Below are 57124 nucleotides of genomic sequence, written 5' to 3'. Positions count from 1 at the left end.
CTAGTAGCTCAAAAGAATTGCTGGTTTATTTATATAGATAAGTTTTCTTATCTCACTCTGTTTAATTTTCAAGGATCGGTCGCTCTTTGACGACTTGTTCATCTTATCATAGTCATTTAACTTTGTCAACTAGTAATTCATTACCAATTAACAGTTGTACTATTGAATAATTTACTGCTTAGTTCACAGCTTTTATATGTTATCATACAAGCTAAATCTTTGTCAATACTTTTTTGGTTGCGGGAGCAGGACTCGAACCTACGACCTTCGGGTTATGAGCCCGACGAGCTACCAACTGCTCCATCCCGCGATATTATATTGATAAGTTTTCTTGTGTTTGCTGCCTCATCAAGCAACGAATGTTATCTTATCATCTTTTAATATATAGTGTAATTTATATATATGTTATTCCCCTTATTTATATTATTTATTCTTATAAATTCTCTTTAATTCTTAATATATAGCATATTGACACGCCAGATATAGTTTACATACTTGTTTGTAACTATATAGATTATAATGTACTATAATTCTTTAATTTATTATTCATAATATTATTTTAAAATTTATTTTTATAGTAGAACTTAATTCACATGGGGGTTTGCTTCACCATGGGCGAAAACCTTTTAGACCGTCTACATTTGTTCTATAATGGAATAAGTGTAGCAATTTAAATATTAAGTTTACGAAAGTTTCTTGGAGATACTCCTTTCACTTTTTTAAACAACTTTGAGAAAACTAATGGATCTTTATATCCAACAGATTTGGATATAAAGATATAGATAAATTTCCATTTTTCTCAAAAGCATTTACTCCTCCAAAATTATGCCATAACCCCAAAGAAATAGCAGGGAGTTTTAACCCACTGTTACCACATCTGTTATATTTCATGTCTTCATATCTTTTTTCAGAAGCAAAATATGACACCATCTAAAACCTCCATTAATAATATTTTGAATAAATTTACTAAGTATATATTACTATTTTTACAAGGAAACAGAAATGGTATCATATCTGCAAAACATGTTATAAAGTCTGTTGTTTAATTTTGAATATGCTTAGATTTATTTCTATACCGCTATATAGGTACGGAACTTTTACATTTAATTTATTTTACATAGGATATTACTCGATTAAGCCACTAGTAAATAGTTTAAGACTAAGACTTTCTAATAAACTATTTAAATGTTCCATAATATGGTAACATCCTATGCTGCATAAATTAATTTTAAAAATTCCTCATCAATATATACTGAAATATCTACTTATATAACGTCTCTTTTAATGGTCTGCTTGTTTGCATTTCCAGCTCTTGCTGGTGGTGACCCTACACTGTACTTTTATGATGCAAATTTATGCACAATAAGTGGCCAAACTGCAACACCTGGCGTATCCCTAGTTAACAATAACAGTGTGGCTTCTGGTTTACAACATATAGAACTTCAATTTAATCATAATGTCGCTTATTATACATCATACAATCAAAGTTACGTACATCTTAAAAACACAACTACCCAAACCACTATACCAATAACTTTATACAAACTGGGAGATGGAAGTCCTTTGGATCCAGAGAAACGAAACGTCTTTTTTGATGCAAATCTTGTAAGCGGTAATAGTTATCAAATAATAATTGACCCAGGTTTCAAAGCCTATAATGGCTCTACATTGAATTATACCCAATTAGTTAATTTTACTGTTAACTAATAAAAATACCCAATGTTATTTCTCTGAAAAAAGAGTATAAAAAATATTCTTTTTATCTTTTCTATAATTTTTACAACTAAAACTAACATGAAAACTAAAACAAATTACCCATGTCATGTAATGCACTGTTTTATGATATTAGACACATCATAAAAAGCCCCTGCAAAAAAATTTGCAGAGGCTTTCGCCTATCACATTTCAAACAATCCCAATATTTCCTCATCAGTTAAAGCTGTAAAGCTTTCTCCACTGGATAACTCATCTCCCATAAGCTCTGATATAAGCTTTTTCTTTTGTTCTTGGAGTGACAGTATTTTCTCTTCAATGGTACCCTTAGCTATAATTTTTATAACCTCAACTACATTCTTTTGCCCTATTCTATGTGCTCTGTCTGTCGCCTGCTGTTCTACTGCAGGATTCCACCAAGGATCAAAGTGAATTACTATATCTGCAGAGGTTAGATTAAGTCCTGTTCCTCCAGCTTTTAAGCTTATTAAAAACACTGAGTTTTCACCCTCATTAAAAGCTTTTACTATGTTCATTCTTCTCTCTGAAGATATGGAACCATCCAGGTAACTAAAGGATATTTCTTCTGCAGCAATTCTTTTTCCAATATTTTTAAGAACCGATGTAAATTGAGAGAAAATCAATATTCTATGTCCTTGTTCTATGCTTTTATTCAGCAGCTCTGTTAGAGCTTCCAACTTTCCATTCCCACCGCTATAATCGTCCATTAATACAGTGGGATCTAAGCACAATTGTCTTAGTTTTGTTATATAAGAAAGTATTTCTATTTTGCTATTTTTAAACTCATCATCCTTTACCTTCTTTTCAATAAGCTCCACTGCATAGTTTGCATAGGTTTTGTATACTTTCTTTTGTTCATCATCTAAGGTGACCATTAACGTTTTTTCTATCTTATCAGGCAATTCTTTTATAACATCTTTTTTTCTTCTTCTGAGAATAAAAGGTTTTATAAGCTTATTTAGCTCTTCAAGTACCTCTGGACCTTCTTTAAGTTTTTTGTGATATCTTACACTAAATCTCTTTTCATCATATAGATATCCTGGCATTATGAAATCAAATATGGACCACAGCTCCATGAGAGAGTTTTCTATTGGTGTACCCGATAAAGCAAATCTTGTTTTTGCCTTTATACCTTTAACAGCTATGGCATTTTGAGAGTTTGGATTTTTTATATTTTGGGCTTCATCTAATATGCAGTAATCAAACTCCATGGTATTATAAGTTTCTAAATCTCTCTTCAATAGATTATAAGTTGTTATAACTACATCATAGTTTTCTATATTGTTAACTATGTCTTCTCTTTGTTCTTTTGACCCGTTAACAGCAGCCACTTTTAAAGTAGGTGCAAATTTTTCAAATTCACTTATCCAGTTATATATCAATGATGTAGGAGCTATAATTAAGGACTTACTCCCTTTATTAGATAATATAAAAGTAATAGTTTGTAGAGTTTTACCAAGACCCATTTCATCTCCTAAGATTCCACCAAAGCCTAAATAGTCTAAGGTTTTAAACCAGTTATATCCCACCTTTTGATACTCTCTTAGATTTCCATTTAAATCTACTGGTTCTTTAAATTTTAGCTTCTCTATATTCTTAAACTTATCTCTTATTTCATTTAACTCTTTTTTTCCTTTTATATATCTAATACCATTTTCCTCTAAATAGTTATCAATGAAAGCTCCTTTGTTCTTATATATTTCAATATGATTATCATCTATATTCTTAGAAGAAACCACATCTAAAAGCTTTAAAAACTTCTTAAGCTCTAATTCCTCTAAATCAAGGTATTCTCCGCTTGGAAGCTTATAATATTTAAGATTATCCCTAAAGGCCCTTAAAATATCAGAGGTTTCTTTAGGATCAATATCTCCTATTTTAAAGTCCATTTCAAAGTAATTATATTTACCAGATTTAATATCCGCCTTAATGCCTTTAGTACCAATGGATTTTAAACCTTTAAAGTTTTCTGAGTAATATACTGCTCCTATTTCCTGCAGCTTCTCTACTTCACTTTTAAAGAATCTAAAAATATAGTCATCCCCCATTAAAAAATAGAACTTTCCTTCTATCTCCTGGAAACCTAAAGTTCTAAGCACACCAATAACCTGTACTTCCTTTTTAGAATCTCTGTATATAATCTTATCCTTACATTCCTCAAAGATATTAAACTCAAACTGTCCATACTCAACCTTTACTGTTAGTGTAATATCTTTGCCTTCCTTATCAAAATAAAAATTAAACTGACACTCATCCATTACAATCTTGTCTTTTATAGACTTTGATAGAGTAACCTTAGGCGACAAAAGATTAAGGTCAGGAATTAGCCTTCTTAATATATTTTCTTCCTCTGAGCCTTCCATAGTCACAACCTTGGCTTGGTTAAAAACCTTAAGATATGGACTTATCTTATAACAAAATTCATAGTCTGGAAGGTATATAGTTGAACCATACAAAAAAACATCATTTTTGGAGCCTAAAACCTGAGGCATTCCTCCTGGAGATTTAAGCACATAATTATTTTTTATAGTTTTCAAATCAAATTCTATGGCTGGAGCCTCAAGTAAAACTTCCGTTTCCACAGCTCTATAAAAGAATCCTTCATTTAAATAAACTCTATGTTTTCTTATAACTTCAAAAAATTCCCTAACTAAATATTTAGGAATATTTATATATTTGCCATTAACATAGCCTTCTCCATTTTTATTAGAGTATTTATAGTTTTTCTCCAATTCCTTTAACATCTCAATGTAAGTAATAAGCCGTTTATCCTTAGTGCCTAGACGATGATTCATTATATGAAAAGTGAAATTTTTACTATAGTTTATAGGAATATTATTGTAATAAGCCACCAAAAACTGATTAATGTCTTTTAAAACATAAAGGTTATTGGAACCAATGGAGTTAAGTCCTATTTTAAACTCAGCTGTAATATTGTCATTCCATTGATTTTTATTTATATAAACCTCTATTTTTATTTCATTCTTATGCTTTTCATCTCCTAGGAGCATGGATAAAACATTATTTTTATTTTTAAATATGCTGTGCTCCTGAGCATCCTTCTGATTTAAAAGAGGATGGTTAGCTAGATCCTCTAAGGCTTTATAAAAGGTTGCCACTAAATGCTTACAACAATAGTTTCTTTTTTTAAACTCATTCTGTTCATAATCCAAACAACCGCAGTATGTAGAAAAAATACTTTTCTTTTCTGCATCCATCTCAATTTTCGTATTATATTCATTAAAAAGATTTTCTGAAATCACATTACCATCTATACAAATTAGCTTATCTTCGCTGGTAATATCTATAGAAGAAACTAAGTCATTATTAAGAACTCTTTGCCCTTTGGCATGGTTTTTACCAGTGGTTTCTTCATTAAATATTTGTAATAGCATATCTTCTGTTAACATATTTTCTCTCCAGTAGTTTAAGTTTTATAATCCTTCTATTATAACATATTATTATAACATATAAAAATTATGGAGTTATGACTTTATTTTTGTTTAGAGCGCATTTAATTTAAGTGAAGAAAAATAATGCACCTTTTATTTATTATAAATAAAAAACCTCCGAAACTTTATCTAATAAATAATTATATTAGATATAAGTTTTGGAAGTGTTTATAAAACCTGGATTGGAAGCTTCTTTTTTAGTTATAGCTTAAATATATGTTATTTTACCTATATCTGAATAATCATAGCCTCCAAGTTTAACAAGTTCCTTTATAAATTCGTTACTTTTCATAACATCAATTAAAGCCTTAATTATATCCATTTCTAGATACTCTACAGGTACTGCAAAATCATATTCTTCACTACACACTGGAATAAAATCAAGTTCCATCAGTTCCGCTGCTGAATAGACACCAAGGCCACAATCTACATCTCCACTAGCTACTGCTGCTGCTACTGAGAGATGGGTAAATTCCTCTCTTTCATAGCCATTAATTTTATCAGGTGAAATATTTAGTTTTTTTAGATAATAATCTAAAAGTAATCTTGTACCCGCTCCCCTTTGTCTATTTACAAATCTTACATTTTTCTCTGAAATATCCGAAAGTTTTGTAAGTTCTAATGGATTCCATTTCTGAACCATAAGTCCCTGAGTTCTCTTTGCTACCTTTATTAAAGCCATATTTTTATTTTTTAAATATTTTTGAATGTAAGAAACATTATATTCTCCCGTTTCCATATCTAAAAGATGAATTGGAGCAATATGCGTTTCTCCATTTTTAAGTGCCATTATTCCTCCCATACTTCCTGTATGAGCTGAAGATAGATAACAATGTTTGCTTTTTACATGAAGTATATCTGCAAGCATATCTAATATTGGGTCATGGCTGCCTATACACACGATGGTATTTTTTATTTCATCCATATCCTTCATAAGACTTATGTGTACTTTGGTACCAGCTTCAATACCTTCTACATTTTGCGGGACTTCTAAAATTCCATCCGCTCTGACAAGTGACATAGTAGCACCTGCCCCTCTTGACAGTGGTGTAGCAATAACCTTATGTCCCACATATCCAAGCTTCATTCTTACAAATTCTAAATACTTTAAGGATGACATAACTCTTCTTGATAAAATTGCCTCTACCATTTGTGTTTCCTTTGGCTTTAACCCTTGATAACCCTCTATCACTGTTTTAAGAACCTTCTCCATTATAAAATAAGCTGATACAGGATATCCCGGTATGCCAAGAACAGGTTTATTCTTAACTTCTCCCAAGATAGTAGGTTTTCCTGGTTTTATAGCTATACCATGTACATAAATTTTTCCTAAGTCAGAAATCACTTCACTGGTATAATCTTCTCTTCCTGCTGAAGAACCAGCATTTATTATAATAATATCACACTCTAAAGCCGCTGTTTCTAAAGTTTCTTTCAGAGCATGGTAATCGTCTTTTACTATACTGTACCTCTTTGGTATTCCTCCATATTCAATAACTTGAGCACTAAATATTCTAGAATTAAAATCAATTATATCTCCAACTTTAAGATCACTTCCTGGTTCCACCAGTTCGGTACCTGTTGGAATAATACCTACCAAAGGTTTTTTATAAACTTCAATGATATTTACTCCACCGGCTATCATTGCACCTATATCTACAGGTCTTATTAGATGCTCAGAAGGAATGATTAGCTGATTTTCTACTATATCTTCACCTAATGGTCGTATATTTTGCCAGGGTGTTGCACTTTTATATATTTGAACTTTATTCTCATCTATTTTAATTATATCTTCTACCATTATTACACAGTCATATTCTTTAGGAATTGGATCTCCTGTATCTACCACAACATAATCTTTCATTTCTTCTAACGTAAGAGAATGCCTTTCAGATGCTCCTATGGTTTTTGAACTATGAACAGCAATACCATCCATAGCAGAACAATTGTAAAAAGGTGAAGATATTTTTGAATATACTGCCTCTGCGGTAACTCTACCTAGACTTTCTTCTGTATTTACTAATTCTTTATTTAGGAATAAATAACCTATTTCATCTAAATATTTATCTAGTGCTTCTTTAAATTCATAATTTGATAAATATATTTTCTGTGCCATAATATCACCTCTGAAATCTATAAACATATACTCTTTGATCTTTAAGAATTCCCTCTACGTTCTTATCAATCTTCACATAACCACAAGCTTTAGTAAATCCACTAATAGCTGCAGACTTAGTTAAGATAGGTATAGCTATATACTCTTCCTCTTTATTATCAATAGTAACTGGAAGATATTCTTCTCTTCCTTTAGCCTTGTGATAATTCATACTGAATTTGCAGGGAATAGCATATTCTACTTCTTCAAGCTTCATTATTCTCTGCAAAAGATATCTAACTAATATTCTGTAAATTACTGCACAAGACAATGGGTGTCCAGGTAATCCAAATATAGGTTTATTCTTTACTTTACCCAGTATAGTAGGCTTACCCGGTTTTATAGATATTCCATGAAGAAGTATGCCTGGTTCTCCAAGTGCATCAATAACTTTTGCAGTTTGATCCTTCTTTCCCACTGAGCTTCCCCCGGATATAAGAACTATATCACATTCATCAAGAGCTTTTTGGGCAGCTTCCAATAATTTTTCATAATCATCACCTATAACCCCGTAAAGAATTGGTTCTCCACCATCTTCAATAACAGAAGAATATAAAAGATATGAATTAATATCTCTAATTTGACCTGGGTTTGGGTTTTCTTCTGGTGATACAATTTCATCTCCTGTGGAAATTATTCCTACCCTTGGTTTGCAAAACACTGGTACTTTAATAATTCCCAAACTTGACAGCATACTTATGCTATAAGGTTTAAGTAGTGTCCCTCCTTTAAGCACAGTTTCTCCTAATTCTACATCTTCGTCTTCATCCAATACATTTTCTCCAAAAGCTACTGATTTATTTACAAGTATTGTATCATCCTCCATTTTATCAGTGTACTCTATCATAACTACACTATCTGAACCTTTAGGAAGCATTCCTCCAGTAGGTATATACATGCATTCGCCGGAAAACTCTAATGCTTGAGAAGACATTTTACCCATTGTAACTTCTCCTTTTAAATCAAGCATAGATGGTATACTTTCACTAGCTCCCTGCACATCTTTACACTTTACTGCATAACCATCCACCATAGATCTTTTAAAGCCAGGAATGTTTAAAGGTGAAGTAATATCCTGATATAGTATTCTACCATTACACTGCTTAAGATCTATTAGTTCTTTTTCTAAGTTTAGAGAAAAATTAGAGTTAATAATATCTTTTACCTCTTCCACTGATGCCACTTTATAAAAGTCCATACACTAGCACCCCCCTATCTTGCACATTTAGACTTTTGCCCCTTAAAAATACTAACATTTATAATTGCAGCCTTTATCCTTTTAATTTTCCCCTATGTTTAACAAGATTTTTACTTTTTCATTTGAAGGATTAGTAAAAAATTCTTTTCTATTTCCATGTTCAATAATTTTACCTTTATCCATATATAATACATAATCAGCTATTCTTTTTGCCTGATATAGATCATGAGTAACCATAATTACAGTTCTACCACTTACAGCCATAGACTTTATCAACTTTTCAGCAATCAATGTACTTTCTAAATCCATACTAGCAGTTGGTTCATCTAACAAGGTTACCTTTGTCTCTAACATAGCTACCCTTAAAAGAGCTGTTTTTGCTTTTTCTCCACCAGATAAATTTTTTGCATTTTTGTTTATTAAATTTTCTATACCTAAGTCCTTAATATAAGGACTATAATTTTCAAAGCTTTTTTTCCATTGTTTTTCTTTAAATAAGAGTCCTTTTATTATATTTTCTTTTACAGAACCATTGAAAATATAAGGTCTTTGAAGTAACATAGAAACTTGTACCTTTGCTTCATTAAAGCTTTTATCATCATATTTTATAATTCCATCATTGGATTTATTTAATCCTGCAATGCATTCGAGAAAAGTGCTCTTTCCACTTCCATTCAATCCCAGAATCAAATATAATCCTGGTTCTTTAAAATTAAAATAATCTATATTTACTACTGTTCTTTCTCCGTATTGTTTCACCAGATTTGAAACCTCAATATTCATTAGTGTCACTTCCTTGAAATTTGTGAAGAGTAATATTTATAGTCAGTGAAATAACAAGAAGTATTACCCCTATGGTAATAGCTCCTTCAAAATTTCCTTTTCCCGTTTCCAAAGCTATATACGTAGTCATTACTCTTGTGTGCTCCTTAATATTTCCTCCTACCATCATTACAGCTCCAACTTCTGAAATAGCTCTTCCAAAACCCGTAGCAATAATAGTAAGTAATTGACCTTTCATTTCACTTATTATTGTTAATACGATCTTAGTTTTAGAAGCTCCTAGTACCTCACAATTTTTTTTAATCTCCCTGCCCTGTTTTTGTACTGAACTCATAGTAAGACCTGCTATTATAGGAAATACTAATAAGGTCTGGGCTATAATCATAGCCGTTGAGGTAAATAAAAGCTCTAGACCTCCTAAAATACCTTTTCTTGAAAGTATAAGATATACTATAAGTCCCATAAGTACTGGTGGAGTACTCATAAAAGTTTCTAATAATCTTGATAACAATTTTTTCATTTTAAAGTCTGCTAGTCCTGCTAAAATACCTAATATTATTCCTACTAATGATGAAATAACTGTAGAAGATATAGATACTATTAAAGACATAACTATAACAGGACGTATTTCTTTTATCATCATTGACATTTTAGAATCCTCCTGTTCTTTAGCTATTTTTTAGCATTTGGAATAAAAAGCGATTGACCATATTTTTCTTTTCCGTATTCACCTATGGTCTTTTGAATTTTATCAGATAAAATCCAATTGATGAATTCATCAGCTTCCTTTTCTTTAATTTTATTCTTATTAGGATTTAATCTCATTACTCCATATTGATTATATAGCTGCGGACTTTTCTCAGTAACAATTTGAAGTTTTAGCTTGTCCTTCATCGACAAATAAGTACCTCTATCACTTAATGTATAAGCTTTCATTTCATCTGCCATTTGTAACACTGCACCCATTCCCTTACCAGCAGATATGTACCAATTTCCACTAGGTGTAATTCCACCAATCTTCCACAAACTTTTTTCCTTACTGTCAGTACCGGATTCATCTCCTCTGGAAACAAATTTAGCTCCACTATCTTTAATTATCTTTAAAGCTTCAACCGGATTGTTATAAGCCTTTTCTTTAATTTTAGCTGGATCATCAACAGAACCCACAATAACAAAATCATTATACATTACATCATATCTTTGGAGTCCATAACCATTTTTTATAAATGCTTCTTCCTTTGGCTTATCATGTACTAAAAGGCAATCAGCATCGCCATTTTGAGCAAGTTTTAAAGCCTCTCCTGTACCTTTTGCTACCACTTTCACATCTATACCAGTGTCTTTTTTAAATAAAGGAACTAACTCATCTAAAAGACCTGTATCTTGAGTACTGGTAGTAGTAGCTAGTACCATAGTTCTAACTTCTTGTGGTTTATTACTGCTGCTGCATCCGACTAAAAAAATAAAAATAAAAATAAAAAATACTGTAAGTTTCTTTCTCATAAAAAAACTCCTTTCATTTTTTATCCGATGACTATCCGCTCTAATACTCCTATCTTATAGGAAACTCCTCTTCAGAGGGAGTCAAAACTCCCTTGAAGCCAAGAATTCTGTTTATGACGTAAAGTATAAACAGAATTCTTAGGTTCTGAGGAAGCTTGTCTACGACTCTTTGGCAAATTACTAGTTAGCACCAGAAAATATGCCCATTAAATGCGATCTAGACATTTAATCCTCCTCTACAAAAATGTTTTATTCATAAGACCTACAACATTAAAAAACCTCATTATCTCCGAGAACAATATTCACCTTATCCCCTAATAGAACAGGTTCTTTTACTTGTGGTCTAATAGCAATTAAGTTATTATACTCCGTACTCAAACTAAAGCCAGCTTTTAAAAAGTAGTTATGGTAAATACTTGAACTCCAAGCATTTACTAAGTTAAAAGATTCTTTAAAACTATCAGTTAGCTTTAATAATGCATAAAAAACCTCTTCATTTGCAGCTTCAATATCAACAATATGAAGCCTGTTTGAAACTTCATAGAATTTGTATACTACATAACCTAATACAGTATCATTTTCTATAAAAGTGAATATTTTATAGTTAACTGAAGGGCGTTCTACATATCTCCATTTAAAATAATTTTTGTCTTTTAAGACAGAAAATGTTCGCTGGCTTGATATGTTCATGGAAAACATCTCTAACTGATCTTCATACATATGGTAATTGTCTCTGTTTAAGACTTTTATATTATCAGTTAATATTGTTTCTGAAGAACATGGCACAATGCTTTTTTCCAAGAAATAAACTTGATTTAAAAAAGTCCAACCCACCCGTCTGTGCCCAGGAACAGCATTTTTATTTGGCATTCCTATAGCAATTTTTATTCCTTGTTCAGCAGCTTTTTGAAGAGCATAGCGACCTAGCTTTACAAATAAATTTAATCCTTGATAGCTTGGTCGAACAAAAACATTATTACATAGTGCTCCGTCTACAATATTTCCATTATAAACTACTTTATTATTTAGTAGACAATACCCTGCCACAATTTTATCCTCTTCAAATATTGCATACATATTGTTTCTACTATTAAATATCCAAGAAGAAAATTGAGAATCAAGTTTTCGATCAAAGGCATCCTCCCATGCGTCTTCCCACTCATTTACAAATAGCCCTTTTTCAAATTCACTAGTTATTAATTTAAACTCCATGTTTATACCCTCTTAGTTCAGGATTCTATAATGAATCGTTAACTTTTTTTTCAAGAATATCGCTAAGCTCTTGAAAAGTCAAGGAACGAGAAATTTCTTCATCATTAATTTCAACATTAAAATTTGTTTCTAATTCAATAGTAAATTGGACAAGAGCCATGGAATCAAAACCATTAACATCTTCAATTTTTACAGTAGGGTTTAATTCCTCATCATTAAAGTTCTCTTTTGCAATTGAAATAACTTGTTCTAATATATTCATTTACTTTTCTCCTTTACATATTATTTTTATATTAAAAACTAAATTTATCTAATTTTTTTTAAGGTAGCAGCCTGCCCAGGAAAGTCCTCCGCCAAAAACTGCTAGAAAAATATTCTCTTCAGATTTTTTAGCCTCTAAACATTCGTTAAGAGCAATTAAAGATGATGCACCTGCAGTATTGGCATAATGTTGCACATTAATAAAAAAATTTTCATAGGGAATATCAGTTCTTTTGGCAATTTCTTTGATAATGTTTATATTTGCCTGATGGGTAATTATTCTATCTGGTTTAACTGAGTTCCGAGAAATAAGGTCTTTTATAATTTCACTTCCTTTGCTACAAGCAAATTTAAATACCTCTGCTCCTAACATAGAAAAATAAAAGTCTTTTTCTTTTTCTACTTTTTTAGCTGGCAACATAGTACCACCAGCAGCTACTTTTATTACATCTGCTCCACTTCCATCTGAAAAAAGAATAAAGTCTGCTAGTTCATATGCACCTTGATTAGATACCAAAGCTGCCCCAGCACCATCACCAAAGTATGGAAAAGTGGAAATATCTTTAGGATTTAAGATTTTACTATACACTTCCGCAGCAACTACAATTACATTTTGTAAACCATCATTAATTAATGCAGAAGCTAACTTCAAAGCATAAACCCCTCCACTGCAAACAGAATTAATATCGAAAGCAAAAGCTTTCTCTAAACCACAAAGTTCTTGAATACGAGTAGCAGTAGCAGGTTGAATTCTATCTGGTGAGGATGTTGCACAAATTAAGGCATCAACTGATTTTGGGTCAATACCTGCTTTTTCAATCAGCAGTTGAACCGCTTTAGCTCCAATATCAGATGTACATTCATTGGTTACATGTCTTCTTGAGAGAATACCTGCTTTTTCAGCAATTAATTCCTGATACTTTTCAGGAAATTGAGACAAGTCTTTATTATGAATGATATTTTCTGGAAGATACTGTGCCGTTTCTACTAAGAAAGCCATAATTTTCTCCTTTCTACTAACCATTTTTTCTTTAACTCAAACTATTCTCTTGATTCTAAATATTCCTTTAGACCTGTAAGAGCATCTACCACCTTCTGCAGATGGTGATCTCTTGCAGGATCTATTACACTAGCTTCATTCATAGAAAAGGTTACTTTAGTGCCTTTGTCTTGCGTTTCAAAACTAAAAGTACCTATTGGTAAGGACGGACCATTTAGAACTTTAAATACAATCTTTTTATCCATATCACATTCAATAATCTCATAATCAGCATTTATTCTCATACCATTTGGCCCATTCATTCCCTGAATAAAAACCGTGCCCACTCCTACTGGCTTGTCCTCCATTCTTTTTATGTCCTTAACTGTAGGCCTCCAAAGCTTGTTATTTTCACCATCTAAAACAAACTGAAACACTTCAGTGACCTGTCTTTCTATGAAAACAGTTTTTTCTGCATATGCCATAGTACTATCCTCCATATCATAAAATTATGTTAACAAAGCATGCTTTAACATTATAAACATTAAAAGCAACCAAGCTGACAACTCTTAACTTTTATTCTTTGTTGGTTACACAATTTCCCAATAATCGAAACATTTATTTTTAGCTCTTTAGCAATTTGAAAAGCCTCTGCACAGGCTAAGTATTTCCTATCTTCTTTTATTTCACAATGTTGCTCTATGATTTCTATAATTTTTTCTTCATCCATAGACTATCTCCTTTTATGTACCAAATTATTTATTCTGGTAAAAAAATTCTGCATAATCATTAATAATTGTGTCAATAGAATTCTCAGCCTGCCAATTTAATAATTGTTTCGCTTTATCTGAATTAATTTCAGAATAATTTTCTAGACTATCATTGGTACACATAACGGGAGATTGAGAATTACATAGTGTAATAATCTTATCCGCAAGAGTTCTTACTTCAATATTATCTTTATTAGATAAATTAAAGGTTCCATATATATGCTCATTACAAATTATAATTTCTATTGCCTTGAATAAGTCTTCCACAGACAGCAGCTGTATCCTTCTGTTTTTTGGAACAAAAATTTCTATGGATTCATTCCTTGATGCCCTAGAAAAGAAAAAAGGAACTATAGCTTTATTTTCTTGTTTTATTCCTGTTACATTTGCTGGACGCAGGATAACTAATTTTTCATTCTCGATATGTTCTTTACACACTAACTCTGCTTCATATTTTGACTTTTCGTAAAATGATAGCACGGATAGAGGTTTTAACGGAGAATCTTCATCAACTTGATCAGCAGACTTTTCATATATATTGACTGTAGAAAAAAATATAAACTTTTTGAAATTGCAACTATTCATTACATTTTTTGTTCCATTTACATTTACACTTCTGAATTGCTCATAGGAAAAATTACTATTAATATTAGTTTGATTTAAAGCTGCCAAATGAATTATTACATCAAAGTCCTCATTTAAATTGAAGGGTTTACTTATATCAACAGAAAAATAATCTTTTATCTCAACAATGTCCTTATGTAACTCATCTTGAAAATCCAGAGCATATATATCATAAATATTTTTATCAAAGCCTTCAATAAAACTTCGACCAATAAAACCATTTGAACCGGTTACTAATACTCTTTTTTTCATTTAAAACTTCACCCCTTCCTTAACTTGAAAAGTTTAAACAAAACACTGAATTAAGTGACCTTTTTTAACTATTTTTATTACTCAATGTGTCTATATACAACAAAACCTTCTGCATAGTCTGTATTGATTTCTGCACCCCTATATTGAGCAGCTTTTTTTATTGTATCCGTAGTTCTTGTTTGTACATTATTCTCTGTTGTGTACAAAGAGAGTGCTTCTAATTTTTTTTCAACATGATTATCTATTGATATATAATAATTAGGATTAAAATTACGAGTTGATCCAAATATTTCATAAAATAAAACTTTCTTTAAAAAAGGGGTTTTAGATGGACGACACCAGACCATTGAAGCATTATAAACAACCCTATGATCAGAATTCATATCATCACTATAATGAGTATAAATAACCTGAGGCTTTACTTGATAAATCACTTTCTCTAAAGCTGATACAATTTCTAATTGTGGTATTGTATCAAGCATTATAATAGGAAAATCACAAAAAAATATTTCCTTTATTCCTAATAAATTACCTACTTTCCTTGCATGATTCCTTCGAGTTTCCACAAGCTCCTTATCCGGATAACGGGCAGAAGTTCCACCACAAAGAAAACATACATAAACATTATGACCTTCACTTATATGCTTTAATATAGCACCCCCACAGCCGATAACCTCATCATCTAGATGTGTTGCAATTACTAAAATATCCATCGTATCTCCTCCTAAAATATTCCATATAACTTAAATTCCATAAAAATAATAATTTAAATTTCAGTTTAATTATGATTGAATTTAAATTAATAATGTTTTACCTCCTATTGGGCGAGAATTTCGTTTAGCAATTCATTAAAATCATTTTTAACTTTTTTAGTTAAGTTATTTTCATCATTATACTTTGTAAAATATATAGTTAGTGAATCCTTATATCCTGAGACACTGACTTCTGGAAATCCATACCTTGGCGAGGGTCCCACAAAAGATAAATTTTCTACCACATCCCCAAAGGGCGTTGCATAATCATCTAGCTTTCCAACATTAGTCGTTTGCATCATGCGAACCGACCCTTCTATTATGAACTCTTTCGCCCATTTATTAAAGATATATTTCTGAACGGTAATTGGAAATATATTTGATAAAAAGATTTGAAGTATTAATCCAATACCAAATGGCCTTTTCTTAAGAGACTTAAGTTTTTCAACCATTCTTGGTAAATCATTTGTCTCTGTATTATATACTATAAACATTTCCATTACGGAATAATTTGTTATGCTTAATATATCTTCTTTTAAATATCGCCTTAAATCAATGCCTAATGCTGCACCTACACAAGAGGAAGGTTCTTTTAATATCATATTATATTTAGTCATCAATTTTGTGGTAAGAAGTAAAATTATATCATTTATTGTAAAATCAAAATCTTTATAAAAGGATTTTATTTTATTTATATTCTCTTTGCTTAATATGATTCTTTCGATGCTTTCACCGTTGCCTTTATTATTAATATTATCCATTTCAAGTAAAGGTTTAAAAGAATCGGATAATTTGGGCTGAAACAAACCCTTCAAGCATAGAAGAATCATATTTATGATAGTAATCATATTAAAGGAAAATATTAATCTTGACATTTTGCGATAATTTTTTTGTGGTACTAACTTATTATTATTAAAAAGCGTATAATAATAAGTTCCAATTAATTTTACAAGCTGAAAACTTCCTCTACCATCAGCTAAAGCATGATGAATACAAAAAACTATAACTTTATTTTCAATTTCTTCATTGTAAAATATTTTTACCTTTAAAGGCGGTTCATTTTCTAAAATTATTCGTTTATCCACTAGTTGTACAAATTGTGAATAAGCTTTATCATAAAAAGAATCTTTATCGACTCTGATTGTTTGAATGATTTGACTAATATCAAAATTTTCAATCCGTTCCCATTTATCCCGCCAATACCCCTTTGACATTTTACAAGACAAAATAGGTATATCCTTCACAATATACTTTAAACTTTCTTTTAAAATTTCTAAATTAAAACTATCTTTTACATGAGTTATAAGATACATGGTATTACATCCTAATTTGCCGTCAAAATCCCAGAAACCACTCTCTATAGTACTCGCTTTAATAAAATTATTTTTAATGTGTTTCACCTTCTTATGTAATTTATAAATCTTGTTTTCCTACTACTGCAGTTGATAAAAAATAGTCACAATCAAATTTTACGCTCATTTTAATAGGATATTTTAAGTTGTCAAGGTTTATACTATATTGCTCATCATTGAAATTAGGATCGATATTAACGGAAAATGTATTAAATCCTATTGAAATACCCAAGCCCAGAGCTTTACTAATAGCTTCCTTTTGCACCCAAGCTTTATAAAAGGAGCGTACCTTATTTAATTCATTATAACTATTAAATAAAGCCATCTCCTTAGGAGAAAATATACTTCCAGCTATAAGAGAATGCTTCCGTTTCAGATTTATTTTTTCTATATCTACACCAATATCTTGGTTTTTAGCTATACCCACAAATAGGTACTCCTCTGAATGAGAAATATTAAAACTGAAATCTTTATAATCGCTGTGAGATATAAAAGGCTTTCCGTTAACATTATAGTCATATTTTATTTCATTAGGCTTCATATTTAAAAAGCTGCTGAGTATAATACGAGTACTACCTTTACGCAAACAAAATAAGAGCTTATTTTGTTCACTTCTTATTTGTCCGCTTTTTCGTATCTCTTCATCTGAAAGATACTGTTTAATATGGTCAATATACTTGTAAAAATCCTTCACATTAACAATCCATGCATTATAATCTCCGAGAGCCTTTATATTATTCGAAAAAATCTTATTGCGAATTTCCTGTAAAATCATGGTAAAATAATCCTTAGGAAAAAAAGGATTTCAGAAATTTTGAAACCCTTTGTTTATTTATGGTATTTTTATTGTATGGATGGAATTTATTTTGTTTCGCAAAAACAATTACATCTTTATACATAATGACTCCTCTTTAAAACAAATTAAATTCTTTGTTTAATTCTTCAATCAGTTTTTTATATCCCATGGAATTTAAAAAAGATTGACGATATTTCTCTAATTTTCCTTCTATGCTCTTGTCGTTGATTACTTCAACAATTTTTTCTTTTAATTTTTCTGGTTGAAGTTTTTTTGTATTAGCCATAAAAAGAACACCACAACCATACGCCTGTACAAGTTTTGCATTACTAATTTGTTCTGCCTGACCTGGACAAATTACTAAAGGGGTCTTGTATAAAATAGAATCACTGATACTATTAAAACCACCGTGAGATATAAACAGAACAGATTTTTTCAACACATTTCTATACTCTTCTAGGCTCAAGTTATCATATAATTTTACGTTATCTGGTAAATTATCAGTATTCACTTTATTATTTTTGTTACCACCAAAAGATACCACTACCTTATAACCAAGATCTTTGGCTGCATCTATACAAGTGTCCCAGAATGTATTACTAGTAGTAATAGTTCCTAAGCTGATGAATATAGTATCTTTATTGTTTGGAACCTCACTACGATCAACATAAGCAGGACCAATGAACTTTACATTTTCGGGATACTCATTTCCAGCTGGATGAAATTCTTTAGAAGTCACAACCATAGAAAATTTTCCTTGATGAGCCATAATCTCCTGTGGCTTATCTACTATTTTACCATATTGTTTCTCAATTCGTTTTATGATTGCGTTAAATTTAAGTACAAATGAAAAATCTAATACTGCACTTTTAATTAAATCAAACGCAAAAGTAGGAGTTTTTTTCATCATAGTGGAATCCCCCATAAAACTACTATAAAAGTACGCATAAGGGATTTTATAATAACGAGCAGCGATTTTTCCCCAAATAGCAAGGGTATCGCATATAATTAGATCTGGTTTTTCTTTATTTACTTCTTCCATAATAAAAGGAAGTACCTTTTCTGTAAATGTATAGAATACATATATTAAAGCTATAAATTTTGATTGAAGACTTTCATCGTCAGCTAATTCATTATAATATTTATAAAAACTATCAGGATATTTTCGCAATTCTATATTGTTTATTCCATCAAATTTAGGAAAATACTTATCAAAAGTATAGTAAACTAATTTTACATTTTCTTCTGATAACTCTCTACAGAGATTAAGCTGAGGATTTACGTGTCCTGAAACTGGAAAATTAATAAATAATATTTTTTTCAAGGACTATTTCCTCCTTTTTCATTTCTTGTTCTTCTAATTTTTTCATTAAAGCAGTTGCCTGGTAAAGTTGTTCAAATGATCCTGCATCAGTCCACTCAGAGTTAAGTATGCCATATGTAAGTTTACCTTGTTCCGCATAAAGATTTAAAACATCTGTAGTCTCATATTCATTTCGAGAGCTTATTTTTAATTCCTTAAGTAATGAAAAAGCTTCTGGTTGAAAGATCCATAAACCTGTATTTATATAATTTGAAAAAGGAATCTTAGGTTTCTCCACTAATCTTGTAACTCTTTTATCTTCAAACTCAATAACACCATATTTCTGAGGATTGTCTACTTTTGTGATTAGAATTTTTGCTTTAAATTCCTCTTTTTCCTTTTCAAAATCGTCAACAAAGCTTTTAATATCTTCAATAACAATGTTATCACCAAGAACCACCATGAAGTCTTCATTTTTTACAAACTCTTCAGCACATAACAATGCTGCTCCAGTACCTTCATTTCCTTCCTGAATTTCATAATGAAGATTTACTCCCCATTGCTTACCAGTTTTAAGGAGTCTGAAAAAATGTCCTAAGTATTCTCCTGATGTTACTATAAGAATTTCCTTTATACCTACTTTAGCCAATGTTTCAATGGGATAATAAATCATAGGTTTTTTGTAAACTGGTAATAAATGTTTATTGGTAACTAGCGTTAAAGGATGTAATCTCTTTCCATGTCCCCCTGCTAAAATGACACCTCTCATATACGACACCTCACAAAAATTATTTTTACTATTCTATTTATTTCCCCAGAACCCGTTGATATATCTTTTGTCTAGTTTTTCTTTAAGTTTTTTCCAATACTCTGGATGGTTAACATACCAATCAACAGTCTTTTTAAGTCCTATTTCCAAATTGTATTCTGGTTTCCAACCAGTATTTCTTAATTTAGTAGTGTCTATACTATATCTCAAATCATGACCTGGTCTGTCAGCCACAAATTTTATAGATGATTCATCTTTACCGAGCATTTCTAAAACCATCTTTGTCCACTCTAAATTTGTGCACTCCTGACCTCCTCCGATGTTATATACCTCGCCATTCTCACCGTTGTTTATCAGATGGTAAATACCACTACAATGATCATCTACATATAGCCAATCCCTGATCTGATTTCCTGTTCCAAAAACAGGTACTTGCAATCCTTCTAATAAATTTGTCACAAAAAGAGGAATTGCCTTTTCTGGATACGCCCATGGACCGTAATTATTTGATGCACGGGTGATAATAACAGGTAAGTTAAAAGTTGCAAAATAACTATATGCTAGTCTTTCTCCGCCAGCTTTTGAAGCAGAATATGGATTACGAGGTTTTAATTCAGATGTTTCAAAGAAACTACCCTCTGCTATCTGTCCATATACCTCATCAGTTGAGATTTGAATAAATCTTTCTATTGCATCTCTATTTTCTAATACATTTTCCAAAAGTACTTGAACACCAAGAATATCTGTTCTAAGAAAAGATTGTTTATCCTGTATAGAACGGTCAACTGCAACTTCAGCAGCAAAATTAACTACAACATTAACGCCTTTCATTGCTTCTTTAACTACATCATTATCACAAATATCTCCGTGAACAAATTCAAAATCATCTCTTCCAATAAACTCTTCCAAGTTATCCATATTTCCAGAATATGTTAACTTATCTAAAACTCTTACCCTTACATCTTTCTCATGATTATAAAGATAACGTACAAAATTAGAGCCTATAAATCCAGCACCGCCTGTTACTAAAAATTGTCTCATTTTACTCTCCTCCTCTATATATTAATATTTTTTATAAACAATTGTAGCGTTGTGTCCACCAAAACCAAAGGAGTTTGATATAGCTGCACGAATATTCTTTTCTCTTGCTACATTTGGAACGTAGTCTAAATCTAACTCAGGGTCAGGATCATTATAATTAATAGTTGGAGTAAGCATACTATTTTTAATGCTTAAAACTGTTATAATACCTTCAATAGCTCCAGCCGCACCAACAGTATGTCCAGTCATTGATTTAGATGAAGATACAGCTATTCCTTTTGCTGCTTGGCCAAAACACTCTTTTATACCCATTGTCTCATACTTGTCATTTAAATAAGTAGACGTACCGTGTGCATTGATGTAATCAATCTCATCATGACTTACTTTAGCATTTTCCAAAGCCATTCTCATTGTCTTTGCCATACCAACTCCATCTTCTTTTGGAGCAGTAATATCTGTCGCTTCGCTAGTGATTGCATAACCAGCTACTTCCCCATATATAGTTGCGTTTCTCTCGCGTGCTATTTTTTCTGATTCTAATACCATTACTCCAGCACCTTCACCCATTACAAATCCATCACGTGTTCGGCTAAAAGGACGGCATGCTGTTTCTGGAGAATCATTTTTAACAGACATAGCAAGTATTTGGTTGAAACCTCTAATGTACTCAGGCTCGATATGTGAATCAGCTCCACCTACAATAACTATGTCGGCAATGCCTGATTTTATCATTTGGTGACCTAGTCCAATTGCATAAGCAGAAGAGGCACAGGCTGTAGAAACATTAAAATTAGGGCCTTCTAATCCATAATGAAGAGAAATCCAAGCACTTGGCGCATTGGGCATTGATCTAACAATAATATGAGAACCAGACTGTTCCCTTTCCATGTCATTATATGAAGTAGTAATTACCCCCATAATAACCGCAATTCGTGTTCTATCATAATTATCAAAATTGATACCACTGTTCTTGATAGCTTCATTAGCTGCAATCATTGACATTCTAGTAGTTCTTGTCATTTGTTTTCTTTCTCTTCGTGGTATTTGTTTATCAGCAAGCTTCTCGAACTCTGAACTTACCTCTGCGGCAATTTGAGTTTCTGAATCACTTGGATCAAATAAAGATATTTTCTTAACTCCAGAACGACCTGCTAATAAACTCTGCCAATTTTCCTCTATATTTAACCCAAGAGAGGTTACCATCCCCATCCCGGTAATAACTGTTTTATTCTCATTATTCATAAACTTATCCCTCCCTTATAGCTCTAACAATTTATTAATTGTTTAAAACAGATAAATCCTCGGGCTTATAAAGATCATCTTGAGATTTTTCATAACTATCTAAAAGACAATCTATAATCTTTTGATTTCCGATTCGCTTTAGCATACTGATAGGATCTTCAGATAATCCTAAAGCTTCCTTAACCGCTTCATTCATTTGATCTTTTTCAACATATTCATTATTTATTAAAAAAGCTAATTCGTTGATAAGAAGGCTTTGTAACCTTAATACAATATTTTGCTTATAATCTTCTAACTCTGCCTCATCAACTTTCTTAAGTGTTACTGGATGTTCTTGCTCATAGGCTATGAGTCCTTTGTTACCGACTCCTCCTGGATAACCTTCCTCTAATAGCTTTTTCCCTCTATTATAGAAAGGAGTATAAAGGTTCATGTAACGGTGGCTATTAAAATTCTCTCTACTCTCGAGAACAATATTAATACCTGTTGAATCAATAATCTCAAATAATCCAAAGGTGAAGAGATTTTCTTTTAATGCCTTATCTATTTCTTCCATAGTTAGGTAGTTCTCTTCGTAGATAATATAGTTCTGAGATATCATGTTTAAAAGCATTTTCGACAAAATCATATTAGCCTCTTCTTTTAATTCAAGAGGAGTCTTATCAATTTTTTTTACTAGTTCTTTTACTACTTCAACATATTTTTGTTCAGTAAATCTAGTTTTACTAACTTCAACAGTCCTTGTAACCTTCACAGGAAAAAAGAAATGCATACCTAGGCAGCGCTCTTTTATTTTACATTTTTCAAAAACAATATTTAAAGGTATTGATGAAGTGTTGGATGCTAAAATACACTCAGGTTTCACAATAGATTCTACTCTTTCAAAAATATCCTGCTTAAGCTCTTTCTCCTCAAAAATTGATTCAATAACCAGATCACAGTTTTTTAATGCAGATAAATCATTTGATACAAGAAAAGATTGCATTTTTTCTTCATATTCAGAATTAGTTATGTATCCTCGTTTCAACATTTTTTTTAACTGCTTTTCAACAGAACTTGTTATTTCCTCTACATCTTGGAGCTTCCTGCATATTAAAACAAGTTTATCATCAAATTGGAAGAGATGATTAAATACATCTCTTCCCATTTTCCCTTTACCAATAATACCAACTTCCATACTTTACCTCACTAATAATTATTTAGTTTGATCAGGATTTCCGTATATAGAGAAATACTTTTCAGTTGCCTTCGCACTTGTCTTGTAAAGTTCTGAAAGTTTATTATAAAACTCTCTTTCTGGAAGCTTTGTTTCTAGAACAGCATTGGTAAGATTATAGTAGTCGTAATCCTTAATAACTACTTGGTCCTTTAACTCTTCCCATTGTTCTGTTCCAGGGAATGGTGTTAAAATGGTGAAGCCTGCATGGTAAATTGGATTCTCGGTAACAAAACTTGCTACTCTATCAAAATCCTCTTCAACAAAATCTGGTCGAACAATATAGTTTCCATTTACCCAAATACCAGCTTCATTTAATATCCTTAATGCTTCTCTAGTTGTATCGATTGAATTTTGCTTTCCATATTTTTTAAGTTCTTCGTCGCTTGTAGCTTCAAGACCGCATATTGTTACCTTTAATCCAGCTTTAGCAGCTAATTTTATAAGATCAGGGTGTCTTATTACTGTATCCGTTCTTACATCAGCAATATAAAAGTGATTATTTAATCCTTCTTCAATAATGCGGTTAAACAATTGTCTAACTTTTTCAACATTACCAAAGGTGTTAGCATCACAAAAACGTATTATAGGATATTCATCCATTAGTTTTAACTCACTAATGATAGATTCTACATCTCTATGGAAATAACGCCCATCAGTCAATGGCCATACGGTACAAAAGTTACATTTATGTGTACATCCTAATGAAGTGCTTAAGTATTGAATCTTTTTATTATCCATACGAGAAATTCTATAGTCATATTTATCGGTCAAAGCTCTATTTGGCAGAATGTTTTCAAGCATATGACACTCCTGGAATTCATCATAGCTTACTTCGCTTAATGGTTTTGTAAAATGAAGACTATCTCCTTTATTTAAAGCCAAACCTGCTATATTTGAAAAATCTGCGTTTTCCTTATTCTTTTTAAATTCTTGAACAATCTGGTAAAAACTCAATTTTCCAATACCTATTGATATTATATCTGCTTTTGAGCCTATAAAATCTTCTGGGCATAGTGAAGGATGAATTCCACCAACAGAAGTTAAAATCTTATTGTCATAATTTTTAATTGCTTCTAGCATGCCCATTACAGAATTATATTGGGCAGTTAAACAGGTTATAGCAACAAATTCAGGTTTAAATTCGTTAATTTCCTTAATAAGTGCTTCTAAATGATTGTAATTAGGATCTGCATCAAGCTCAGCTTTTTGATCAAGAATGATAACATCCTCTTCAGGTATCATACCTGCAAGCTCATTTAATCCTAGTGGTGGTCCTACCATTACTCTTCTTAAAATTGATTTTTTTCCTGCTTCGTCAGCATATTCAAGCATTCTAAATTTTCTTGGAATTGGAGGATTTACAAGTAAAATTTTCATATTTTTAACCCCTTACTTATCAAAATTAGTCTACGTAACGAAGAGTGAAACCAGCTTGCATAAACTTACTTACTTCCATTACGAAACTGAATACTAAGTCCCCATTTTTAAAGGTATTTTGCTTTTCTTTTAATAAAAGATCTATTGATATTAATGCTGCTGGTGGTCCAGTATAACCAATTTTTTCTATTGAGTGATAGAATTGATCTAATTGAACATTTAATTCAGCACATTCCTCCATTATAGTTTGTCTAACACCCTTTGATGGCATATTAACAACAAAATATTTTAAGGAATCAAGATTAATCTTCTTAACCTCAAGCATTCTTAGTAATGCATTATAGAATATGGACTTTCCATTTTCTTCCATTGCATATTCAGCCATTTTATTTAAATACAATTGTCTAGTGTGATGAGCACCATTAGCGTAATCTGTTAAAGGATTACTCCAGTGATAAGGATAATCATTACCCATACAGGAAAGTTTTTTTCCTCCTGAAGATTCAATGTATGTATCTTCTAGATAGAATCCGTTTTTCTTTTCATCATCAGCTGTTAAAATAAATGCTCCAGCACCATCACATAGATACCATCTTAGGAATATATCTTCTTTAGTAGCTTTCTCTTGGTTGTAAAACTCTGGTATGAAACATGAGCTTGCAACATGAGAAGAAACTACTAATGCATTCTTGTATTCTCCTGTTTTTAAAAGTGTATGAGCCAATTTAATAGACTTATAAACAGATGAACAATTGGAATGAATATGGAATTCACCACATATGTCAATACCTAATTCTTCTTGTATTCTTGTTGTTATCGGTGGAACTTGATGAGAATAAGCACCACCATAAATTATAAGATTAATATCCTTTGCTTGGATAGCTGCATCTTCTAATGCTAACTTAGAAGCTTTTACAGCTAAACTTAAAAAGTCTTCATCGAAAGTTCTAGTCTTATTATTGAATGCATAATGACAGTATTCTAAACCAAGCATTTCTTTCATAATTGGTTGAATTCTGTCCACCCAATCTTGTATTTTTTTAGGTGCCTTATCAAAATTACCTAAATAATTATTGATTTCTTCGAATTTTATAGGTTCCCCTGGGAGATATGTGCTTGTCCCAATTAACTTTACATTCTTTTCCACGGCTATAATTCCTCCTATACTGTAATACTATTATTTTTATATTTTTTATTAAAACTCTCTATATATTCACTGATATTCTCTTTTGAATATGGGGTTTCCATCTGCAAAATGTATCTCATCAACTCTTCGCAATAAGTCAATGTCTCTTTCTTATTAACAACACCATCAATTAATCCCATTTCCATTGCTGCTTCAGGTGAAAATGTTTCACCGCTTAACACTAATTCTAGAGCTTTTCCTAAGCCGATTAGTTCTAAATATCTCAAAGTACCCGTAACCCCTGGCAAGAATCCAAAGGTTGATTCAGGAAGACCCAATGTACTTCCAGTTCCACAAATACGAATATGACTGCATAAAGCCAGTTCAAATCCGGATCCGATACATAATCCTTTAATAGCACTTATAACAGGAATATTTAGGGCGTTAAAAAAATTAAAAGTTGCACGGTTTTCTTGATACCACATTGGGTAAGCAATTAAATTATCATCACTATCAAGCATACATTGAGTTGCTACTATTTCCTTAAGTTGTTCTACGTCCGCCCCTGAACTATAGTGCCTCCCGCTACCAGTTATTATGATTCCCTTGACTCTGGATTGAGCAACATATTGACGGACAATAAAAATGAATTCTTTAAGGAATAAAGACGTCATCTTATTGGCAGGCGGATCATTAATGACAATATATCCAATATCATCTTTTTCTTCAAAAGAAACCTTGTTTAATTCAATGTTCATCACATGTCCTCTTTTTTTAAATATTCTTTAAGAATTAATTTGCAAAACTGTTTAGATTCCTGTTCTAACAATAACTCCTCATTAGAATTCAAACCAAACTGTTTATAATTATTGAAGCATCTTATTATAGCCTTGACTTGATTGTTATTCTTACTACCTATTATTTTGTTTATGTAATTCTGCACTTCATTTACCATATCTTCTATATCAATAGCTTTATTTATTAATCCTAGGTTATAAACCTCATCAGGATTTAAAATCTTTCCAAGTAAGCCACTATAGTTATGAATGTTCCTTTTATTTCCCATAAGCAATTGACAGCGTTCTTCAAAATTAAATACAAATTCTGATTCACTATCAGGGAATTGAATAGAAAGATTATTTCCTCCCAGACGGATGTCACATAACATGATTAACTCTAGTAAGTCCCCGCTGCAAAGGTTATCCACTACTGCAATAGAAAGAATTTCAAGTGAATTAAACCATCTATGTATTTCTAATCTTTGGTCTTTACTTATACTTGATGCAATATTGCTGCTATTCCATATAATTGTCAATACAATGATTTCATCCTTGGAAATATTCTCATCAATTTCATTCTTATGGTGAAGAATATCATTAAAATCATTGATGTATAAAAAAGCAGTAGAACCTTTCACGATTAGAAAAGATTGTTCTTCTTCTCTAATCATAGTGTCACCTTATTATCCATTTCATTTTTAATAAAATCTGGAATTTCATTCACTATTCTTTCAGTAGATACTAATATCATTTTTACAGTAGCTTTTGCGACCTTCTTATTAGTGCCTTCCATATAAATATTTTGGTTTGCTATGAAATAGTCATCTTCATAATGCCACTGGCTTTTTATAACTACTTTATCAAAAACTTTAAGTTCACTGATATAGCGGATATTGGTTTCAATTACTACAAGATGGAGTGAGTTATCTTTCATATAGTTAATCCACTTTGCTTCATTTAAAAACTTCCAGCGGGCTTCTTCTATATAATTAATGTAAACAGCATTGTTCACATGATTGAAGGAATCTAATTCATAACCCCGCACTTCGAAGGAAAACTCGTGCTTCATTTTTGTAAATTTCCTTTCTTCTTTTCAATTTCATTAAATAAATTCTTTTTTAAAATCGAATATCTCCAATTCATAAAGGGAGGATGATTTGGTGTCAAACAGTAGCAATAGTACTTATGTAATAACTTATTGATTCCAACAAGATAATGCGGATTTTCAAGTAATATTCCATCTTCTTTTATTATAAAATTAAAGAAGGCTTTACCGCTCACCATACCGCCTGCCCCTTCTAGTCTAATACACTTATTAGGTATCACTTCTACAACCTTTAATTTATAGTAAAAAAACGGCATAGTAAATCGAATTGTTCCAATACATCCTACATCCATATATTTTTTATCAAAACTTAGCCAAAGAACGGGAAAAAAATTAAACCATTTGTAGAATTTCTCTATATCGTATATTTGTTGAAAAACATCTTCGATATGCTCTTCATCTACCGGGATAAAAACAGAAGCGTTAATTTTCTTTACTTCTGTATTTTTTGAAAATAATTCCTTAATCCATTTCAACCTATGAACAACCTCCTTATAAATTTTTAACCAAATCTAAAAACATTTCTCCTTCATCTTCCATAGCTATTTCATTAGTCTCATTAATGGAATTATATACAGATTGAATTATGTTTCTAACTTGATGTATTGATTTATTCTCAGTTAATTCATCTATAAGTTGTAATGCAGCAGATAAATGTTCTTTATTAGGAACAATTTTATCAACTAAACCTAGATTATAAGCTTCCTCAGATGAAACAGTTCTCCCTGAAATTATAATTTCTAAGGCTTTTCTTCTGCCGATTTTCTTCGGCAGTCTGATGGTACCAGCTAATCCAGGCATAATACCAAGGTTGGATTCAGGAAAAGCTAAAATGGCATTAGTCGTACCAATTAGGAACTGGCAACTTAGTGCAATTTCTAGCCCTGCTCCAAAGCATATCCCACTAACGGCTGCTACAGTGAGCATCGGAAGCCCTTCGATATAATTCAGTATTTCCTTGCCTTTTCTTAAACTTTCCTTTAAAGACTCTGGATTATCTCTATCAACTTTTATGTTGTCTACATCGGCGCCTGCTGAAAAATGTCTTCCTTGTCCTGTAATTACTAGTCCTTTTAAATCTTGTTCAGATAACCATTCTTTTAAACAGTTCAAATCCAAAAAGTCAGCCTGGCTTATTTTATTCTGGGTTCCATTATCGATAGTAATAATTCCAACTTCATTTTTCACTTCAAAACGGACTACTCCGGATTTTTTTTGTTCTGAATCCGTCATCATGATTACTGTCCTATGTTAACAATATCATTCTCATGCTCATAAATAAGCCAAGAAGTTTCAATTACTTGTCCTATTGTTGTAGCTGGATTCTTAAGCAAATACTTTCCGATAGTCTGAAGCTGAATGTTTAAGCTATATTTCTTTTTCATTAATTCAACTAACTCAACAAATAGTAAGGAATCTCCATCTAAATCATCCATAATAGTTGTTTCATCATTTAATTCTTCTAATTCAACCTCACACTCTTCTGAGAAAAACTCATAAACCAAGTTTTTTATTTCTTCTTTCATTTCTAGTGTTAAATTTGCCATTTTATAATCCTCCTAATATCTATCTTTTATTTTCTTAATTATTAAACATAACTTTATTATTCCTGCTCATTAAACAAAGTCTTAAAGAGCAATTTCATCTGACCTTATAAGTAGAATGCTTTATTATGCTATATTAACAATATCATTCTCATGTTCATAAATCAGAATTGAAGTTTCAATTACTTGTCCGATTGTTGTAGCTGGATTCTTAAGTAAATACTTACCTATGGTCTGAAGCTGAATATTTAAACTATATTTCTTTTTCATCAATTCAACTAGCTCAACAAACAACAAGGAATCTCCATCTAAATCATCCATAATAGTTGTTTCATCATTTAATTTCTCTAATTCAACTTCACACTCTTCTGAGAAAAACTCATAAACCAAGTTTTTTATTTCTTCTTTTATTTCTTGTGTTAAATTTGCCATTTTATAATCCTCCTCGTATAATTACTTATTTATTTATTTGTTTTTCCTTTAATTTTAAAGCCTTTTCCTTGTCCTTTTTGTCCTTTTTATCTAAGAGTTTACATAGCAGACCATTTATTATATTACTTTTTATCTGTTCACCTTTTGTTAATTTTATATTCAATTGAACATCTTGCAATAAGTCTTTAATTGTCTTAACATCATCACTAGGTATTACTTTTGCTTTTTCAATATACTCATCTAACTCCAACTCTAAAAATCTCTTGTTAGTTGGCTTGCCATCTTTTGTTAATCCTCTATATTTGAAATACTCTGGAAGCATCCCTGGATTGTCACGAACTTTAATAGTTGTTTCTTCAATAAGTTGATCTTCGATGTTTTCCTCCTTCTTACGTTCTGCCCATTTATAATCATCTAGCCTACATCCACAGTTTACATTAAAAGCGTTTTGAAGTTGGTAAATGCGCTCTCCAACATTAAACACTTCCTCATCTTTTATATCAAGATTAAATAGCCCATTCATTACATCAGCAAAATCTTGGAAAAAACCAACACCTTTGCTTGGAAGTGCTTGCATAAAGAAAATACAAAATCCTAAGGCATCAACTATATATTTATAGTTTTCATGCCACCATACAACACGTCCCTTTTTCTCTGGTTTTGCATAATTTTTTTCAGCCGCCATTTTAAAAACATGCTTTGAAACAACCTCTGAAAATAATCCTGGAACAACCGATGTAAAAACATAGCCCTTTAAATGGTCGCCGCCCCTAGTAGATGTTAAATAACTTAAAGACTTAGCTAAATGGGAATTTGTATGAAGACCAACTGAGGATTTCTTAATGCAAAAAGCATATTGCTCAGCATTCAATTTTTTTGCAGCACGATATGTTCCTTCCGCCGCAATATCACCCACACCCTCACGGTTAGCAATCATTAGCATTATCTGCTCAACATCATCAGCATTGCCAAATTCAAATATTTTCCCACCATTATCTTCTTTTTTAAGTATACCTCTCTGTTGACATTCCAAAATCAAACCAGCTGCACCACCAAACTCGATAGCATCAAGTCCTAGTTGATCACTGAGGGTTTTTAAATGCAGGATACCTGGCCAATCAAATACTCCAGTACAAGCACCGACACCTGCCACTGCACCGTAATCAAGCCTGTCTCCTTTTTCTCCCTTATGTTTTCCTTCACTGATTTCATATTCTCTTGCACAGCCCACAGGACAGTAAATACATGCTTTTCTTTTTGTCTCATGTTTATATAAAAATTTTTCAACATAAATATTTTTAATCTTTTCATCTTTACCCGTTTGATTATTTCTTATAGGTATGCATCGGTCTTTTTCGTACTGTTTAATTAGCATTAATGATCCTTGAATACTTCCTGATTTTGCCATAACGGAAGAACGGCTGCTTTTTATCCATATATCTCTTATTTCCTTGATTTTGTTTTGATCATACATGGCTGGTTTGCCTATTTTTTTCTCAATTACAATGGCTTTTAAGTTTTTTGAACCCATGACACAACCCATTCCTGTCCGTCCAGCAACATGACATTTGGACATAATTACACTAGCAAAACGAACAAGCTTCTCTCCTGCAGGTCCTATACACGCTACTTCGGAGAACTTGCCATGCCTTTCTACTAAGATATCCGTTACTTTCTCTGTCCAAGTACCCCATATATCAGCAGCATCCAGAATTTGAATTTCTCCATCCTTGTTTATATGTACATATACAGGAGTTTCAGCTTTTCCAGTAAATACAAGATTGTCAATTCCAACTGCACGCATTCTTAGGTTAAATTCCCCACCCACATTTGAGTCCCCATATAAATCTGTTATAGGACTTTTTGCAGTTATAGTACACCGATTGCTAGCTGGTAAGCCTGTTCCTACAGAAGGTCCAACTCCAAAAATGAGTACGTTATTTTCCGATAAAGCATCATATTTGTCTGCATTCGAATCAAAAAGAATCTTTGTATTGATTCCGGGTCCACCTATATATTTTTTTCTTATTTCAGGAGATATTTCTTCCCAGGTTATTTTCTTGTTGGACAAATCGATATATACTATGCTATTATCTTTCATCCTCTCCATCTTATCCTTTCCATCTTATTCTCTTTATTTGCTTTTATTATTCTGTACACCAATTTTAGCTTCAAAACCATTTTCAATTTCTTTTGCTACGATTTCTTTCGATTTTATTTTGCGAAATTTATTAAAATTAAAGAATTCGTTATCCATATTGATTAATTTAGAAAATTTCGTTATAGAATCATCTAAGCTGACTTCAACAAAGCTATTTATGCCCATACCTGCTACTTTTTCTATTGAAGTTTTCCAATACATTCGACCAGCCATATTTCTTACAAGCTCTTTCTTTAAATCAGAAGAATTCTGAATTATATTCTGATCAAAACTTGAAATTATTGGTGTCATGCAATCAGAAACCTGTAATTTTTCAACAAAATCTATATACCTTTCAATTCCCTTTGATGCATGACTAGAATGAAAGGCATAAGGTGCACTTATTCCTCTAACCTTTAAAGCACCTTCATTTTTCGCTATGGTCATAACTTTATCAATACCGCTCTTTATTCCAGCTATAATAATGCAATACTCATTGTTTTCACTAGCTATTTCCACATAATCCTTTAAACCATTTTCTTGTATTATTTTTTCCACATTATTGCAGGTCATGCCTACAATTACGGCCATTGCTTCTTCTTGTCTAGTAACACATTGGGGATACTCATATATATTTAATAGCATATGTAATCCCGCTTCAAAAGAAATGGATTTTCCGCAAGCCATTGCTGTAATTAATCCCATACTGTATCCCATAAACATTTCTGGTTTTATATTAAAATTAGTATATATATGATAAACAATATAATCACAAGTATATATAGCAATCCAATCATTGAACATCTTGTTATATTTTGTTTCTGAAGAATTAAATAAATAGTTCCACAAGTCTAACTCTAGTTCTTTATATACTATAGAACAGTAGTGACTCAATATTTCTTTTTGTTCTTCATCGAGTAAGTGTAATAATCTTTGATATTCAGCTCCTACTCCCTGAAACATAAAGGCATGTTTTTCTTTAATAAATTGATCCATTTTTCACCTCTTAAATCACTGGACTAATCACAATTTTCAGTATTTTTGAATTTATAATATGTAACATACTAACTCAATTTTTCATCAGTTATTTACACATTATGTTTAAATTAGATAAGATTTTATAAAATTCATTAATATCTATCAATATCCTATATTCATAATAATCTATACTTTTTTATAAATCTACAAACATGTCATGAAAGACTATTTTTTTGTCATAAACATTAAATACTTTTATACCTATTTCTATTTAGGGGTAATACTAGCAAAGCTTTCAAACTCATTTTTTCTGTCTACTATTATTAAGATATATAGTGCCAAGTTGTCTTTAAAAATGATGTAGCCACACGCTTGTAAAAGCCACTAGCTTATTCAATATGAAAAATAACTTAGAAAGATGTATACACCGTTATTTACATGAAGCAACATAGTAGAATCATTTACTTTAGGATTTTACTTAAAACAAAAATGACTTATACATTTTTTATTATGTATAAGTCATCTATATTTATATACTTTTAAGAAAATGTTTTATGAAAAATGTTGCTACTACCACTCTCTTAATATAATTTCATTATTTCTTCTACTTTATTTAAGCTTTCCCATGGAACATTAACATCTGTTCTTCCAAAATGTCCATAAGCAGCTACTTGTCTATATATTGGTCTTCTTAAGTCTAAATCTCTTATTATTGCAGCTGGTCTTAAATCAAATACTTTGTTAACTATTTCTACAATCTTATCTTCTGAAATTTTTCCTGTACCAAAAGTATCTACTGTAACAGAAACTGGCTTAGCTACTCCTATAGCATAAGCAACCTGCACTTCAAGCTTATCAGCAACTCCTGCAGCAACAAGATTCTTAGCTACCCATCTAGCCGCATATGCACCTGATCTATCAACCTTAGTTGGATCTTTTCCTGAGAAGGCTCCACCACCGTGTCTGCCATATCCACCATATGTATCAACTATAATTTTTCTTCCAGTCAGTCCAGCATCTCCTTGTGGACCTCCAACAACGAATCTTCCTGTTGGATTTATGAAATACTTAGTATTTTCATCTAAAAGCTCATCTGGAATGACAGGTTTAATAACATTTTCTATTAAATCTTCCTCTATTTGTTGGCGAGTTATATCTGGGTCATGTTGAGTTGATATAACAATAGTATCTATCCTAACAGGTTTGTTATCTTCATATTCTACCGTAACCTGAGTTTTTCCATCCGGTCTTAAGTATGCTAATGTATAATTTTTTCTTACTTCTGATAATCTTCTTGAAAGCTTGTGAGCTAAGCTTATAGGCATAGGCATATATTCAGGTGTTTCATTAGTAGCAAATCCAAACATCAAACCCTGATCCCCTGCACCTATGGCTTCTATTTTATCCATTTCACCTTGTTTAGCTTCAAGAGCTTCATTAACTCCCATGGCTATATCAGAGGATTGTTCATCTATTGAAGTCATTACTGAACAAGTATCACAGTCAAATCCAAATTTTGCTCTAGTATAACCTATTTCCTCTATTGTCTTTCTAACTAATCTTGGAATATCTACATAGCAATTAGTAGTTATTTCACCTATAACCATAACCATTCCAGTAGTAGTAGCAGTTTCACATGCTACCCTTCCACTTGGATCTTTTTCTAAAATAGCATCAAGGACAGCATCTGATATTTGATCACAAATTTTATCTGGATGTCCTTCTGTAACTGATTCTGATGTAAATAATCTTCTCATATTAACTCCTCCATAAAATATCTTTATTTATAATTAATAAATATTTATTTTTTTCATCTCAATATTATTGCAATTGCTCAAGTTTATCATAAGAATAATTGGATTTTATTTCGTACCCCAATTCAAAGGCCTTTAAGTTGATTTCTAACAGCTTTTCAGGTACAGTTTCTCTAATTGCCTGTTCCCATTTTTCCTTTGCAATGTTAGTTGTTGAAGCTAAAATTCCTATTAGTACTACATTTGCTGCTTTAACGCTTCCAGCTTCACTTGCAAGCTCCAATGCATCAACGCTATACACCTTAATTGGTAATTTTAAGAGCTCAAAAATTAAATTATCAGGATACTGAACTGCACCAGTAATTACCGGCATTGGGTCAATTCTTTGAGTGCTTACTATTAAAGTACCATTTTTCTTTAACCACTCAGCATATCTTGCGCCCTCAAGTAATTCAAAGGCAAGAATAATATCAGCGGTTCCCTCTTCTACAGTGGGTGAAAATACTTTCTCTCCAAATTTAACATAAGTTATAACACTTCCACCTCTTTGCGACATACCATGAACTTCTGAAACCTTCACATCCAATTCCATATTCTGAGCAAGCTTTCCAAGTATTCTACTGGCAAGTAAGGCTCCTTGCCCTCCTACTGCTGATATTAGAATATTCATAGTTTTTCTCCCCCCTATACTATAGCTTCAAACTTACATACTTTTGTACAAAGCTCACATCCAACACAAAGAACTTTATTAATCTCCGCTTTATTATCTTTAAACACTATAGCAGGACACCCTATCTTTAAGCAGGCTTTACAGCCTTTACATAGGTTATTCTTTATGCTTAATGTCTTTCTTACTTCGTTAGCTCTTTTTAATAAAACACAAGGCCTCTTTGTAATTATTAGAGAGGGCTCTTCAGCCTGAGTTTCTTCCTTGATAATTCTTTCAAAATTAAAAATATCATAAGCGTCTACAGTCTGAATTCTCTTTATTCCAATGGCTCTTCCCAAGGCTTCAAAGTCAATTCCTATTGTAGGTTCACCTTTTAAAGTATAACCGGTTGACGGATTTTCCTGGTGCCCTGTCATTGCTGTAATTGAGTTATCTAGTATAATCACTGTGGTATTACCTTTATTATAAACAACATCTATAAGTCCTGTAATACCAGAATGAATAAAGGTAGAGTCTCCTATAACTGCAACAGATTTTTTCGCAAAATCCTTACCTCTAGCTTTTTCAAAACCTAAGGCCATTCCTATACTAGCACCCATACAAATGGATGTATCCATGGCATTCAAAGGCGGAAATGCAGCCAAAGTATAACATCCTATATCACCTGAGGTGTGTATACCTAATTTTTTTAGAACATAGAAAACCCCCCTATGATGACAGCCTGGACATAATATTGGAGGTCTAACAGGAACCTCTTGTGAAAAGCTAGGATTTACACCTTCTATAGTTTCATCTAACAATGCTTTTCTAATAATTCTAGGGCTTAATTCACCAATAGTAGGAATGATCTCTTTACCTATTACACTAAGTCCCCAGGACTTTATCTTCTGCTCAAAAATAGGTTCTAATTCTTCAATCACGTAAACTTTTTCACATCTATTTACAAATTCTGTAATTTTATTTTTAGGTAAGGGATAAGAAAGTCCAAGCTTTAGAAAGGATGCATTAGGCATTACCTCTTTTGCATACTGATAAGCTATTCCACTAGTAATTATTCCTACATTTAAATCTTTATATTCAACTTTATTTAACACTGTTGTCTCTGCAAATTCTTCTAATCTTCTAAGCCTATCTTCTGCTATGACTCTCCTCTTCTTTGCAACTGCTGGAGCAACTATGTATTTATTTGGATTTTGATCATATTCTTTTAAAGCACAGTACTCTTTTTCTTTTAACTGCACAAGGCTTTGTGAATGTGAAACTCTTGTGCTTAATCTTAAGATTACTGGTGTATCAAAGTTTTCACTTATTTCAAGAGAAAGTCCAACAAAATCTTTGCATTCTTGGCTGTCAGAGGGTTCTACTACGGGTATCTTTCCAGCAATGCCAAAATATCTTGTGTCTTGTTCATTTTGAGAACTGTGTTGACCTGGATCATCTGCAACAGCAACTACCAGACCTGCATTTACACCAGGATAAGAAATAGACATAAGTGCATCTGCGGCTACATTTAAACCTACATGCTTCATTGACACTATAGTTCTAGCTCCTGCGATTGAAGCACCAATTCCAACTTCTAAAGCCACTTTTTCATTAGGTGACCACTCTGCGTTAATATTTTCATATTTAGCAATATTTTCCGTTATTTCCGTACTAGGTGTTCCTGGGTAAGCCGTAGCTACTGTCACACCATATTCAAAGGCACCTCTTGCAATTGCTTCATTACCTAACAATAGTTTTTTCATAAATTTAACACTTCCTCCTGTGAAAATTTAAGTTTTAATATTTATACTGTTTATTTATATATCACCTGAGAATGGTGACTATTTCAATTTATGATTAACTCTTACATACTTTAGATACCTAATTATGTCAATTTAGGCATATTAATTTATACTAGCCTCCTTCATCTACAATAAACCATAATTTTTAATAAATCTACAAACGTTACATAAAACGCTATTTTTTTGTCGTAAATGTTAAACGCTTTTATACTAAAAAAAATTACAAGCTATTTCGTAACAAAAAATTAACTTTTCATACCTTAAATTTTTACTTTTATGTGGTTAAATTAAATTATATCTAGTGGGTGGTGAACTTAATATGGTAAGCAAATTAACTGCATTTATAACATTAAATTTAAGTAAAAGGGTTCCTCTAAATTCTGAAGAAATAGAAAAAATTAATTATATTCTAATTGTTATTTTAGGGGAATCTTTTAAGTTACTTGTTTTACTTCTTATCTTTAAGTTGTTAGGCAAATTAGTAATTTTCCTGTTCTCCCTATTAATATTATTTTGCATTAGAACCTATTCTGGAGGCATTCATTTTGAAAAGTCATATAACTGTTTGTTTTCTTCTATAATTTTTTTTCTAATAACTTGCTTACTTCCTGAATACATCCCTAATCTTCCATCAGCATATTATTACACCATTGCAATATTTTGTATTATTATTGTAGCAGTTGCCTCACCTAAACCTAGTTCATATAGACCTATAAAAAACCCTAAAAAAAGACGGAACTTTAAAATCATTTCCATCTTATCTATTATAATTTGGCTATACATATTATTATTTCATGTTAAAAATCTATATTTTTTAAATTGTGGTTTGTTAACCATAATGCTGCAATCAATTCAATTGATTAATATAAGTTTTATAAATGGAGGACTTAAATATGAAAAAAATATTTAAAAATGAGAAATCATTGCTACATATTTGTTGCTCATTACTTCTAGCTATGACTGCAATAATACCTAATGTTGGATGTTTATGTTTCTTGGGAGAGCCTAAGCCTCCAAAAAGTCTTATTGACTAAACAATAATCTATAAGCAGTATTTACACAAAACAGTAGAAAATTTATAAATAAATTCCAATAAAATTCTGTTTTATTGGAATTTATTTTATCTTAAAATATTTCAAAAAACTTAAGCTTTTTTTAAGAATTAGATTATGTATTTTTACTAATTATACTATATGTTAAATATTATTTTAAAAATAACAAATCCATCTTCATATGATAATTGAATTCTACCTCCATACGCTTCAGTTATATTCTTCACATTATATAAACCATAGCCATGCCCTACTTCTCCCTTTGTGGAAAAACCTTTTTTAAAAATTTTATTAATTATTTGAGGATTAATAGGATTGCCAGAATTTTTTATTTCTATATACACTATATTTTTAGTTTGTCCAATATTTATAATAACATTTTTCTCAGAATGCGTATTGTCCTCTACAGCTTCAAAAGCATTATCTATTACATTAGTAAGTATTTGTGAAAGCTCATAATCTTCAATAGGAAAGTTTATCTTTTTATCTTCAATATTATATAAAAATTGTATATCCTTTGTTTTTGCCTCACATGACTTACTGTAAATTGTACCTTTTATTACTTTGTTCTCTGATTGTATAAATATATCTATATCTTGTAATGAAGAATTTAATGTTTTTATATATGCAGTTATGTCATCTTTTAAAGTTTCTTCATTTCCTATCTGTACAATTCCATATATAGTATTAAGATGATTCTTAAAATCATGTTGTTTTCTTCTTATTTCCTCTATTACATTAGAAATTATTTTGCTATATCTATTAAAGTTCTCAATTTGTTCATCTTTTACACTCAGCTGAATACTATTTACCATAAATTTTATATTGAATAATACAAACAAAATAAACGTAATACAAACAAAAATATAATGCTTTATAAGTATTTCTCTGTAATACTCCCATAATGTTTTTATAACTGCAATATAAAATAATAGATTTATCAATAAAAATATCATTTTATTTAAATGTTGTTTATGCTTAATATAGAGTCTCCTTATAGTCGTCCATCTTGATAAACAAATACTTATACCTAGTAAAATTATAGCTCCTAACACGTCTATTATAAAAGAATTGTTATTAGATTTTATATGAAAATATTTCAGAAACCCAATTAAAATAAGTTCAATAGACATGCAGGTTATTGTAACAATACAAAACTCTACAAATGTTTCCATTATATTTTTTTTAAAAAAATACATAATCATTATAATAAAAAGTACATAATTTACATAAATAGCAATTGATAAATTTATTTTATTATCAAAAACTATTACACTAGTCAATAAAGTAGTAATCATAAAAATTTTAAGGTATTTCCTTCTACCCTTTAGTCCAAGAGAATTCCAGATTAATAGCATTGACAATATCTCTATAGAAGTAAGAATTGAAAGTTTTATGTCACCTACCATCAGTATCCCACCCTTTAATTATACTATACATAAAAAAGCAACACTAAAAATTGTTTAGTACTGCTTTTTTAAATCTAGTTCCTAATAAAGCAGTTTCATCATATCCTTTAAAAGATATTTCCCAGGAACGAGTTCCTTTTCTTATTTCTCTTATATACTGCTTATTTACTATATACGCTCTATGAGATTGTATAAAAGCTTCATCATTAATCATTTTTGTTAACTTTTTCAGAGATAAATTCTTAACAGTGTATTTTCCTAGTTTTGTATGTACATAACATGTCCTAATATATACCTCTACAAATATGATTTCACTTGTATATAATTTTATCAATAAATCTTCAACATCAAAAATTACAGATTTTCGTTTAGAGTTATCTTCAATTTTAGAAATCGAATTCTCTGTAAGAGCAATAGTAACCTCCTTAACTTTTTCTTTATCATAAGGCTTTATAATATAGTCATAGCAATGGATCTCTTTAAATGCTTCTAGCATATATTTTTTATGTGTAGTAATAAATATAATCCATGTGAATTTATACCTTGGGTTTTTTCTAATTTCAGATGCTAAGTCTAATCCAGATTCCGTGCCTAAACTTATATCTAAATAAAATAAATCAATATTATTGTTTTTAAGTAATTTTCTTGCTTCTTTTAAATTAGCTGCTTCTAAAATGTTATAAGTACAATCAATATCCTCAATCATTTTTACAAGATTACGTCTCTGATATTCATCATCTTCTACAATTAATATATTCATCATGAAACATCCTCCTAACTAATTTATTACTCTAGCTAAACCTTAATGAGTCTTTTAAGTCTTTTATTTTTATCTTATCAATTATCATATCAATTATCATATCTGTATTTTTTATTCTCTTTCATCATATATTCTATTCAATTCCTATTTTCCCTTTTAATATTACAACATATTTACGTAACCTTAAAAATCTTTACATCATTTTATACTATTGTTAACAAATAGTTATAAAAAACATTGTCGAAATTTATTTGTTAACATCTCTACTATTAGCTTTTCTTCGTTAACAAAAAAACAAACTGTGAACAAAATATTTTGTCTACAGTTTGTTTTTTTGTAGAGTATACATCGTGAGTAATGCAACAAAAGTTGTCAGATTCTCTAACACTTAATATTAATGTAATATAGCACTTAATACTAATGCACCAATCAATCCCATAACTGATATAATAGTTTCCAGTACAGACCAAGATGCTAGTGTTTCACCAATACTTAGGTTAAAGAATTCCTTAAACATCCAGAATCCAGGATCATTAACATGTGAGAAAATTAAGCTTCCAGCACCTGTTGCTAAAACCATTAATTCTGGTTTTACATGAGTGGCTTGTATTACTGGCATTACTATACCTGCTGATGTAATAGCTGCTATAGTTGCTGAACCCTGAGCTATTCTTAAACAAGCCGCAATTAACCAAGCTAGGAATATTGGTGACAAACTTGACCCTTGAATAAGATGTGCTACATATTTGCCTACACCACTGTCAATAAGAACTTGCTTGAAAGCTCCACCACCAGCTATTACTAGTAGAATTATAGCTATAGAAGTTAAAGCACCTTCGGAAATTTTCCCAATTTCAGTCATAGTCTTTCCTCTATTTATTCCAAAAGTGAATATAGCCACTATTACTGCTATTAACAAAGCCATTACTGGATCCCCTATGAATGTAAGAAACACAACTATTGATGATTTAGCAGGTAATGTTAACTTTGCAATTGTAGATGCTGCCATTAAGAATACTGGAATTAAACATAAGCCTTCCAAGTATAGATCCAAAACCTATTACTAATGCCAAACTCCCTAAGGTTGCACCAACACCGCCTTGTATAGAACCAAGTATTTTAGTTATAGGCATTCCTTCAGCAAGACCTACTACTAGTGAAACTATAATTAGAGTGTCGAAACCGTTTAACTTAAAGGCAATCATTAATAATAATAATAATAATAATAATAACGCAACTCCTATACCCACAATAATTAATGGCATATTATTATCCCCCTCATTTTTTATTTGATGAAAGTTTATATTCTAAATATAAGTCCATTTCTTTAATTATTAAACATATAGATCGTTTACAACAAAGGTAACCTTACTAATTTTCAATTACTTTCTTAATAACAAATAAGGAATTTCAAAACTAATACGAAATGAAAGAAACAAGTTAAGTCTTATAGTAAACGACCTATATTAACTATACTTAAAATTGGCTCCTATTTTATGATTTTTCTAAAGCTTCCCATATTCCATTTAGATACGTTGCCCCTAATGCCCTGTCATAAAGTCCACATCCTGGTCTTCCTGTTTCTCCCCAAATCATTCTTCCGTGATCTGGTCTTATAGGTCCATCAAAGCCTATATCATAATAAGCTTTCATAATCTCAAACATATCTAGGGAACCATCTGCACTTCTATGTGAAGATTCTTCAAAAGACTTTTCCCCTGTGATTTTTATATTTCTGCAGTGTCCAAAATGAATTCTACCTTTTTTACCAAAATAACGAATTAATTCTGGTACATTGTTATTTGGATCAACACCTAAAGATCCTGAACATAAAGTTATACCGTTGTTTGGACTATCTACTAGATTAATAAGTCTTTCAAGATTTTCTTTATTCTTTATTATTCTTGGTAGTCCAAAAATTGACCAAGGTGGATCATCCTGATGTATTGCCATTTTAATTGCAACCTCATCAGCTACAGCAATTACGTGTTTTAAGAAATACTCTAAGTTATTCCATAAATCTTCTTCTGTTATACTTTTATATTGTTCTAATAGATCTTTCATTCCTTCTTTTGTATAGCTTGAATCCCAACCTGGAAGTGATAACTCTCCTGTTACTGGATCCATCTTCAATACAGTTTCGTGTTTATATATTAGTGCATTTGAACCGTCTGGTAATTCATGAGCTAACTCAGATCTTGTCCAATCAAATACTGGCATAAAATTATAACAAACTACTTTTATACCTGCTTTAGCTAAGTTTCTTAATGTCTCACAGTAGTTAGCTATATATTCGTCTCTTGTTGAAAGCCCCATCTTTATATCTTCATGTACGGGAACGCTTTCAATAACCTCTAATTTTAGCCTATGAGCTTCGATTTTTTCTTTTTCAAACACTTTACAATTAGATTACAAGTATTCTTCTAAAATACTCATGTTTTATAAACGAAAGAAACCCCTTACAATTAGTTATTACTCTTGAGAAATAACTAAAGCCCTAGTCCCTTTATAACGTTTACATAAATCTTAGAAAAATATTATTCCATGAAACTGTATATCTAAGCTATGGAACTCTATTTCATGGTTTTGTTTTCCAACTATATATTTTTGAGACATCAAATTCTTCTCCAACTCCATTAACTTATCTTCTGGAAAGCTATTACACGCAAGCTTCAATGCCTCTTTTTCTAAAAAATATCTCATAAAAAACGCTTCTTCTATAAGATCTCTATCAATCAAGGATATATAAGTACCTATTTGTGGTTTTACATCAATAAGGTGTTCTTCTTTTAATCTCATTAATACCTCACGAATGGGAGTTCTTGAAATATTTAATTGTTGTGATAACTCTGCTTCACTAATGCTTTGGCCTGGTTTAAGCTCTAAAGACATAATATTACTCTTTAAAACTCTATATGCATATTCTTTTCCGTTTTCACCTTTTAATTTATCTAGTAAATTCATATTTGTACCTCACTATTTCATCAATATAAAAATAGTACCTAACACTTTATTTCTAAGTTCCTTTAATGTTAAATTGATAATACTTTAAATAAAAACAAATTATAATAAATTTAAAACATTATATACTAGTATACTACATGGTTCGGCATAATTAAATGTTTTTCCTTAATTGAAAAAATATACTATAAATAAAAGACCTAGTAATTTTTTTCAAACCACTAGCTCTCTATAATACTCATTAACTTTAAATTAATTTTTATTGCAGTAATTTTATCTAAAGTTGTCAAGCCATATTAAAAAGACCCTATTAAGAGTGCTTTTTTCATATAGAATGGTCAGCTGCTTTATTCTACTCTACAAACCCTTTCATTCTAGCTATTATCTAAGTTGAAACTCGGATTACTTTCTTTCAAACTATTCTTATAAATTCCTAATAGATATCAGGCAGAATCTATGAATTAATGATCATGCTCTTTATATAACCTAATTATAGCAGGCAATACCTTCTATTTGAATTAAACAATATTCATCAACAAAATCAGAAGTTATACATGTCCTTACAGGGTAATTGTCTTTGTTAAAATGCTTTACCCATACACTATGCATTTTTTGAAAATCGTCAATATTTTTTAATATCACCGTAAGTTTAACCACATTTTCCAGACTCAAATTAATCTCTTTAAGTGCATTTTCAAGATTTTTCAATGTCTGCTTCATTTGTTCCTCAATTGTAGTGAATAACTTACCATTTTCATCAAAACTACCTCCAAAATGTCCAATATATACGGTATCGTTATTTATCACAAATGTAGATAAACCATATTTATCGTAAGGTGGGGTAACAATTCTTTTTATCACTTAACTATCCTCCAATACAATGTAATAATGTAATTATTAACCACATGATATCAAACATATGTTCTATTGTCAATAATTATTTATTTACTTCTATAGACATTTCTATAGTTAAGCATAAGTGCAACAATTTCACAAGTTCCATATTATTTATCTTTATATTTATTTGTTGTCATTGATATAATTTCAGTTATAATATCTTGTAGTATATGTATATATCTACTATCTCATTGTTATCTTTAATAAATGCATTTTTTACTTGGCCCACACGAGTGAATCCTAAACTTTCCCATAAAGCCACAGAGGCAATATTAGTTGAAACAACTGAATTAAACTGCATAGCATTGTATCCATGTTCTTTTGAAATTTTCATTGAATGTTCGCCAAGTATCTTACCAATGCCTTTACCACGATAACTTTTCTCTATTGCATAAAGAGCATTACAGATATGATTTCCTCTTCCTGGAAAATTAGCATGTAAAATATAAAAGCCTATTATTTTTTCACAATCCTTTGCACAATATACTGCATCTTGATTTTTTAAAATATTTAGAATCTCATCAACTGAAAATTTTTCCTTCCAGAAAAAACTCTCACCTTCATCTATAATCTTATTCCATATATAATGAATTTCACTTATGTCACTGTCTTTAAACTTTTTAATAGTAAGATTCATATTATTGTTCCCCCCTAACTGAAAGTAAGTTTATGTTCATATTTTCTCTATTGAGCCTCTCAATTAATATGTTTTCAACTAAAAACATCCTGCTTTCTTTTTATATTAATACTATATATTTTTTTATGTTCCTCATATCAACTTATGGTATAATAATTTTCAAGAGAATAAAATGTTTTTAGGTAGTTACCTCCCAGGAATATCTCTTACCAAGGAAGTCGTTAGGGAATTTGACAGCAAAGGAGGTGACACGTATTTGAGTGATACTATAATCATTACGGCTATGGTATGCATTTGTATAGTTAGTATAGTAGCTATATTTGCTATACTAGCATATTTAAAAGATAAAGCTATTTTGAAATTTAAAAATAGCTTTAAAGACTTGAATAATGAGATCGCTATTACTATAGACAATGATGAAAATAAAAACTCAAAAAAATAAAAATGCACCCTTCGCCAAGCAATGCATTTTTATAACTCAAAAACATTCACAACATAAAACCTTAACGGCTTCCTTTATTTATATTATAACATATTATTTAAGAAATTAAACAAATTTTATTTACTATTGTCAAAATTTATTGAAATATACCTTGCAGAAATTTAGTTTTTATTTAATTCATTAAAAAGCATATTTTCAGCCTTATTATATTCGCCTTCATATACAAGACGTTTTAATATTGCTGGCACTATATCTGTTGAACTCATTTGGTTTAAATCTATTTTATCGCTACTTTTCTCCTCTTTGTTAAATAAAATCTTTGCGCCTATTTTGCCAATACCTCTTGTTAGTTTTTCAATATCCATAAATCTTACCTTCTTTAAATTTTTAATATCTATTGGTGGTGACGACCTACATAAATAAATCAGAACTAACTTATTAAATTTAATAAATTAATACATTAACTTATTACACCTTCTTTGTATAACTCTTCTAATGAATGTATTATTAGGTATATAACCTTATCTAAATTTGTCTTATTGTAACTTGTCATTAACTTTGAAACATAATAAAAGAGAGGTTTACCCCCCCTTCATTGCTGAATAGCAAAAGTTTCGCTGCAAAGTGTTCATATCTAAAGTATTGAAAACAAAATTATATGTACTATGGAAATTAACCCCATAGCGTAAATGATGAATTTAGAAAACAGATTATTAAGCTCATTATTTTCATTTTTTCTAAACAAAAAATGAATTATAGCATGAAAAATAATTATATATATGTATGTTTTCCAATACTACTATGGAATCATCCACCAGAATACCTATTGAAAGAGAAAGTGTAACTTGAATCAGAGGGGTTTTAATCCCATCTGATTCTTAGTTGAACGAATCCATGGACGTAGCCGCTCTTTACTCCCAGTTAAGCAGAGAGCCAAAATCTGTGATTTTGTGCGAATCGGTTAAGCAGACATACAAAATCTGTGATTTTCATATGGTCGCTTACTCTGTGAGCACTCCTCTGAAGAGGAGTTTACTATAAAGATGGGAGTATTAGAGCGGGTAGTCGTCGGATAAACTATATCTTTCTTATAGAATAATCTTTTAGTGAAGCATAATTGTTAAGCCTTTTTTATAAGTTCCTCAACAAAACTTTTGGCATTTTTAAAATCGTCATCATTTGGTCTGCCCTTAGCTATTCCTCCTATTAATTTAAAAGGTCCAAAAGTATCATAACCCCTACATGCAAAACTACCAATAACTTCAAAGCCATGTTCTTCTAAATTTTTTTCAACAAGATTATTATATTTAGTTTTTCCTTGTCCACTTGTTGAAAAAACAAATGCTTTTTTATTGTGAAAAACTGGTAACTTGTCAATTAAATCAATAATATTTTTATGCAGCTTACCTTTGTATATACCTGAGCCAAAGCCTATTAAATCATAGTCCCTTAAATTATTTACATTTACATCATTTGTTTCAATTATATCTGCATTTGAGCACTCTGCCATTGCCTTTCCTATCTTCTCAGTATTGCCATGGTGCACGGATGTATAGATTATTAAAGTTTTCAAGGTCATCCCCTCCTAAATTTAACTAAATAATTTATAAAATGGCTGTTTTACAACCTATGCCAGCATTAGTATTATATTCATAAACTTATTATATGAACCATAGTTCACATTGTCAATAAAAATATGAACTATAGTTCATATTTATTGAAACTTATGCTTAGAAATGATATTATACAAGTATTAATACAAAGCAAAGGAAGATAACATGAGCAGTAATAATGATACTAGAACTCCTCAGCAGGAGAGAAGCAAACAAACTAAAAATAAAATAATATCAACTGCAATAGAACTATTTTCTACAAAGGGATACTATAACACCAATTCAAAAGAAATTGCTAAAGAAGCAGGTGTTTCTGTTGGCAGCTTTTACGCTTATTTCAAAGATAAGAAGGCAGTGTTTATGGAAATGCTTGGTGTTCTTTGTGAAGATGTTCATACCAATATGACTAATTTGGATAAAATAGAAACTATAACAGATGCAAGCAGTAGAGAAATTTTCCATAATTTAATTAAAGAGATTTTCAAGGCACATAACCTTTCTCCGGAACTACATAAGGAAATTACTATTATGAGGAATTCAGATGAGGAAATTAATAATATTATAGTCTTAAGAGAAAAGGAAATAATAGATAAAATCCATTCATATTTAGTAAAATGGAAAAACCATATTAAAGTAGGAGATCTAGAGGCTGCCTCATTAATAATATATTCATGCATAGACAACACCATTTGCATGACTAGATTTTCACATATAGACATTGATGAGAGTAGATTAATAAATGAGTTAACAAATTTATTATTAACTTATTTATATAAGGAATGATTAATAAGTTACCAATAAAGACTGCATGTTACCTAACTCACTAGGCAGCATGCAGTTTTACCTTATTTTTAACTTTCAAAGTTAAGTTGTTTTTATGTATAAAGTTTATACTTTGTTTATATTTAGTTTATAGAAAATAGAGATACCCACTTTAAAATAGAATTATGAAAGGCCTTCATTAAAAAATTAAAATTAAAAGGAGATGCTATAAAATGAAATTTAAGAAAAAAACAGCAATGATTTTAAGTTTCGCTGTAGGCACCGTAATGTTTGCCACTACTGCTATGGCTGAAGTGGTATCTAAAAGTGGCTATGATCAAGTTAAGGATTCTTTGAAATATACAGCGGAAAGCTGTACTACTAAACTTTCAAGCTATACTGCAGATATATCCTTTGTTATAAAGGATAACGGAACTGTTGTTTCTTCTCAAAGCTCGTTGAACAAATTTGATGTAAAAAATCAAGCTCAAGAAAATACATCAACAAACATGGAGGGCTCAACTAAGAGAGAAATGTATCACTATGAGGACAAAAATGGCTTTATAACTCACAACAATGAACAAAACGTTTATTACGTGAATGAGTATACAAGCCCTCGTGAAATTTCATCTTTTAAAAACCCTTTTAAAGAAAAACAAGCTAGCGATATTGAGAGAATAGCAGATGCTGTTGTAGGCAATTTAAAAGATTCTGTTGTAGTTACTCAAAACCCAGATGGAAGCAAGGAGTTGTATGGTTCTCTAAGTGAAGCACAAATTCCTGCACTAGTAAATGCTGCAGTATCTCTTCAGTGTAAGAATACATTTGGTAATAGACCTAACACCGAAAACAACATGCCCAAAATAACACAGGATATATTTGTAAAAGAAGTTAAGGGAACTATGGTAATAAACAAAGATGGATTAATCCAAAGTATTCTTGGAACAGGAGTGCTTTCTGGTAAAGATGATGATAGTAAAGAACATAATTTAACCTTTGAATTATTAATAAAAATAACTGATGTTAACTCAACTACCGTTAAAAAACCTGACCTTTCTGGAAAGAAAGTAGAAAAAAGTATACAAAAGGACTATAGTAAGTTATCAAATCCTGAAAAATATATTGGAAAATACAAAACAGATATTTTAATTGAAAAAGAAGGAAAGTTTCAAAAAATAGGCGAAAGATTTATAGACATTGAACAAATAGATGATAAGAGTATTAGTGGAAAATATCACGAAGAATATGCAAAGGGTTATGAAGACTATTCCACTAATAAAAAGGAGTTTAGTTTTAGCGGAAAATTTGACAAAGATCCTTTTAATGTACCTTTTAGTGGTACTAGTTCTTCTGACAATGGTGTTAAAGGTAACTTATCTATTCCCCCAAATTCAGCAAAAATATATTTTAACATAAATGAAAACAGGAATGGAAATCTGTTATTTGACGACCAATACAGTAGAGTGTTCAACTAATAAAGTAACTTGCCGGTATTGTGTAGAGGACGTACGGTGGAAACTTAACTTATACTCCGAGATATATTACCATACTTCGTCACGTTAAATATTTTTAATTAGTCTAAAGCTCCAATTTGAGAAAAATCTAAGAACTTTGATAAACTCGTACCTCAAACATATCTAAAGTTCTAAGATTTTTCTCAAATTCTCGCTAAGACTAATAAAAAATATTTAAATGTGACTTCAGTATTGGCAATATATCCCTACGTATAAGTTAAGTTTCCACCTAAGAATCCTCTATCCAGCAGGTTATTTTAACGATTCTATTACACTAAGTTTTGGAGGTATATAAATGGAGAAGGTTATTGAAATTAAAGGTCTTTCCAAGGTATACAAGAATGGAAGAGGCATATCAGATATTAACCTTGATATACATAAGGGTGATATTTTTGGTTTTTTAGGTCCTAATGGAGCTGGTAAGACTACTGCTATGAAAATTATGACTGGACTTATAAAACCGGACAGCGGTGATGTTAAAATTCTAGGTCACAGTATTTCAGAAGAGTTTGAACAAGCTATGGAGAAAGTGGGCTGCATCATAGAAACCGCTGAGTCCTATCCCTATTTAACAGCTTTTGAAAATTTAAAGCAATTTTCAAGGTATTATAAAAATATTGACGATAAAAGAATTGAAGAAGTTTTAGAGCTTATAGGACTTTTAAAATATAAAAACGAGAAGCCAAGAAAATTTTCTCTTGGAATGAAACAAAGACTGGGAATTGCCGCTGCAATTTTATCAAAGCCTGAAGTAGTTATTTTAGATGAACCCTTAAATGGCCTTGATGTTGAAGGGATGATTGATGTAAGAAACATTATAAAAGATCTTGCTGAGAGAGAGAGAACCACATTTTTTATCTCAAGCCACCTTATCCATGATGTTGAACTTACTTGTACCCGCATTGGTGTGTTGTATAATGGAAAAATGCTTAATGTGGATACTACTAAAAACATATTAAACAACTATGCTTCTCTTGAAAATTATTTTATTAGTGAGGTGGAGAGAAATGGTAGGATTTAAAGCAGCTCTAATTAATGAAATGGAAAAGCTATATAAAAAGAAGAAGGTTTTAGTGGCAGCAACAGTGTCTCTTATTTTCATTATACTAGGGCAAATTTCTATTATTGGTTTAAGAAGTGGTTTTGGATTACGTGGGGTTTCCAGTACGGAGTTTCCTATACTTGTGCTTTCTGTAGTTGTTAACACAATTCTCCCTTTATTTACTGCCCTTGTTACTATAGATAGTTTCTCTGGAGAATTTTCTCAAAACACTATGAAAATTGCACTTACAAGACCAATTACAAGGTTAAAATTTTTTACTGCAAAGGTAACTGCTATAATGTTATTTATACTAGCTAATCTTCTATTTTTAATGATTTTTTCTACCATAGCAGGTTTTATTTTTAATTCAAATTCTTTTACCCTACAAGCTATCATTAGAATATTAATTTCTTATGTAGTAACATTAATGCCTATGATGGTTTTGTCATTAATTATTGTATTCTTTACAAATATATTAAGAAGTGGAATAGGTGTATTTTTTGTATCCATTGTCCTTTTTATTACTTTTAAAACACTAGGAATTATTTTTTCAAGTTATTCTGGCGTGCTTTTTACAACTATGATGGATTGGTATACTCTATGGATTATGGACAATATCTCCTTCTTAAAAATCTTTCGTCAGTTTATGATGATGTGCAGTTATGCTATACTACTATTTACAGGGAGCTATTATTTATTTGATAAAAAAGATTTTTAAGGTGATGAAATGGATATAAAGAAACGTCTAATTATTTCTAATACTGTAACTGTTGTACTTCCATTTATTATTGTAAGTTTAACTGCTTTTATATTTATATTTGTATCTTCAAAGGTTTTTAATACAGATCTAAATTATGATAACTTTAAAAGGCTTGTAGCTATAAGATCAGAATTATTAAACATAATAAAGGATGTGTCAAAATCCAATGCTGAAGATATTGAGGATGTTAGATTTCAAGAGTATTTATATGAAAAACTTTCAATTATAAATGGAGAACTTATAATTATTAAAAATAATAATATTATATTTTCCTCAAAAGATATAAATAAAATTGATATAGAAAAATGTTTAGAACAAGCAAAAATTAAAGCTAATAAAAAGCCCGTAAAAATCAACAATATTTTTTATATGGTGGAAGCCACTTCCCTTAAGTTTAAAGATGATACTGTAGGCAATGTAATATCATTAGCACCCGTAGGGAAAGAAACAGGTATTTTCGAAAAATTTATTATAACTATTGTTAGTGTATTTTTTATTTCTTTTATAGCAGTTAACATACTTATGTCCTACCTGTTTTCAAAGAGGATATTAAATCCTATATCACTTCTAAAAAAAGCTACAGCAGAAATTACCAGAGGTGATTTAAACTTTGAAATTATTGAAAGTGGTGACAGGGAAATTAAGGAACTGTGTGCTGATTTTGAAGGAATGAGGATAAAATTAAAGAATTCTGTTCGTGAAAAAATAAAATATGATGATAACAGAAAGATGTTAGTTTCTAGTATATCTCATGATTTGAAAACACCCATAACTTCTATAAAGGGATATGTGGAGGGAATTTTAGATGGTGTAGCAAATACTCCTGAAAAAGTAGAACGGTATTTAAAGACTATTTATTCAAAAGCTGAACAAATTGATGTTATGATTGATGATTTACTTTTATACTCTAAATTAGATTTAAATCAAATTCCCTTTAATTATGAAAAAACAGATATTGTTGAATACTTTAATTATTGTGTTCATGAAAGTGCACCTGAGCTCCAAAAATATAATATAGATATTAACTTAAAGAATGATTTAAAAGAATCAAGATTTCTTATGGTTGATAGAGAAAGATTGAGAAGGGTTATAACAAATATTATTGATAACTGCCGAAAATATATGGATAAAGAGCAAGGACAAATAACTATAATGCTTAGAGAAACTAATTCTAGCATTATTATTGACATAAGAGATAACGGTTCAGGCATTGATAAAAATCATATAAATAGGATATTTGATAGATTTTACAGAGCAGATTTTGCTAGGAGTGAGACTAAAGGAAGTGGACTAGGACTTGCCATTGCAAAACAAATTATAGAAGGACATAAAGGTAAGATATGGGCTGTAAGTCACGAAAATGAAGGTACGAGTATAATAATATCACTAGCCAAAATATCTTAAAAATAGAGAGGGTACTATGAAAAGAATTTTAATAGTTGAAGATGATTTAAGTATTGCTGAGCTTCAAAAGGATTACTTAGAGCTTGAAGGCTTTGAAGTTACTATATGTACAGATGGTGTAAAAGGATTAAATACCATGAAAGAAGATAAATTTGACCTATTAATTCTTGATGTTATGCTTCCTAAGATTGATGGCTTTAGAATTTTACGAAGTATACAAGCTGACAAAGACATACCAGTTTTAATGGTTTCTGCAAAAAAAGAAGAGATTGATAAAATTAAAGGCTTCAATCTTGGGGCTGATGACTATATTACCAAACCCTTCAGTCCAAGTGAACTAGTTGCCAGAGTTAAATCTCATATTCAAAATTACGAGAGAATAAAAAGTAAATTTGCTTCAAAAACAAAAAGTAACATAATATCAATAAGAGGTCTGGAAATAACAAAGGATTCAAGACAAACCTTCGTAAATGGTTCTGAAGTAAATTTAGCACAAAAAGAATTTGATCTATTACTTTATATGGCGGAAAATCCTAACAGGGTATTTAGTAGAGAGGAATTATTTGAAAGGGTTTGGGGTCTTGATGCTCTTGGAGATACTTCTACCGTTACAGTACATATTGGAAGAGTGAGAGAAAAGATAGAATCCTCTCCCTCTAACCCACAATATATTGAAACTGTTTGGGGTGCTGGGTATAGGCTTAGAGTATAATTTTAATTAACTTTTAAAACACAATTATTATTTGGATGCTTTATTTTTTATAAGTACTTTTCAGTTTGCTTTTTAATATAGATACACACAACTTAAATTTAACTTATACGTAGGCATATGCTGCCAAAACTGAAGCACATTTAAAAACTTTTTTATCAGTCTCAGTGAAGTGTTTTAGAAAATCTTAGAACCTTATATATGTTTGAGTGCAGCGAGTTTATATGAGGTTCTTAGATTTTCTTAAACACAAACTTTAGACTGATTAAAAGTTTTTAACGTGCTGAAGTTTGGCAACATATGCCGGAGTATAAGTTAAATTTCGGGCGTGGTTATCTATAATGTAAGTTATTTTGCCAGCTTATATATATTTATAACATCTTCTTTTCCTAGTTTTACAAAGTTTCCAATTTTCATTTCATCCGATTTAGTACATTTGTCCGCCATTTCCTCAAATCTATCCTCTGCTATATTTGCATCTTCTAAGGTAACAGGAAGACCAATCTTTTTAAAGAATTCTGCCATTCTTTTAATTCCTTCTAATGCAATAGCTTCATGTGAATGGAAGGATAAATCTACATTCCATACTCTTACTGCAAACTGAACGAATTTATTGATGTTATGTTTATAAACATACTTCATCCATGCTGGAAGAATAATTGAAAGTCCAGCACCATGTGCAATATCATATATAGCACTTAATTCATGTTCAATTTTATGTGATGCCCAGTCTCCTATTCTTCCAGTACTTAACAAATCATTATGTGCTATGGTCCCTGCCCACATAATCTCTGCTCTTGCAGCATAGTTTTCTGGATCTTCAAGAACTATTGGAACATTATTTATAATAGTCTTCAAGGTTGCTTCACATAATCTATCAGTAAAATCTACATTCTCAACATTAGTAAAATATCTCTCTATTGTATGTGCCATAATATCAGCTGCACCGCAAGCAGTTTGATAAGCTGGTAATGTGTAGGTTAACACTGGATTTAGTATGGAGAAGGCTGGCCTAATATATTCTGAACTAAGTCCTTTCTTATACCATCCATCTTCCTTAGTAATAACCGAACTGTTGCTGGCTTCAGTACCAGTTGCAGGTATAGTTAAAATAACTCCTATAGGCAGTGCTTCCTTAACTTCAGCTTTCTTTGAGTAGAAATCCCATACATCTCCTTCATAAGGAACTCCAACCGCAATTGCCTTAGCAGTATCTGCAGCACTGCCTCCCCCAACAGATAAAACGAAATTAATATTGTTGTCACGGCATAATTTTATACCTTCCTTAACAAGACCTAGTCTTGGATTAGGCTTAACACCCGAAAGTTCTACAAACTCTATTTGATTTTCACTTAATGACTTTAAAACGTTATCATACAGTCCGCTTCTTTTTATGCTTCCTCCACCGTAGCAAAGTAACACTTTTGTAGAGTATTTTTTAACCTCGCTACCAACAACATTTTCAGTATCTCTACCAAATATAATTTTTGTAGCACTTTTAAACGTAAAATTCTCCATAATACCCCTCCTATAAAATTTAAGTTCTCACATCTAGATACCCACTGGTGCAAATTTAAGTTGTAGATAATACCTATAATAATTATATTTTAAAATTAGTGAATTAACAAAATGTTTTCTTGAATCATAATTATATATATATGATAATCTAATTATGATTTTAAATAATATTTTATATGAAGGAGTGCTGCAATTGAACAGATTTTCTCATTATTTTAATGGCTCCTATGGATGGGATAAGCTATCAAAATATCTTTTAATTATTGGATTAATTTGTTTAGGTACTAGACTTACAGCAATTGCGGGAATAATATTAATAACATATGCTGTATTTAGATGTGTTTCAAAAAATAAATACAAGAGATCTCAAGAATTACATGCCTTTGAAGATTTTCTTCTTGTTATAAATAGAGAAATTTACAAACTTAAAATAAAAATTAGTGATTTTAGAAAGTATAAAATATTTAAGTGTCCAAGTTGTTCTCAAAAACTTAGAGTGCCTAGGAAAAAAGGCAGAGTTACAGTTACCTGTAAAAAATGTGGTACCGAATTTAAAGGTAGAACCTAATGTAAATTATATATTTATCAGCAATATTTAGCCCAATATTGCTGATTTTTTTCAATGCTCCTTTTTTAAATTCCATATCATTTATTGTTATTGCACATGAATCTAAAATAATTTAACTCTAAACCTTTCCAACTATTAAATTACACATTCTTGCTCAGCCGCACTAATTTACTATAAGAAGTATATCGTAGACTTTTGAATAAACAAACTCCACCTTTGGTGAAGCTTTTTCCTATTAAACATTTCTACTCAATCAGCTTATTCATCTCTATAGCTACTCCTCTAAGTTCGCTTATACTTGATTCAATTTCTTCACTAGCTGATGCACTTTGTCCTATTTCTTCTGTTACAGTGCTATACTTTGATATTGTATTTTCTGTAACGCTTGCTACCTCCTCATTGAATTCAACTACTGCCTTAGTTTCTGTCAATAAAGTAGTAGCAGCTTTACTAATATGTTGAATATTTTTACTAAATTCCCTTAAATGAGAGCGCATATTATTTAAACTTTCAACAGTTTCATTCAGTAAATTATTTCCCATTTTGACCTTTTGGTTATTACTTGTCATTTGTTCTTCAACCATATAAATTCTATTCTTTAACTCCTCTATTATTATGCCTATTTCATTTAGTGATTGTTTTGTATTCTCAGCCAGTTTTCTTATCTCCTCTGCTACAACAGCAAAGCCTTTACCATATTCACCTGCTCTTGCGGCTTCAATGGATGCATTTAATGCAAGAAGATTTGTCTGTTCTGATATACTACCAATAAGACTTAATATCTCATCCACTTGACTTGATTTTTTCTGTAACACTTTTGTAGACTGAAAGGTAGCTTCTATACTGTCCTTTATATCTGTAATGATTGAAAGAGTATTATTTAAAGATTTTTGTTCCTTATCCGTCATATTAATAAGTTCTATTGTTTTTTCTTCGCTCTCCTTGGCTTTACTGGTAACTATCTCATTAGCACTTAATAAATTATTCAATATCTCTTTATTTTTATTTGATTTATCCAACATTTGCCCTGAATCATTAGATACAGCTTGGCTTGCTTCTGAAACTTCTTGAAGTGAACTTGTCTGTTCTTCAATAACTGTACTCAAATTTTCACTTGATAACAAAATAATTTCAGAAAACTCGGATATATTTTTAAATATACTTACCATTTTTTCATTATCTTTTTTAAGTTTAATTTCTTTAATACTAATGTCTTTTAATAGCTTGGAGGAAAAATATACAATCATAAATATTCCTGCAAGAGTTAAAGCAATAACAACAATTCTTATACTTAACTCAGCTGCAAGCATCTGTTTATCAGGCATAATTGAAGAATTACTAAAAAACACTATGATTTCACATAAAATACTTAAAACTATTGATACGGCAACCATCTTTATATCAAAGAATAGTGCTCCTAGAATAACAAAAAAGAAGATTACAGGCCACAGTTCTTTCGAAGGCATTGTAAAGTTTAAAAATAAATACTGACCATAAGTAACCAATAAAACAACGGCTTTTGTCACGTTAAATGCTTTTATGTTAAATCCACTGTTTTTCACTGTGGATTTATAACATATATGAAACAATACTGCATAAATCACAATAAGTACTCCAAGGATCACTAAAGAAGTTGTATTTATATTAGGATTAAGCCCAGATAACTTTAATGTACCAAAAAACAAAAATGATAAAACACAGCTTAATAGATAAATAACAAGTATAAACTTAAGCAAATTTTTTTGAAAAATTATCAAAGAACTTTCTTCAATTTCCATATTATACCTCCCAAAAATATTCGAGTATTTAGTTAGTTGCATTTTACAATATGTAATTCAAACTCACAAAGTTTAATTATATTTTTATTATAACTATATTATATACTGTAAAACAAAAAAGTAAATTAATAAATAGACAAAATATAATAAAATTTTACTTTTTAAACAACCACTTTATTTTATAATAAATTTTGGTATAATATATAATAGAT

The 57124-nt window shown here is 30.7% G+C and carries 58 protein-coding genes, 1 tRNA gene and 1 pseudogene; 11 read left to right on the top strand and 49 right to left on the bottom strand.

The genetic code is table 11. The features are described from left to right. Positions 1–234: 234 nt before the first annotated feature. The 3 genes from HGI79_RS14270 to HGI79_RS22850 all read right to left on the bottom strand — a co-directional run bounded on the left by HGI79_RS14270 (position 235) and on the right by HGI79_RS22850 (position 930). Positions 235–310, bottom strand: a tRNA-Met gene (locus HGI79_RS14270). A 360-nt stretch (positions 311–670) separates the two neighbouring features. Continuing rightward, a complete protein-coding gene (locus tag HGI79_RS22855) occupies positions 671–772 on the bottom strand; it encodes an AraC family transcriptional regulator (protein ID WP_313885216.1) in 102 nt (33 codons plus the stop codon). Then, complete coding sequence (locus tag HGI79_RS22850) at positions 739–930, bottom strand: hypothetical protein (RefSeq protein ID WP_395939548.1); 192 nt, start codon at positions 928–930, stop codon at positions 739–741. The genes HGI79_RS22855 and HGI79_RS22850 overlap by 34 nt, the downstream gene beginning before the upstream one ends. A gap of 354 nt (positions 931–1284) precedes the next feature. Between HGI79_RS22850 and HGI79_RS14255 the strand changes: the two genes are divergently transcribed. Further along, the gene (locus HGI79_RS14255) at positions 1285–1707 is read left to right on the top strand and encodes a hypothetical protein (protein WP_185651366.1); all 423 of its coding nucleotides are present in this window, start codon (positions 1285–1287) and stop codon (positions 1705–1707) included. Between the two features lie 191 nt (positions 1708–1898). Here the strand turns inward: HGI79_RS14255 and HGI79_RS14250 are convergent, their stop codons facing one another. The 34 genes from HGI79_RS14250 to iorA form a co-directional block, all read right to left on the bottom strand. After that, a complete protein-coding gene (locus tag HGI79_RS14250) occupies positions 1899–5144 on the bottom strand; it encodes an SNF2 helicase associated domain-containing protein (protein WP_185651365.1) in 3246 nt (1081 codons plus the stop codon). Between the two features lie 250 nt (positions 5145–5394). Further along, positions 5395–7302: a molybdopterin biosynthesis protein gene (locus HGI79_RS14245; protein ID WP_185651364.1), complete on the bottom strand. Its 1908-nt coding sequence runs from the start codon at positions 7300–7302 to the stop codon at positions 5395–5397. A gap of 4 nt (positions 7303–7306) precedes the next feature. After that, positions 7307–8539 (bottom strand): gephyrin-like molybdotransferase Glp, encoded by a 1233-nt coding sequence (glp, locus tag HGI79_RS14240; protein ID WP_185651363.1) that lies wholly within the window; start codon positions 8537–8539, stop codon positions 7307–7309. 81 nt (positions 8540–8620) lie between these two features. Next, a complete protein-coding gene (locus HGI79_RS14235; protein WP_185651362.1) occupies positions 8621–9322 on the bottom strand; it encodes an ATP-binding cassette domain-containing protein in 702 nt (233 codons plus the stop codon). Further along, on the bottom strand, positions 9312–9971 hold the full coding sequence (locus tag HGI79_RS14230) for an ABC transporter permease (RefSeq protein ID WP_185651361.1): 660 nt from the start codon (positions 9969–9971) through the stop codon (positions 9312–9314). The genes HGI79_RS14235 and HGI79_RS14230 overlap by 11 nt, the downstream gene beginning before the upstream one ends. Positions 9972–9994: 23 nt before the next feature. Further along, on the bottom strand, positions 9995–10825 hold the full coding sequence (locus HGI79_RS14225) for a substrate-binding domain-containing protein (RefSeq protein ID WP_185651360.1): 831 nt from the start codon (positions 10823–10825) through the stop codon (positions 9995–9997). A 270-nt stretch (positions 10826–11095) separates the two neighbouring features. After that, on the bottom strand, positions 11096–12037 hold the full coding sequence (locus HGI79_RS14220; RefSeq protein WP_185651359.1) for a GNAT family N-acetyltransferase: 942 nt from the start codon (positions 12035–12037) through the stop codon (positions 11096–11098). Positions 12038–12062: 25 nt separating this feature from the next. Beyond that, positions 12063–12299, bottom strand: coding sequence for an acyl carrier protein (locus tag HGI79_RS14215; protein ID WP_185651358.1), 237 nt, complete (start codon positions 12297–12299; stop codon positions 12063–12065). Positions 12300–12347: 48 nt separating this feature from the next. Continuing rightward, the gene (locus tag HGI79_RS14210) at positions 12348–13298 is read right to left on the bottom strand and encodes a ketoacyl-ACP synthase III (RefSeq protein WP_185651357.1); all 951 of its coding nucleotides are present in this window, start codon (positions 13296–13298) and stop codon (positions 12348–12350) included. 41 nt (positions 13299–13339) lie between these two features. Beyond that, positions 13340–13762, bottom strand: a complete 423-nt coding sequence (locus HGI79_RS14205) for an SRPBCC domain-containing protein (RefSeq protein WP_185651356.1) — start codon at positions 13760–13762, stop codon at positions 13340–13342. Positions 13763–13821: 59 nt separating this feature from the next. Further along, the gene (locus HGI79_RS14200) at positions 13822–14007 is read right to left on the bottom strand and encodes a hypothetical protein (RefSeq protein WP_185651355.1); all 186 of its coding nucleotides are present in this window, start codon (positions 14005–14007) and stop codon (positions 13822–13824) included. 25 nt (positions 14008–14032) lie between these two features. Beyond that, positions 14033–14923, bottom strand: a complete 891-nt coding sequence (locus HGI79_RS14195; protein ID WP_185651354.1) for an NAD(P)-dependent oxidoreductase — start codon at positions 14921–14923, stop codon at positions 14033–14035. Positions 14924–15000: 77 nt separating this feature from the next. Continuing rightward, on the bottom strand, positions 15001–15636 hold the full coding sequence (locus tag HGI79_RS14190; RefSeq protein ID WP_185651353.1) for a PIG-L deacetylase family protein: 636 nt from the start codon (positions 15634–15636) through the stop codon (positions 15001–15003). 104 nt (positions 15637–15740) lie between these two features. Then, on the bottom strand, positions 15741–17075 hold the full coding sequence (locus tag HGI79_RS14185) for a hypothetical protein (RefSeq protein WP_185651352.1): 1335 nt from the start codon (positions 17073–17075) through the stop codon (positions 15741–15743). 13 nt (positions 17076–17088) lie between these two features. After that, positions 17089–17802 carry a 4'-phosphopantetheinyl transferase superfamily protein gene (locus HGI79_RS14180; protein ID WP_185651351.1) on the bottom strand — a complete coding sequence of 238 codons (714 nt, stop codon included), beginning with the start codon at positions 17800–17802 and terminating at the stop codon, positions 17089–17091. A 136-nt stretch (positions 17803–17938) separates the two neighbouring features. Then, a complete protein-coding gene (locus HGI79_RS14175) occupies positions 17939–19147 on the bottom strand; it encodes a glycosyltransferase (RefSeq protein ID WP_185651350.1) in 1209 nt (402 codons plus the stop codon). Then, positions 19125–19895 carry a sugar phosphate nucleotidyltransferase gene (locus tag HGI79_RS14170; RefSeq protein WP_185651349.1) on the bottom strand — a complete coding sequence of 257 codons (771 nt, stop codon included), beginning with the start codon at positions 19893–19895 and terminating at the stop codon, positions 19125–19127. The genes HGI79_RS14175 and HGI79_RS14170 overlap by 23 nt, the downstream gene beginning before the upstream one ends. Before the next feature lie 33 nt (positions 19896–19928). After that, entirely contained in the window at positions 19929–20936 is a 1008-nt protein-coding gene (gene rfbB / locus HGI79_RS14165) for a dTDP-glucose 4,6-dehydratase (RefSeq protein ID WP_185651348.1), read from the bottom strand. A gap of 21 nt (positions 20937–20957) precedes the next feature. Continuing rightward, positions 20958–22178, bottom strand: a complete 1221-nt coding sequence (locus tag HGI79_RS14160) for a beta-ketoacyl synthase (RefSeq protein ID WP_185651347.1) — start codon at positions 22176–22178, stop codon at positions 20958–20960. Positions 22179–22212: 34 nt separating this feature from the next. Further along, on the bottom strand, positions 22213–23355 hold the full coding sequence (locus tag HGI79_RS14155) for a 3-hydroxyacyl-CoA dehydrogenase family protein (protein WP_185651346.1): 1143 nt from the start codon (positions 23353–23355) through the stop codon (positions 22213–22215). 18 nt (positions 23356–23373) lie between these two features. Next, positions 23374–24774, bottom strand: a complete 1401-nt coding sequence (locus tag HGI79_RS14150) for a B12-binding domain-containing radical SAM protein (protein ID WP_185651345.1) — start codon at positions 24772–24774, stop codon at positions 23374–23376. 25 nt (positions 24775–24799) lie between these two features. After that, entirely contained in the window at positions 24800–25921 is a 1122-nt protein-coding gene (locus HGI79_RS14145) for a 3-oxoacyl-ACP synthase III family protein (protein ID WP_185651344.1), read from the bottom strand. Positions 25922–25935: 14 nt separating this feature from the next. After that, on the bottom strand, positions 25936–26658 hold the full coding sequence (locus tag HGI79_RS14140) for an enoyl-CoA hydratase/isomerase family protein (protein ID WP_185651343.1): 723 nt from the start codon (positions 26656–26658) through the stop codon (positions 25936–25938). Continuing rightward, positions 26658–27350: a hypothetical protein gene (locus HGI79_RS14135; RefSeq protein ID WP_185651342.1), complete on the bottom strand. Its 693-nt coding sequence runs from the start codon at positions 27348–27350 to the stop codon at positions 26658–26660. Before HGI79_RS14135 ends, HGI79_RS14140 begins: the two co-directional genes overlap by 1 nt. Then, positions 27347–27748 carry a thioesterase family protein gene (locus tag HGI79_RS14130; protein WP_185651341.1) on the bottom strand — a complete coding sequence of 134 codons (402 nt, stop codon included), beginning with the start codon at positions 27746–27748 and terminating at the stop codon, positions 27347–27349. The genes HGI79_RS14135 and HGI79_RS14130 overlap by 4 nt, the downstream gene beginning before the upstream one ends. Beyond that, positions 27745–28260: a hypothetical protein gene (locus tag HGI79_RS14125; RefSeq protein ID WP_185651340.1), complete on the bottom strand. Its 516-nt coding sequence runs from the start codon at positions 28258–28260 to the stop codon at positions 27745–27747. The genes HGI79_RS14130 and HGI79_RS14125 overlap by 4 nt, the downstream gene beginning before the upstream one ends. 16 nt (positions 28261–28276) lie before the next feature. Further along, positions 28277–29020 (bottom strand): enoyl-CoA hydratase/isomerase family protein, encoded by a 744-nt coding sequence (locus HGI79_RS14120; protein WP_241428221.1) that lies wholly within the window; start codon positions 29018–29020, stop codon positions 28277–28279. A gap of 2 nt (positions 29021–29022) precedes the next feature. After that, entirely contained in the window at positions 29023–29331 is a 309-nt protein-coding gene (locus HGI79_RS14115) for a phosphopantetheine-binding protein (RefSeq protein ID WP_185651339.1), read from the bottom strand. Between the two features lie 123 nt (positions 29332–29454). Then, positions 29455–29760: an acyl carrier protein gene (locus HGI79_RS14110; protein WP_185651338.1), complete on the bottom strand. Its 306-nt coding sequence runs from the start codon at positions 29758–29760 to the stop codon at positions 29455–29457. A 25-nt stretch (positions 29761–29785) separates the two neighbouring features. Further along, entirely contained in the window at positions 29786–31861 is a 2076-nt protein-coding gene (locus HGI79_RS14105; RefSeq protein ID WP_241428220.1) for an aldehyde ferredoxin oxidoreductase family protein, read from the bottom strand. Positions 31862–31894: 33 nt separating this feature from the next. After that, positions 31895–32896 (bottom strand): ACP S-malonyltransferase, encoded by a 1002-nt coding sequence (locus tag HGI79_RS14100; RefSeq protein ID WP_185651336.1) that lies wholly within the window; start codon positions 32894–32896, stop codon positions 31895–31897. A gap of 563 nt (positions 32897–33459) precedes the next feature. After that, complete coding sequence (gene metK, locus HGI79_RS14095; RefSeq protein WP_185651335.1) at positions 33460–34635, bottom strand: methionine adenosyltransferase; 1176 nt, start codon at positions 34633–34635, stop codon at positions 33460–33462. 64 nt (positions 34636–34699) lie between these two features. Then, the gene (locus tag HGI79_RS14090; protein ID WP_185651334.1) at positions 34700–35302 is read right to left on the bottom strand and encodes an indolepyruvate oxidoreductase subunit beta; all 603 of its coding nucleotides are present in this window, start codon (positions 35300–35302) and stop codon (positions 34700–34702) included. A gap of 14 nt (positions 35303–35316) precedes the next feature. Beyond that, a complete protein-coding gene (gene iorA, locus HGI79_RS14085; protein ID WP_185651333.1) occupies positions 35317–37047 on the bottom strand; it encodes an indolepyruvate ferredoxin oxidoreductase subunit alpha in 1731 nt (576 codons plus the stop codon). 358 nt (positions 37048–37405) lie between these two features. On the opposite strand from iorA, the gene HGI79_RS23705 reads away from it, so the two are divergent. Beyond that, entirely contained in the window at positions 37406–37996 is a 591-nt protein-coding gene (locus HGI79_RS23705; protein WP_185651332.1) for an accessory gene regulator B family protein, read from the top strand. Further along, complete coding sequence (locus HGI79_RS14075; RefSeq protein WP_185651331.1) at positions 37980–38120, top strand: AgrD family cyclic lactone autoinducer peptide; 141 nt, start codon at positions 37980–37982, stop codon at positions 38118–38120. Before HGI79_RS23705 ends, HGI79_RS14075 begins: the two co-directional genes overlap by 17 nt. Positions 38121–38275: 155 nt before the next feature. On the opposite strand, the gene HGI79_RS14070 is transcribed toward HGI79_RS14075, so the two are convergent. The 7 genes and pseudogenes from HGI79_RS14070 to HGI79_RS14040 all read right to left on the bottom strand — a co-directional run bounded on the left by HGI79_RS14070 (position 38276) and on the right by HGI79_RS14040 (position 44802). Then, a complete protein-coding gene (locus tag HGI79_RS14070) occupies positions 38276–39547 on the bottom strand; it encodes a sensor histidine kinase (RefSeq protein WP_185651330.1) in 1272 nt (423 codons plus the stop codon). A 43-nt stretch (positions 39548–39590) separates the two neighbouring features. Next, positions 39591–40310: a LytTR family DNA-binding domain-containing protein gene (locus tag HGI79_RS14065; protein WP_185651329.1), complete on the bottom strand. Its 720-nt coding sequence runs from the start codon at positions 40308–40310 to the stop codon at positions 39591–39593. A 391-nt stretch (positions 40311–40701) separates the two neighbouring features. Next, positions 40702–41572, bottom strand: a pseudogene (locus HGI79_RS14060) (hypothetical protein). 229 nt (positions 41573–41801) lie between these two features. Next, positions 41802–42704: a mannonate dehydratase gene (gene uxuA, locus HGI79_RS14055; RefSeq protein ID WP_185651328.1), complete on the bottom strand. Its 903-nt coding sequence runs from the start codon at positions 42702–42704 to the stop codon at positions 41802–41804. A gap of 129 nt (positions 42705–42833) precedes the next feature. Further along, complete coding sequence (locus HGI79_RS14050) at positions 42834–43271, bottom strand: GntR family transcriptional regulator (RefSeq protein ID WP_185651327.1); 438 nt, start codon at positions 43269–43271, stop codon at positions 42834–42836. 483 nt (positions 43272–43754) lie between these two features. Continuing rightward, positions 43755–44129 carry a RidA family protein gene (locus HGI79_RS14045; RefSeq protein WP_185651326.1) on the bottom strand — a complete coding sequence of 125 codons (375 nt, stop codon included), beginning with the start codon at positions 44127–44129 and terminating at the stop codon, positions 43755–43757. 187 nt (positions 44130–44316) lie between these two features. Then, on the bottom strand, positions 44317–44802 hold the full coding sequence (locus HGI79_RS14040; protein ID WP_185651325.1) for a GNAT family N-acetyltransferase: 486 nt from the start codon (positions 44800–44802) through the stop codon (positions 44317–44319). Between the two features lie 256 nt (positions 44803–45058). On the opposite strand from HGI79_RS14040, the gene HGI79_RS14035 reads away from it, so the two are divergent. Then, the gene (locus HGI79_RS14035) at positions 45059–45244 is read left to right on the top strand and encodes a hypothetical protein (RefSeq protein ID WP_185651324.1); all 186 of its coding nucleotides are present in this window, start codon (positions 45059–45061) and stop codon (positions 45242–45244) included. A gap of 161 nt (positions 45245–45405) precedes the next feature. Here the strand turns inward: HGI79_RS14035 and HGI79_RS14030 are convergent, their stop codons facing one another. The 3 genes from HGI79_RS14030 to HGI79_RS14025 form a co-directional block, all read right to left on the bottom strand. Further along, complete coding sequence (locus HGI79_RS14030) at positions 45406–45609, bottom strand: DUF6483 family protein (RefSeq protein ID WP_185651323.1); 204 nt, start codon at positions 45607–45609, stop codon at positions 45406–45408. A gap of 269 nt (positions 45610–45878) precedes the next feature. After that, entirely contained in the window at positions 45879–46013 is a 135-nt protein-coding gene (locus HGI79_RS23700; RefSeq protein WP_395939549.1) for a DUF6713 family protein, read from the bottom strand. A 351-nt stretch (positions 46014–46364) separates the two neighbouring features. After that, a complete protein-coding gene (locus HGI79_RS14025; RefSeq protein WP_185651322.1) occupies positions 46365–46817 on the bottom strand; it encodes a flavodoxin family protein in 453 nt (150 codons plus the stop codon). 205 nt (positions 46818–47022) lie between these two features. Here HGI79_RS14025 and HGI79_RS14020 point away from each other — a divergent pair, with 205 nt between their 5' ends. The 6 genes from HGI79_RS14020 to HGI79_RS13995 all read left to right on the top strand — a co-directional run bounded on the left by HGI79_RS14020 (position 47023) and on the right by HGI79_RS13995 (position 53051). Continuing rightward, the gene (locus HGI79_RS14020) at positions 47023–47640 is read left to right on the top strand and encodes a TetR/AcrR family transcriptional regulator (RefSeq protein WP_185651321.1); all 618 of its coding nucleotides are present in this window, start codon (positions 47023–47025) and stop codon (positions 47638–47640) included. Between the two features lie 212 nt (positions 47641–47852). Then, on the top strand, positions 47853–49094 hold the full coding sequence (locus tag HGI79_RS14015; RefSeq protein ID WP_185651320.1) for a hypothetical protein: 1242 nt from the start codon (positions 47853–47855) through the stop codon (positions 49092–49094). A 334-nt stretch (positions 49095–49428) separates the two neighbouring features. Then, the gene (locus HGI79_RS14010; RefSeq protein ID WP_185651319.1) at positions 49429–50154 is read left to right on the top strand and encodes an ABC transporter ATP-binding protein; all 726 of its coding nucleotides are present in this window, start codon (positions 49429–49431) and stop codon (positions 50152–50154) included. Beyond that, positions 50141–50893 carry an ABC transporter permease gene (locus HGI79_RS14005; protein ID WP_185651318.1) on the top strand — a complete coding sequence of 251 codons (753 nt, stop codon included), beginning with the start codon at positions 50141–50143 and terminating at the stop codon, positions 50891–50893. The genes HGI79_RS14010 and HGI79_RS14005 overlap by 14 nt, the downstream gene beginning before the upstream one ends. 9 nt (positions 50894–50902) lie before the next feature. Then, positions 50903–52339: a cell wall metabolism sensor histidine kinase WalK gene (locus HGI79_RS14000; protein WP_185651317.1), complete on the top strand. Its 1437-nt coding sequence runs from the start codon at positions 50903–50905 to the stop codon at positions 52337–52339. Between the two features lie 16 nt (positions 52340–52355). Beyond that, a complete protein-coding gene (locus tag HGI79_RS13995; RefSeq protein WP_185651316.1) occupies positions 52356–53051 on the top strand; it encodes a response regulator transcription factor in 696 nt (231 codons plus the stop codon). Positions 53052–53396: 345 nt separating this feature from the next. On the opposite strand, the gene HGI79_RS13990 is transcribed toward HGI79_RS13995, so the two are convergent. Further along, positions 53397–54566, bottom strand: coding sequence for an iron-containing alcohol dehydrogenase (locus HGI79_RS13990; RefSeq protein ID WP_185651315.1), 1170 nt, complete (start codon positions 54564–54566; stop codon positions 53397–53399). Positions 54567–54759: 193 nt separating this feature from the next. Here HGI79_RS13990 and HGI79_RS13985 point away from each other — a divergent pair, with 193 nt between their 5' ends. Further along, positions 54760–55134, top strand: coding sequence for a hypothetical protein (locus HGI79_RS13985; RefSeq protein WP_185651314.1), 375 nt, complete (start codon positions 54760–54762; stop codon positions 55132–55134). Positions 55135–55379: 245 nt separating this feature from the next. On the opposite strand, the gene HGI79_RS13980 is transcribed toward HGI79_RS13985, so the two are convergent. Further along, entirely contained in the window at positions 55380–56912 is a 1533-nt protein-coding gene (locus HGI79_RS13980; protein ID WP_185651313.1) for a methyl-accepting chemotaxis protein, read from the bottom strand. Positions 56913–57124 lie beyond the last annotated feature (212 nt).

Source organism: Clostridium sp. DJ247 (assembly GCF_014231265.1).
Note: the sequence above shows the minus strand (reverse complement) of the source record. Positions and strands in the feature narration are given on the sequence as shown.

Bases quoted from the DNA above. Each gene is read 5' to 3' on its own strand.
- HGI79_RS22850 (WP_395939548.1), bottom strand. From the start codon at position 930: ATGGTGTCATATTTTGCTTCTGAAAAAAGATATGAAGACATGAAATAT.
- HGI79_RS14255 (WP_185651366.1), top strand. From the start codon at position 1,285: ATGGTCTGCTTGTTTGCATTTCCAGCTCTTGCTGGTGGTGACCCTACA.
- HGI79_RS14250 (WP_185651365.1), bottom strand. From the start codon at position 5,144: ATGTTAACAGAAGATATGCTATTACAAATATTTAATGAAGAAACCACT.
- HGI79_RS14245 (WP_185651364.1), bottom strand. From the start codon at position 7,302: ATGGCACAGAAAATATATTTATCAAATTATGAATTTAAAGAAGCACTA.
- glp (WP_185651363.1), bottom strand. From the start codon at position 8,539: ATGGACTTTTATAAAGTGGCATCAGTGGAAGAGGTAAAAGATATTATT.
- HGI79_RS14235 (WP_185651362.1), bottom strand. From the start codon at position 9,322: ATGAATATTGAGGTTTCAAATCTGGTGAAACAATACGGAGAAAGAACA.
- HGI79_RS14230 (WP_185651361.1), bottom strand. From the start codon at position 9,971: ATGTCAATGATGATAAAAGAAATACGTCCTGTTATAGTTATGTCTTTA.
- HGI79_RS14225 (WP_185651360.1), bottom strand. From the start codon at position 10,825: ATGAGAAAGAAACTTACAGTATTTTTTATTTTTATTTTTATTTTTTTA.
- HGI79_RS14220 (WP_185651359.1), bottom strand. From the start codon at position 12,037: ATGGAGTTTAAATTAATAACTAGTGAATTTGAAAAAGGGCTATTTGTA.
- HGI79_RS14215 (WP_185651358.1), bottom strand. From the start codon at position 12,299: ATGAATATATTAGAACAAGTTATTTCAATTGCAAAAGAGAACTTTAAT.
- HGI79_RS14210 (WP_185651357.1), bottom strand. From the start codon at position 13,298: ATGGCTTTCTTAGTAGAAACGGCACAGTATCTTCCAGAAAATATCATT.
- HGI79_RS14205 (WP_185651356.1), bottom strand. From the start codon at position 13,762: ATGGCATATGCAGAAAAAACTGTTTTCATAGAAAGACAGGTCACTGAA.
- HGI79_RS14200 (WP_185651355.1), bottom strand. From the start codon at position 14,007: ATGGATGAAGAAAAAATTATAGAAATCATAGAGCAACATTGTGAAATA.
- HGI79_RS14195 (WP_185651354.1), bottom strand. From the start codon at position 14,923: ATGAAAAAAAGAGTATTAGTAACCGGTTCAAATGGTTTTATTGGTCGA.
- HGI79_RS14190 (WP_185651353.1), bottom strand. From the start codon at position 15,636: ATGGATATTTTAGTAATTGCAACACATCTAGATGATGAGGTTATCGGC.
- HGI79_RS14180 (WP_185651351.1), bottom strand. From the start codon at position 17,802: ATGATTTTACAGGAAATTCGCAATAAGATTTTTTCGAATAATATAAAG.
- HGI79_RS14170 (WP_185651349.1), bottom strand. From the start codon at position 19,895: ATGAGAGGTGTCATTTTAGCAGGGGGACATGGAAAGAGATTACATCCT.
- rfbB (WP_185651348.1), bottom strand. From the start codon at position 20,936: ATGAGACAATTTTTAGTAACAGGCGGTGCTGGATTTATAGGCTCTAAT.
- HGI79_RS14160 (WP_185651347.1), bottom strand. From the start codon at position 22,178: ATGAATAATGAGAATAAAACAGTTATTACCGGGATGGGGATGGTAACC.
- HGI79_RS14155 (WP_185651346.1), bottom strand. From the start codon at position 23,355: ATGGAAGTTGGTATTATTGGTAAAGGGAAAATGGGAAGAGATGTATTT.
- HGI79_RS14150 (WP_185651345.1), bottom strand. From the start codon at position 24,774: ATGAAAATTTTACTTGTAAATCCTCCAATTCCAAGAAAATTTAGAATG.
- HGI79_RS14140 (WP_185651343.1), bottom strand. From the start codon at position 26,658: ATGAACATTGAATTAAACAAGGTTTCTTTTGAAGAAAAAGATGATATT.
- HGI79_RS14135 (WP_185651342.1), bottom strand. From the start codon at position 27,350: ATGATTAGAGAAGAAGAACAATCTTTTCTAATCGTGAAAGGTTCTACT.
- HGI79_RS14130 (WP_185651341.1), bottom strand. From the start codon at position 27,748: ATGAAGCACGAGTTTTCCTTCGAAGTGCGGGGTTATGAATTAGATTCC.
- HGI79_RS14120 (WP_241428221.1), bottom strand. From the start codon at position 29,020: ATGATGACGGATTCAGAACAAAAAAAATCCGGAGTAGTCCGTTTTGAA.
- HGI79_RS14115 (WP_185651339.1), bottom strand. From the start codon at position 29,331: ATGGCAAATTTAACACTAGAAATGAAAGAAGAAATAAAAAACTTGGTT.
- HGI79_RS14110 (WP_185651338.1), bottom strand. From the start codon at position 29,760: ATGGCAAATTTAACACAAGAAATAAAAGAAGAAATAAAAAACTTGGTT.
- HGI79_RS14105 (WP_241428220.1), bottom strand. From the start codon at position 31,861: ATGAAAGATAATAGCATAGTATATATCGATTTGTCCAACAAGAAAATA.
- HGI79_RS14100 (WP_185651336.1), bottom strand. From the start codon at position 32,896: ATGGATCAATTTATTAAAGAAAAACATGCCTTTATGTTTCAGGGAGTA.
- metK (WP_185651335.1), bottom strand. From the start codon at position 34,635: ATGAGAAGATTATTTACATCAGAATCAGTTACAGAAGGACATCCAGAT.
- HGI79_RS14090 (WP_185651334.1), bottom strand. From the start codon at position 35,302: ATGAATATTCTAATATCAGCAGTAGGAGGGCAAGGAGCCTTACTTGCC.
- iorA (WP_185651333.1), bottom strand. From the start codon at position 37,047: ATGAAAAAACTATTGTTAGGTAATGAAGCAATTGCAAGAGGTGCCTTT.
- HGI79_RS23705 (WP_185651332.1), top strand. From the start codon at position 37,406: ATGGTAAGCAAATTAACTGCATTTATAACATTAAATTTAAGTAAAAGG.
- HGI79_RS14075 (WP_185651331.1), top strand. From the start codon at position 37,980: ATGAAAAAAATATTTAAAAATGAGAAATCATTGCTACATATTTGTTGC.
- HGI79_RS14070 (WP_185651330.1), bottom strand. From the start codon at position 39,547: ATGGTAGGTGACATAAAACTTTCAATTCTTACTTCTATAGAGATATTG.
- HGI79_RS14065 (WP_185651329.1), bottom strand. From the start codon at position 40,310: ATGATGAATATATTAATTGTAGAAGATGATGAATATCAGAGACGTAAT.
- HGI79_RS14050 (WP_185651327.1), bottom strand. From the start codon at position 43,271: ATGAATTTACTAGATAAATTAAAAGGTGAAAACGGAAAAGAATATGCA.
- HGI79_RS14040 (WP_185651325.1), bottom strand. From the start codon at position 44,802: ATGAATCTTACTATTAAAAAGTTTAAAGACAGTGACATAAGTGAAATT.
- HGI79_RS14030 (WP_185651323.1), bottom strand. From the start codon at position 45,609: ATGGATATTGAAAAACTAACAAGAGGTATTGGCAAAATAGGCGCAAAG.
- HGI79_RS14020 (WP_185651321.1), top strand. From the start codon at position 47,023: ATGAGCAGTAATAATGATACTAGAACTCCTCAGCAGGAGAGAAGCAAA.
- HGI79_RS14015 (WP_185651320.1), top strand. From the start codon at position 47,853: ATGAAATTTAAGAAAAAAACAGCAATGATTTTAAGTTTCGCTGTAGGC.
- HGI79_RS14010 (WP_185651319.1), top strand. From the start codon at position 49,429: ATGGAGAAGGTTATTGAAATTAAAGGTCTTTCCAAGGTATACAAGAAT.
- HGI79_RS14005 (WP_185651318.1), top strand. From the start codon at position 50,141: ATGGTAGGATTTAAAGCAGCTCTAATTAATGAAATGGAAAAGCTATAT.
- HGI79_RS14000 (WP_185651317.1), top strand. From the start codon at position 50,903: ATGGATATAAAGAAACGTCTAATTATTTCTAATACTGTAACTGTTGTA.
- HGI79_RS13995 (WP_185651316.1), top strand. From the start codon at position 52,356: ATGAAAAGAATTTTAATAGTTGAAGATGATTTAAGTATTGCTGAGCTT.
- HGI79_RS13990 (WP_185651315.1), bottom strand. From the start codon at position 54,566: ATGGAGAATTTTACGTTTAAAAGTGCTACAAAAATTATATTTGGTAGA.
- HGI79_RS13980 (WP_185651313.1), bottom strand. From the start codon at position 56,912: ATGGAAATTGAAGAAAGTTCTTTGATAATTTTTCAAAAAAATTTGCTT.